Origin of the sequence: Paenibacillus urinalis (genome assembly GCF_028747985.1) — a bacterium.
Taxonomy (GTDB): Bacteria; Bacillota; Bacilli; order Paenibacillales; family Paenibacillaceae; genus Paenibacillus; species Paenibacillus urinalis.
The window spans coordinates 543,357-601,027 of record NZ_CP118108.1 but is presented as its reverse complement, the minus strand read 5'-3'; the positions used below and the strand labels follow the sequence as shown (position 1 = coordinate 601,027).

52 protein-coding genes (1 of these 52 only partly in view) are annotated in these 57,671 nt (G+C 47.6%); 20 read left to right on the top strand and 32 right to left on the bottom strand.

Annotated elements, in window-relative coordinates:
* The 7 genes from PUW25_RS02785 to PUW25_RS02755 all read right to left on the bottom strand — a co-directional run.
* Positions 1-415, bottom strand: partial view of an ABC transporter ATP-binding protein gene (locus PUW25_RS02785; RefSeq protein WP_047911558.1) — the start only. Its footprint begins 554 nt before the window's first position; 415 of the gene's 969 nt are visible here — the first part of the coding sequence; it begins with the start codon at positions 413-415; the stop codon falls past the left edge of the window.
* Between the two features lie 19 nt (positions 416-434).
* Positions 435-1,265: an ABC transporter permease gene (locus PUW25_RS02780; RefSeq protein ID WP_274338011.1), complete on the bottom strand. Its 831-nt coding sequence runs from the start codon at positions 1,263-1,265 to the stop codon at positions 435-437.
* 4 nt (positions 1,266-1,269) lie between these two features.
* Positions 1,270-2,220, bottom strand: a complete 951-nt coding sequence (locus PUW25_RS02775; RefSeq protein WP_047911556.1) for an ABC transporter permease — start codon at positions 2,218-2,220, stop codon at positions 1,270-1,272.
* Positions 2,221-2,418: 198 nt separating this feature from the next.
* Positions 2,419-3,975: an ABC transporter substrate-binding protein gene (locus tag PUW25_RS02770; protein ID WP_274338010.1), complete on the bottom strand. Its 1,557-nt coding sequence runs from the start codon at positions 3,973-3,975 to the stop codon at positions 2,419-2,421.
* A 111-nt stretch (positions 3,976-4,086) separates the two neighbouring features.
* Positions 4,087-4,566 carry an Lrp/AsnC family transcriptional regulator gene (locus PUW25_RS02765; protein ID WP_238546343.1) on the bottom strand — a complete coding sequence of 160 codons (480 nt, stop codon included), beginning with the start codon at positions 4,564-4,566 and terminating at the stop codon, positions 4,087-4,089.
* Positions 4,567-4,996: 430 nt separating this feature from the next.
* Complete coding sequence (locus tag PUW25_RS02760) at positions 4,997-6,130, bottom strand: metallophosphoesterase (protein WP_274338517.1); 1,134 nt, start codon at positions 6,128-6,130, stop codon at positions 4,997-4,999.
* Positions 6,131-6,207: 77 nt separating this feature from the next.
* On the bottom strand, positions 6,208-7,413 hold the full coding sequence (locus PUW25_RS02755; protein ID WP_274338516.1) for a chromate transporter: 1,206 nt from the start codon (positions 7,411-7,413) through the stop codon (positions 6,208-6,210).
* Positions 7,414-7,644: 231 nt separating this feature from the next.
* Between PUW25_RS02755 and PUW25_RS02750 the strand changes: the two genes are divergently transcribed.
* Complete coding sequence (locus PUW25_RS02750; RefSeq protein WP_047911552.1) at positions 7,645-8,277, top strand: NAD(P)-dependent oxidoreductase; 633 nt, start codon at positions 7,645-7,647, stop codon at positions 8,275-8,277.
* A 179-nt stretch (positions 8,278-8,456) separates the two neighbouring features.
* Positions 8,457-8,885 carry an Rrf2 family transcriptional regulator gene (locus PUW25_RS02745; protein ID WP_274338008.1) on the top strand — a complete coding sequence of 143 codons (429 nt, stop codon included), beginning with the start codon at positions 8,457-8,459 and terminating at the stop codon, positions 8,883-8,885.
* A gap of 53 nt (positions 8,886-8,938) precedes the next feature.
* Here PUW25_RS02745 and PUW25_RS02740 read toward each other — a convergent pair whose 3' ends face one another.
* Complete coding sequence (locus PUW25_RS02740; RefSeq protein WP_274338007.1) at positions 8,939-9,400, bottom strand: Lrp/AsnC family transcriptional regulator; 462 nt, start codon at positions 9,398-9,400, stop codon at positions 8,939-8,941.
* Between the two features lie 126 nt (positions 9,401-9,526).
* Between PUW25_RS02740 and PUW25_RS02735 the strand changes: the two genes are divergently transcribed.
* The gene (locus tag PUW25_RS02735; RefSeq protein ID WP_274338515.1) at positions 9,527-9,676 is read left to right on the top strand and encodes a hypothetical protein; all 150 of its coding nucleotides are present in this window, start codon (positions 9,527-9,529) and stop codon (positions 9,674-9,676) included.
* 41 nt (positions 9,677-9,717) lie between these two features.
* Here PUW25_RS02735 and PUW25_RS02730 read toward each other — a convergent pair whose 3' ends face one another.
* On the bottom strand, positions 9,718-10,617 hold the full coding sequence (locus PUW25_RS02730) for an SDR family oxidoreductase (RefSeq protein WP_090725600.1): 900 nt from the start codon (positions 10,615-10,617) through the stop codon (positions 9,718-9,720).
* A gap of 262 nt (positions 10,618-10,879) precedes the next feature.
* Here PUW25_RS02730 and PUW25_RS02725 point away from each other — a divergent pair, with 262 nt between their 5' ends.
* From PUW25_RS02725 to PUW25_RS02715, 3 genes are all read left to right on the top strand, one after another.
* Positions 10,880-11,230, top strand: a complete 351-nt coding sequence (locus PUW25_RS02725; RefSeq protein WP_274338006.1) for a DUF485 domain-containing protein — start codon at positions 10,880-10,882, stop codon at positions 11,228-11,230.
* A complete protein-coding gene (locus tag PUW25_RS02720) occupies positions 11,227-12,777 on the top strand; it encodes a solute symporter family protein (protein WP_047911547.1) in 1,551 nt (516 codons plus the stop codon). Before PUW25_RS02725 ends, PUW25_RS02720 begins: the two co-directional genes overlap by 4 nt.
* Before the next feature lie 251 nt (positions 12,778-13,028).
* Positions 13,029-14,525, top strand: coding sequence for a copper amine oxidase N-terminal domain-containing protein (locus tag PUW25_RS02715; protein ID WP_274338005.1), 1,497 nt, complete (start codon positions 13,029-13,031; stop codon positions 14,523-14,525).
* Between the two features lie 104 nt (positions 14,526-14,629).
* Here PUW25_RS02715 and PUW25_RS02710 read toward each other — a convergent pair whose 3' ends face one another.
* The 4 genes from PUW25_RS02710 to PUW25_RS02695 all read right to left on the bottom strand — a co-directional run bounded on the left by PUW25_RS02710 (position 14,630) and on the right by PUW25_RS02695 (position 19,612).
* The gene (locus tag PUW25_RS02710; protein WP_274338004.1) at positions 14,630-15,934 is read right to left on the bottom strand and encodes an arsenic transporter; all 1,305 of its coding nucleotides are present in this window, start codon (positions 15,932-15,934) and stop codon (positions 14,630-14,632) included.
* A 195-nt stretch (positions 15,935-16,129) separates the two neighbouring features.
* On the bottom strand, positions 16,130-17,749 hold the full coding sequence (locus tag PUW25_RS02705) for an extracellular solute-binding protein (protein WP_274338003.1): 1,620 nt from the start codon (positions 17,747-17,749) through the stop codon (positions 16,130-16,132).
* 63 nt (positions 17,750-17,812) lie between these two features.
* A complete protein-coding gene (locus tag PUW25_RS02700; protein ID WP_090725898.1) occupies positions 17,813-18,652 on the bottom strand; it encodes a carbohydrate ABC transporter permease in 840 nt (279 codons plus the stop codon).
* Between the two features lie 105 nt (positions 18,653-18,757).
* The gene (locus PUW25_RS02695) at positions 18,758-19,612 is read right to left on the bottom strand and encodes an ABC transporter permease (RefSeq protein ID WP_090725900.1); all 855 of its coding nucleotides are present in this window, start codon (positions 19,610-19,612) and stop codon (positions 18,758-18,760) included.
* Between the two features lie 410 nt (positions 19,613-20,022).
* Between PUW25_RS02695 and PUW25_RS02690 the strand changes: the two genes are divergently transcribed.
* From PUW25_RS02690 to PUW25_RS02670, 5 genes are all read left to right on the top strand, one after another.
* On the top strand, positions 20,023-21,750 hold the full coding sequence (locus PUW25_RS02690) for a cache domain-containing sensor histidine kinase (protein ID WP_274338001.1): 1,728 nt from the start codon (positions 20,023-20,025) through the stop codon (positions 21,748-21,750).
* 23 nt (positions 21,751-21,773) lie between these two features.
* Positions 21,774-23,402 carry a response regulator transcription factor gene (locus PUW25_RS02685; protein ID WP_274338000.1) on the top strand — a complete coding sequence of 543 codons (1,629 nt, stop codon included), beginning with the start codon at positions 21,774-21,776 and terminating at the stop codon, positions 23,400-23,402.
* Positions 23,403-23,671: 269 nt separating this feature from the next.
* Complete coding sequence (locus PUW25_RS02680) at positions 23,672-24,718, top strand: NAD(P)/FAD-dependent oxidoreductase (RefSeq protein WP_274337999.1); 1,047 nt, start codon at positions 23,672-23,674, stop codon at positions 24,716-24,718.
* Positions 24,719-24,970: 252 nt separating this feature from the next.
* A complete protein-coding gene (locus PUW25_RS02675) occupies positions 24,971-25,297 on the top strand; it encodes a hypothetical protein (RefSeq protein ID WP_047911540.1) in 327 nt (108 codons plus the stop codon).
* Between the two features lie 328 nt (positions 25,298-25,625).
* A complete protein-coding gene (locus PUW25_RS02670) occupies positions 25,626-27,641 on the top strand; it encodes a beta-galactosidase (protein ID WP_047911539.1) in 2,016 nt (671 codons plus the stop codon).
* A gap of 136 nt (positions 27,642-27,777) precedes the next feature.
* Here the strand turns inward: PUW25_RS02670 and PUW25_RS02665 are convergent, their stop codons facing one another.
* Together PUW25_RS02665 and PUW25_RS02660 are read right to left on the bottom strand one after the other, a co-directional pair.
* Positions 27,778-28,893 carry an MFS transporter gene (locus PUW25_RS02665; RefSeq protein ID WP_047911538.1) on the bottom strand — a complete coding sequence of 372 codons (1,116 nt, stop codon included), beginning with the start codon at positions 28,891-28,893 and terminating at the stop codon, positions 27,778-27,780.
* A 182-nt stretch (positions 28,894-29,075) separates the two neighbouring features.
* Complete coding sequence (locus PUW25_RS02660) at positions 29,076-31,049, bottom strand: glycoside hydrolase family 127 protein (protein WP_047911537.1); 1,974 nt, start codon at positions 31,047-31,049, stop codon at positions 29,076-29,078.
* Between the two features lie 144 nt (positions 31,050-31,193).
* Here PUW25_RS02660 and PUW25_RS02655 point away from each other — a divergent pair, with 144 nt between their 5' ends.
* The 3 genes from PUW25_RS02655 to PUW25_RS02645 all read left to right on the top strand — a co-directional run bounded on the left by PUW25_RS02655 (position 31,194) and on the right by PUW25_RS02645 (position 33,785).
* Positions 31,194-32,063 carry a helix-turn-helix transcriptional regulator gene (locus PUW25_RS02655; protein ID WP_047911536.1) on the top strand — a complete coding sequence of 290 codons (870 nt, stop codon included), beginning with the start codon at positions 31,194-31,196 and terminating at the stop codon, positions 32,061-32,063.
* 77 nt (positions 32,064-32,140) lie between these two features.
* A complete protein-coding gene (locus tag PUW25_RS02650; RefSeq protein ID WP_047911535.1) occupies positions 32,141-32,674 on the top strand; it encodes a sigma-70 family RNA polymerase sigma factor in 534 nt (177 codons plus the stop codon).
* Complete coding sequence (locus tag PUW25_RS02645; protein WP_047911534.1) at positions 32,661-33,785, top strand: DUF4179 domain-containing protein; 1,125 nt, start codon at positions 32,661-32,663, stop codon at positions 33,783-33,785. Before PUW25_RS02650 ends, PUW25_RS02645 begins: the two co-directional genes overlap by 14 nt.
* A 142-nt stretch (positions 33,786-33,927) precedes the next feature.
* Here PUW25_RS02645 and PUW25_RS02640 read toward each other — a convergent pair whose 3' ends face one another.
* A complete protein-coding gene (locus tag PUW25_RS02640; protein ID WP_047911533.1) occupies positions 33,928-34,164 on the bottom strand; it encodes a DUF6953 family protein in 237 nt (78 codons plus the stop codon).
* Between the two features lie 306 nt (positions 34,165-34,470).
* Here PUW25_RS02640 and PUW25_RS02635 point away from each other — a divergent pair, with 306 nt between their 5' ends.
* On the top strand, positions 34,471-35,331 hold the full coding sequence (locus PUW25_RS02635; protein ID WP_047911532.1) for a YitT family protein: 861 nt from the start codon (positions 34,471-34,473) through the stop codon (positions 35,329-35,331).
* Between the two features lie 57 nt (positions 35,332-35,388).
* On the opposite strand, the gene PUW25_RS02630 is transcribed toward PUW25_RS02635, so the two are convergent.
* The 3 genes from PUW25_RS02630 to PUW25_RS02620 all read right to left on the bottom strand — a co-directional run bounded on the left by PUW25_RS02630 (position 35,389) and on the right by PUW25_RS02620 (position 38,048).
* Positions 35,389-36,735: an amino acid permease gene (locus tag PUW25_RS02630; protein ID WP_274337998.1), complete on the bottom strand. Its 1,347-nt coding sequence runs from the start codon at positions 36,733-36,735 to the stop codon at positions 35,389-35,391.
* Between the two features lie 240 nt (positions 36,736-36,975).
* Positions 36,976-37,458, bottom strand: a complete 483-nt coding sequence (locus tag PUW25_RS02625) for a DUF456 domain-containing protein (RefSeq protein ID WP_047911530.1) — start codon at positions 37,456-37,458, stop codon at positions 36,976-36,978.
* Between the two features lie 122 nt (positions 37,459-37,580).
* Positions 37,581-38,048: a macro domain-containing protein gene (locus PUW25_RS02620; RefSeq protein ID WP_047911529.1), complete on the bottom strand. Its 468-nt coding sequence runs from the start codon at positions 38,046-38,048 to the stop codon at positions 37,581-37,583.
* Positions 38,049-38,234: 186 nt separating this feature from the next.
* On the opposite strand from PUW25_RS02620, the gene PUW25_RS02615 reads away from it, so the two are divergent.
* Together PUW25_RS02615 and PUW25_RS02610 are read left to right on the top strand one after the other, a co-directional pair.
* Positions 38,235-38,999: an ABC transporter ATP-binding protein gene (locus PUW25_RS02615; protein ID WP_047911528.1), complete on the top strand. Its 765-nt coding sequence runs from the start codon at positions 38,235-38,237 to the stop codon at positions 38,997-38,999.
* Positions 38,981-39,730: an ABC transporter permease gene (locus tag PUW25_RS02610; RefSeq protein ID WP_274337997.1), complete on the top strand. Its 750-nt coding sequence runs from the start codon at positions 38,981-38,983 to the stop codon at positions 39,728-39,730. Before PUW25_RS02615 ends, PUW25_RS02610 begins: the two co-directional genes overlap by 19 nt.
* A 148-nt stretch (positions 39,731-39,878) precedes the next feature.
* Here the strand turns inward: PUW25_RS02610 and PUW25_RS02605 are convergent, their stop codons facing one another.
* The 4 genes from PUW25_RS02605 to PUW25_RS02590 form a co-directional block, all read right to left on the bottom strand.
* On the bottom strand, positions 39,879-40,922 hold the full coding sequence (locus PUW25_RS02605) for an LCP family protein (protein ID WP_274338514.1): 1,044 nt from the start codon (positions 40,920-40,922) through the stop codon (positions 39,879-39,881).
* 283 nt (positions 40,923-41,205) lie between these two features.
* Positions 41,206-43,605 (bottom strand): carbohydrate-binding domain-containing protein, encoded by a 2,400-nt coding sequence (locus tag PUW25_RS02600; protein ID WP_420800546.1) that lies wholly within the window; start codon positions 43,603-43,605, stop codon positions 41,206-41,208.
* Between the two features lie 314 nt (positions 43,606-43,919).
* Entirely contained in the window at positions 43,920-44,606 is a 687-nt protein-coding gene (locus tag PUW25_RS02595; RefSeq protein ID WP_047911525.1) for a DUF4956 domain-containing protein, read from the bottom strand.
* On the bottom strand, positions 44,599-45,342 hold the full coding sequence (locus tag PUW25_RS02590) for a polyphosphate polymerase domain-containing protein (RefSeq protein WP_076314722.1): 744 nt from the start codon (positions 45,340-45,342) through the stop codon (positions 44,599-44,601). Before PUW25_RS02590 ends, PUW25_RS02595 begins: the two co-directional genes overlap by 8 nt.
* A gap of 294 nt (positions 45,343-45,636) precedes the next feature.
* Here PUW25_RS02590 and PUW25_RS02585 point away from each other — a divergent pair, with 294 nt between their 5' ends.
* The 3 genes from PUW25_RS02585 to PUW25_RS02575 all read left to right on the top strand — a co-directional run bounded on the left by PUW25_RS02585 (position 45,637) and on the right by PUW25_RS02575 (position 48,014).
* Positions 45,637-46,314, top strand: coding sequence for a response regulator transcription factor (locus tag PUW25_RS02585; RefSeq protein WP_274337995.1), 678 nt, complete (start codon positions 45,637-45,639; stop codon positions 46,312-46,314).
* Positions 46,314-47,585 carry a sensor histidine kinase gene (locus PUW25_RS02580; RefSeq protein WP_274338513.1) on the top strand — a complete coding sequence of 424 codons (1,272 nt, stop codon included), beginning with the start codon at positions 46,314-46,316 and terminating at the stop codon, positions 47,583-47,585. The genes PUW25_RS02585 and PUW25_RS02580 overlap by 1 nt, the downstream gene beginning before the upstream one ends.
* 153 nt (positions 47,586-47,738) lie before the next feature.
* Positions 47,739-48,014, top strand: a complete 276-nt coding sequence (locus PUW25_RS02575; protein ID WP_047911521.1) for a WXG100 family type VII secretion target — start codon at positions 47,739-47,741, stop codon at positions 48,012-48,014.
* Between the two features lie 61 nt (positions 48,015-48,075).
* Here the strand turns inward: PUW25_RS02575 and ascB are convergent, their stop codons facing one another.
* From ascB to PUW25_RS02530, 9 genes are all read right to left on the bottom strand, one after another.
* Positions 48,076-49,539 carry a 6-phospho-beta-glucosidase gene (gene ascB, locus PUW25_RS02570; protein ID WP_047911520.1) on the bottom strand — a complete coding sequence of 488 codons (1,464 nt, stop codon included), beginning with the start codon at positions 49,537-49,539 and terminating at the stop codon, positions 48,076-48,078.
* A gap of 22 nt (positions 49,540-49,561) precedes the next feature.
* The gene (locus PUW25_RS02565; RefSeq protein ID WP_047911519.1) at positions 49,562-51,511 is read right to left on the bottom strand and encodes a beta-glucoside-specific PTS transporter subunit IIABC; all 1,950 of its coding nucleotides are present in this window, start codon (positions 51,509-51,511) and stop codon (positions 49,562-49,564) included.
* Positions 51,512-51,684: 173 nt separating this feature from the next.
* Entirely contained in the window at positions 51,685-52,521 is an 837-nt protein-coding gene (licT, locus tag PUW25_RS02560) for a BglG family transcription antiterminator LicT (protein ID WP_274337993.1), read from the bottom strand.
* A 225-nt stretch (positions 52,522-52,746) separates the two neighbouring features.
* Positions 52,747-53,013, bottom strand: a complete 267-nt coding sequence (locus PUW25_RS02555; protein ID WP_047911517.1) for a DUF4176 domain-containing protein — start codon at positions 53,011-53,013, stop codon at positions 52,747-52,749.
* A 17-nt stretch (positions 53,014-53,030) separates the two neighbouring features.
* Positions 53,031-53,768, bottom strand: coding sequence for a hypothetical protein (locus tag PUW25_RS02550; RefSeq protein ID WP_238546342.1), 738 nt, complete (start codon positions 53,766-53,768; stop codon positions 53,031-53,033).
* Positions 53,769-54,731: a WXG100 family type VII secretion target gene (locus tag PUW25_RS02545; RefSeq protein ID WP_238546341.1), complete on the bottom strand. Its 963-nt coding sequence runs from the start codon at positions 54,729-54,731 to the stop codon at positions 53,769-53,771.
* Positions 54,732-54,800: 69 nt separating this feature from the next.
* Positions 54,801-55,586, bottom strand: a complete 786-nt coding sequence (locus tag PUW25_RS02540) for a hypothetical protein (protein WP_274337992.1) — start codon at positions 55,584-55,586, stop codon at positions 54,801-54,803.
* 280 nt (positions 55,587-55,866) lie between these two features.
* Entirely contained in the window at positions 55,867-56,460 is a 594-nt protein-coding gene (locus PUW25_RS02535; protein ID WP_047911515.1) for an NADPH-dependent FMN reductase, read from the bottom strand.
* A gap of 402 nt (positions 56,461-56,862) precedes the next feature.
* On the bottom strand, positions 56,863-57,399 hold the full coding sequence (locus PUW25_RS02530) for a CarD family transcriptional regulator (protein WP_047911514.1): 537 nt from the start codon (positions 57,397-57,399) through the stop codon (positions 56,863-56,865).
* Between the last annotated feature and the right edge of the window lie 272 nt (positions 57,400-57,671).

The following is a 57,671-nucleotide window of genomic DNA, read 5'->3' as shown; positions in this document are numbered from 1 at the left end:
CGACCGCCTTCAGCATTTCGATGGCCCGCTCCTTCGCTTCCTTCTTCGATACCTTCCGGTGCAGCAGGACGGCTTCCTCGATCTGATGACCGACGGTTTGAAGGGGATTCAGCGATGTCATCGGCTCCTGAAAAATCATCGCGATATCATTGCCCCGGATCTTCTGCATTTGCTTCTCCGAAATATCCAGCAGGTTGTTTCCTTTGAATAAGATTTGCCCCTCCGAGGCTCCATTTCCTGCCAGAAGCCGCATGATGGACAAGCTGGTCACGCTCTTGCCGCAGCCGGATTCGCCCACGACGCCCAGTGTTTCTCCTTCTTTTATGGAGAAGTCCACGCCATCAACGACCGCGACTTGTCCATAATCAGTCTTAAACCGCGTTCTTAGCTGTTGTACATCTAATATAGTTGTCATGGTTGACGGACCCCCCTTTCTATTTCCTTGCGCGCGGATTCAGGAACTGCTGCAATCCATCGCCAAGCAAGTTAAATCCAAGTACAACGACGAAGATCGCCAGACCCGGATACAATGTTGCATAAGGTGCTACACTCATCAGACTTTGTGCCTGATTCAGCATACTTCCCCAAGATGGCGTCGGCGGCTGCACACCCAGTCCCAGATAAGACAGAGAAGCTTCAGCCAGAATTCCACTCGCCATCGTCAAGGTCGCCTGAATAATGATGGGTCCCAGTGCATTGGGCAAAATATGTCCAAAAATAATGCGTCCGTCCTTCGCCCCTACCGATTTGGCTGCATGCACATACTCCATGTTGCGGAGACTGAGCACCTGTCCTCTTGTAATCCGTACAAAGGTAGGTGCAAAGCCGATACCGATCGCAAGCATCGCATTACCGAAGCCGGCTCCAAGAACAGCCGAGAGTGCAAGGGCCAGAATGAGGAACGGAAAAGCTTGAAACGAATCGACAATCCGCATGACGACCCACTCGTCCCAGAACCCCCGGTAATAACCGGTGAGCAGTCCAATCGGTACCCCGATGCAGACGGCAATGGCTACAGACATCAAGGCTGCTTTAATAGAAATCTGTGCTCCGTATACGACACGGGAGAAGATATCCCGGCCCAGATCATCCGTACCGAACAGATGCTCACTGCTTGGCTCCTGAAGAATTTTGTTATAATCCTGCAAATTGGGATCATAAGGAGCAATGGAGCTCGCAAATACAGCTGTTACGATAAGAATAAGGATAATGAGTGTACCTAGGACACCAAGTCCGGATTTAAAGAACTTTTTGAACTTTTTCATCCGTCTATGCCCCCTTACCTGATTTGATACGAGGATCAATGACCGCATAGAGCAGATCCACGATGATGTTGATCACGACCACGAGAAGCGCCGATACGAGAATCGCGCCCTGTACCGTTACATAGTCACGTTTAAACACAGATTCTACAATCAGACGGCCGAAGCCCGGGATCGAGAAGATGGACTCGGTGATGACAAGACCGCCGATGAGTCCAGCTATAAGAATACCGGAGCTTGTCACGACAGGAATCAAGGCATTTCGCAGCACGTGCTTGAATATGGTTGCCCATTCATTGAGACCTTTGGCCTTGGCTGTACGGACAAAATCCATATTAACAACCTCAACGAGCGAGGAACGAAGCATCCGCATCAGTTCAGCCGATTCTCTAAGTCCGGTTGCAATACAAGGAAGAATAAGTGCTAATAGATTGGCCTTCCAATCGACTGAAAAAGGAACGTATCCCGATGAAGGAAGCCAGTTATTTTCAACGGTAAAATAAATAATGAGCATCATGGCGAGCCAGAAACTCGGAATACTCATGCCGCCAAGCGCTCCAAAGGAACTGAGATAGTCGATCCACGTGTTACGTTTAACTGCGGCAAGAATCCCTGCGGGTACTGCGATCAGCAATGCAACGATAAAGCTTCCGATCGTCAGCTGTATCGTGGCAGGCAGCCGCTGTGCGATGAGTTCACTTACCGGTACATGATCTGTAATCGATGTCCCCAAATCTCCTTGAAGCACATTGCCAAGCCAGGTAAAGTACTGCTGTACAATGGGCTTGTCTAGGCCAAGCTCCGCCCTTAAACTGGCTAGCGCCTCCGGTGTAGCCTCTTGACCCAGAATGACCCGGGCAGGATCACCCGGTATGAGATGGATCAAGGAGAAGGTCATGATCGACACCAAGAACAGAATGGGGATCGCGAGTAAAATACGCTTTAATACAAACATCATGAGCTCTCTCTCCCATTTTGGTTTATTTCAGAATTGTGCATGATTGACTGTGCTAAATCTTCATTATGAATGACACAAGAAAGCGAAATTTGAATTCCGCTTTCTTGTTGTGTTAGAGTGTTATTTTGCAGGCTGAGAAAGGGATTATAGGCTTTAGAGGTGAGATGCTAAACATCCTAGATTCCTTTTCTTCAGCTGTTATTGAATATCGAGGTTCGCTGTACGGATGATGCCGTCAGGAATGTAGGTAAAGCCCTGTACTTTGTTCGATACACCGAATTTATCGTAGTTATGATAGATGTAGACATAGCTTCCGTTCTCATGAACGATATCCATCGCCTGCTGGTACAGCTCTGCACGCTTCGCTGTGTCCTGCTCCGCACGTGCGGCAATCAATACTTCATCAAGCTCAGGCTCGGAAATACGCCCTTGGTTGTTCGGCATGCCCGTTACGAGGAAGTCATACACGTTCTGATCCGGATCGATCCGGCCAGACCAGCCTAGTTGCATCGCTTCGAAGTTCCCGCTGTCGCCGTTCTCCAGCATCGTACCGTACTCGACTTTCTCAAGCTCAACGTTGATCTTGTGTGACTTCAGCATGTTCTGGATGACGGCACCAAACTGCTCATTCTCTGTCGTTGTAGAAATTTGCATTTTGAAGCTGAATCCGTCTGGCTTGCCGCCCTTTTCAAGGAGTTCTTGAACTTTGGCTGCATCGACTGCCGGAGACTTGTCCTGCTCTTCGTTGTAAGCAAGGCTGCCTGGTGCAAATGGTGTATGTGCCGGTGCACCGTATCCGTCGAACAATACTTTGACGATCGCTTCACGATCAAGAGCCAGATCAACAGCTTGACGCAGGTATTTGTTCTGCAGATCGCCTACCGTGTTATTCAAATGAATCCCCTGGAAGCCCATGTTTGCTTGGGCAACGACCGTCAAGTTCGGGTCACTTTCCACGGTTGGAATTTCTTTTACCGGAATCTCATCAATAATATCGACAACGCCGGAGCGAAGGTTCTGTACCGCCGCACTCGTGTTCGTGAACACTTTGTAGTTCACTTCGTCGATCTTCACTTCATTCTTCCAATAGTTCTCGTTCTTCTTCAAAGTCACGTGGTCACCGCTGACCTGCTCAACGAAGGCATATGGACCTGTTCCTACCGGATTCTTCACATAATTATCGCCATGCTTCTCAACCGCTGCCGGAGATACCATCATACCGGAACGATCGGATAGAACGGACAGGAATGGAGCAAATGGCTCCTTAAGTGTAATCACGACCGTTAACTCATCCGTTGCTTCCACTGTGTCAATCGGATTCAGCTCACTAACTCGCTTCGAGCCTTCCTGCTTATAGCGCTCAAGGTTGAATTTAACCGCCTCTGCATTAAACTCGCTTCCATCCTGGAAAGTGATACCGTCATGAAGCGTTAAAGTATACGTAAGACCATCTTCTGAAACGGTATATTCCGATACGAGCATCGGTACCACTTCGCCGTCCGCATTTACATCAAACAGCTTGTCATAAATACTGTTCTGTACTTGACGATCATAGAGGGAAGAGGATGACATCGGATCAAGACTTGGTGGGTCCGCCTTCAGACCAATGTTCAGCACCTTTTGTCCTGTCGTAGAGCTTGCGGCACCACCTGCATCTGTTGCTGTCTCTCCGCCGCCACCGCCGCATGCGGTTAACACAAGCAAGCTGCTCAGCACTGCGGATGACAAGAGTTTGTTCATTTTTTTCGTAAACATCTTCATGACCTCACTTTTCTATAGAATAAATTTATAACCAATCCCCTAATTAGGGACAGATCGGAATGAATAATGTGCATAATTATGCATCGAGGATAAAAAGATGAAGCTCTAGCGGACAAACTTCAACTTTGATTTGAGAACCTTGAGCTCCATGATGACATTGGTACGAGTAATGCCTTTGACTTTATTCAGCTTTTTCATTAAAAATTCGGAGAATTCATCGGTGTCCTTCGTAAACACTTGAAGCATCAGCTGATATTCACCGGTTATCAGAAGCATCAGCCTGACTTCAGGCATATCGTGAAGTGCTTCGGTGACTTCCTCCATCATTTGATCCTCTACAGCGATAAAGATCAGCGTTTCGGTTCGAATACCGGCTTTTACCGGATTGACGATCCCTACTAAGCTCAGGACACCTTCATCCTGCATCTGCTGGACCCGATGCCGAACCGTCTTCTCTGTAACGTTTAACTCTTTGGCGATTTGGGTAAAGGGTATACGGGCATTCTCTTGCAAAAATCCAACAATACCGCGATCCAGATCATCAAGACCGGAGTACATTACCCGCTGATGTTCTTCTTCAGTCACATTAGGTTCTCCTTTTTCGACTCATTTTCTCATTTCATTTCCTAATTACATAACAATAATCATTTCTTTGAGTCTATTTACGATACTTTTTCCGTGAAATGGTACGAATTTAGTTTTTCTGATAGTAAAGCAGGATGGATTTAAAATCAAGCTTTTTTCCATCAAAAATCGACATTTTTTTCATAGATGAAATTTATTAAATTGATTAATATAATTTATAACTTTTGTTTACTGCTAAATACACCACTTTTACTCTCTCAATCTCGTTTTATTAGTTTATTAAGTTAAAGTGTTATCGCATTGCACCTTTCACATAACAATGTGATGTAGATGTTAATTCTTTCTTATATTTGGAAAGCTGTACACGAAAAAAACAGGCATCATGATGATCATGACACCTGCGTCTTAATGAAGAGTATAATTGAATCCATTAACCTTCTAACTTCAGCTCAATCTGAATGACTTCGGAACGGCTGGCAATTCGAATGGGCGGTCCCCAAGAACCGAAGCCGGACGACACAATCACATGCATCTTATCCTTCAGCATATAACCCCAGTCCAGCTCGAACAATCGCTTCGTAATCCAGTGGTTGGGCGCAAATTGTCCTCGGTGGGTGTGTCCGCACAGCAGTAGATCAGCTCCCGCTTCAGCAGCCTTCTCGAAGGCATACGGCTGATGATCCAGCAGTATAATCGGCTGTTCATGATCCAGCGGCGCAAGCAGCTCGGCTACAGGAAGACGTCTCTTCGGATCTGTCTTCTCTGCAGTAAGATCCTTCCTCCCGGCAATCTGGAGGGCCCCTCCCGCTGTCGTCACCGTCTCATCCTGCAGCACCTGAATGCCGAGCAGCCCCATTTCCTCTACATACTGATCAATGTGTCCGCCATAATACTCATGATTGCCGAGAACAGCATACACTCCATGCTGCGCCTTCAGCTTCTTCATCCCTTCTGACATCTTGTTCCTGAGAAAAGGCTCAATTGAATCGTCGAGCACATCTCCGGCAAGCAGGATAAGATCCGGCTTCATTTCATTCATAATGGATACGAGTCTGCCGAGATGACGGTTTCCGACGATGTTGCCCAAATGGATATCCGAAGCGACAGCAATGCGGTATGTCTCAGACTGCCCTTCCGGACTCTTTTTGCGGACCGAAATCTCATGCTGCCTGACAATAGGACTCCAAGCGTTATAGGACCCTGCCACAAGGAACAGAACGAGCAGTCCTGCAACTAACCAGCCGATAACGGGGATATATACTGCCGATTCTACGCCTGCCATATGGCTGATCCAGCCGGCAAGGTCCGCGATCGGAAGCACGATGATGAAGAATTCCAGCAGCGCGAAATAAAATGAACCCAGCACTTTGATGAACCGCCCTGCATGTCCAAGCCATTTGATGCGCCCGATCCCGTAGCCAAGTGCAATAATCGTAATGACCAGACCCAGCCATATTAGTGAAACTTCCTCAAAATACTGCGTAAGGAACAGATAAATATTCCAGCCGATATACGTATTGATGCCTGCAAATACAACAATGAACAGCAAACTATTGATAACCATCCGTCCTGTAATCCTCATCCTGATCTCAAGGCCCCTTTATCCCATAATTCGATGTATAGCAATCTATTTTGATTGTATTATACCGATGGAAGCAAAGCCATTCCACTAAATAAACCGAGCAGCACGATGATCCATGGCGGCAGCTTCCACCAGACCAGCATAACAAACAGGACGAGCGCAAGCACGAAATCATAAGGACCACGGACAGCTGAGGTGAATACCGGATCATAAAAGGCGGCAAGCAATAGTCCGACAACGGCGGCATTCACGCCTTTTAGCGCACCTTGTATTCCACTTTTTCCTCTAAGCTGCTGCCAAAAAGGAATCGCTCCCATGATCAGCAGGGCACCCGGAAGAAATATGGCTAAGGTGAACACCACAGCTCCGATCGCTCCTTCAATGACCGTTCCCAGATAGGATGCAAACGTGAACAGCGGACCCGGAACTGCCTGAGTTAGGCCATACCCTGCTAAGAAGGAATCAGCATCAATCAGTCCTTGCGGAACCAGCTCCCTCTCCAGCATCGGAAGGACGACATGCCCTCCGCCGAATACAAGAGCTCCTGCCCGGTAGAAGCTGTCGAAATAAGCGATCCAGGATGAGCCCGTCATTTCACTGAGCAGTGGCAATCCAATGAGGAGTAGAAAGAATAGTACAAGACAGGAGATACCGAAGCCTTTTCCAATCGGAGCGTTCTCCACTGATGAGATGCTCTTCTCCTGTGCCCCCCGATACAAGTAGATGCCTGCCAGTCCTGCAGCAATAATGAGCAGAACCTGTGTGATAGCGGAAGGCCATATTACCACCAGGACACAGGCAAGCACGGCAATAGTCATTCTACTCCGATCGGGTGCAAGGCTTTTCCCCATATTCCATACGGCATGTGCCACAATCGCGACAGCAACAATCTTGAGTCCATGCATCCAGCCGATCTCGACGATGCCAGCCTGCTGCAATAAGGAAGCCGCAATAAACAAGGCGATGACAGAAGGCAGCGTAAAACCGAGCCAGGCGATGATTCCTCCAAGTAAGCCCGCCCTCATCATACCTACACCCATTCCGACCTGACTGCTTGCCGGACCCGGCAGGAAGTGACTTAACGCAACCAGATCTGCATAAGTACGTTCATCAATCCATTTTCGTCTCGTTACATATTCATTGTGGAAGTAACCGAGATGAGCAACCGGCCCTCCAAATGAGGTAAGTCCAAGCTTCAGTGCTGTTGTAAAGACCTCCCACAGCACAGCCCCTTTGTTTCGTATCGTGATCTCCTCCTTGATCATTGAATCTATGTTTAGAAGTGTTTAGCTTCGGCAATCTATGATTGAAACGCTAAGCAAACCGTAGAAATTATAGCAGTGAAGTGTTAGGACAGTGTTAAATTGCCGTTGTTGACAATAGCTAATACTTGTAACTATAATGATTACATGTTATTGTAACTAATGTAGTTACAGGACATAGTGTTACTCATTACTATTCATCAGAACGGAACCATTATAGGAGGAGAATGATATATGAACATTGGAGTTATTGGAGCAAGCGGCAAGGCAGGAAGACTCATTGCAAAGGAAGCAGCAAGCCGTGGTCACAACATCACCGCCATTGTCCGTGATGCAAGTAAAGTCTCTGAATTTCCAGTCATTGAGAAAGATGTGTTTCATATTACTGCAGAAGATGTGCAGGGCCTGGACGTTATCGTTAACGCATTTGGGGCAGCTCTTGGGCAAGAGCATCTATATGTTGAAGCAGGTCAGGCTCTTATTCGCCTGCTAAGCAATACTGACATTCGTCTTATAGTCGTTGGCGGCGCAGGAAGCCTGTATGTAGATGATCAGAGAACGACACAGCTGGTCGATACACCCGAATTCCCAGCAGAGATTAAGCCGACCGCAAGTAACGCAGCGAAGAATCTTGAAGATCTGAAGGCATCTGAAGGACTCAATTGGACCTATATGAGCCCTGCTGCATTCTTTGATCCGGAAGGTAAACGTACCGGTTCCTATCAGTTAGGACAAGACAACCTGATCCTAAACAGCCAGGGTAACAGCTATATCAGTTATGAGGATTATGCAGTAGCACTCGTGGATGAGATTGAAGCGGCACAGCATAAGCACAAGCGTTTTACAGTCGTAGCTGAACAAAGCTAATGGCTCCTATATAATGAAGAATGGAGACGCCTGTCCTAAGGCTTCTCCTTTTTTCGTATATGTAACTGACTCCATTCTAACCTTTGAATAATAAGCTATGAAATGACTTGTATGGCTTGCGGTTATAATATACTCATGTATACTTCCTATATAAGATCGTACAAAGGAGTTATCCGTTTATGATTACCAGCCGATTTTCTGTAGGCATTCATATATTGACACTGCTGCACTACAATAAGGAAGGTGTAAATACATCCGATTTTATTGCCGCAAGCGTAGGAACGAATCCCGTCGTGATCCGCAGAATTATGGGGATGCTGAATAAAGCCGGACTTGTGGAGGTAAGACCCGGGGTAGCAGGTGCCAGGCTTAAAAAAGACATTTCCGATATTACGCTGCTTGATATCTATCATGCCGTTCACGCCGTTAACGAGAATGCGCTGTTCTCTCTTCATGACTCCCCTAATCCAGCGTGCGAGGTAGGGCGCAGCATTCAAGGGAGTATTGAGCCCATCTTTACTGCCGCACAAAAGGCTATGGAGGACCAGCTTGCACAGGTCAAGCTCAGTGATATCGTAAATGATGTAGCACAAAAAACAGTTCAATAAACGAAATTAAAGCGAAAGGACAACCCGAATGATAATCGGATTGTCCTTTTTTGTTATGCCTCCAGCAGCATAGGTGTATGCTGCTCAAGTGCCGTATTCACTTTAACTTCTGAAAAAATAACATGCGTCAGCGTATTGGCATATGTCGATATCGCATCGATGAACTCCTCAATCTCATCCAGCTGGCTGACGGTAAGCAGCACCATATAGCATGACTTGCCTGCAATCCGGTAACAGGATAGCACCGTCGGATAACTCTCAATAAATGGCTTGAAGCGCTTATGGTCTCCATGCTGCAGCGTCACTTCAATGAGGCAGTCCATCGTAAAGCCAAGCTTCTTGCGATTGACCTGTATGGTATAGCCCTCAATGAGTCCCTGCTCCTCCAGTCGTTTGACCCTTTCTGTTACTGAGGGTGCGGACAGATTAACCAGCCTTCCCAGCTCTCTCATAGAGAGACGCGCATCCTTCTGAAGCTCGGTCAGGATGGACATGTCCACGCGATCTATTTTCATTTGTAAATCCAACCTCTCTTAATTCGTTCCATTTATAAAGCATTACTCTACATATACCTTAATATTGATATGCCAATAATGCAATCCACCCGATAAAATAGATATCAAGAAAGGTTGTGATTCATAATGATAGACAACGTGAAAAACCACTGCAGTCAGGCTGACAGCACGCTTGGAACGGAAACCAACACAACAGCCCAAGCTCCGTCAAAGTCCGAAAAAAACTGGATGTACTACTTCCATGAAATCCTGAAGGGTATAGCTGTATTCAAGTAACAACGATTAAACAATATCGATTCGTCATTTACACTCGAAGGCTAGGAGCCCACCATCGTCCCTCCGTTTACATGCAGAACCTGGCCTGTAACATAGCTGGAGTCGTCTGAGGCCAAATAGACGTAAGTGGGTGCCAGCTCAAAGGGCTGACCGGCACGCTTCATCGGCGTATCTGCACCCAGCGTCTTGATATACTCTGCCGGATAGCTTGCTGGCTGGAGCGGGGTCCATATCGGACCCGGGGCAACCGCATTGACGCGAATGCCACAGCCGACCAGCTGCTCGGACAAGGACCGTGTGAAGGATACCATCGCTCCCTTGGTAGAGGAATAATCAAGCAGGAGCGGATTGCCTGCATAGGCCGTAACCGAGGTTGTCGAGATGATGGAGCTCCCCGGCTTCAAATACTTCAGTGCTTCCTGTGTCAGAAAAAAGCTGGGGTAAATGTTGGTCCGGAACGTATCATCCAGCTGCTGTGCCGTAATCGATGTGATACATTCCTGCGGAAATTGTACGGCCTGATTAATGACGAGAATATCCAGCCTGCCGAAGCAGTTCGCGGTTTCGTTCACGACTGCCCGGCAGTGTCCCTCATTTCTAAGATCGCCGGGAAGCAGAAGACAGCTCCCACCATAGGCCTCCACCATTCGTTTCGTATCTTCTGCATCTTGGTGTTCATCCAAATAAGGGATCGAGACGCTGGCGCCTTCCTTGGCAAAAGCAATCGCCACCGCTCTGCCGATTCCACTATCTCCTCCTGTAATGATCGCAATCTTCCCTTTGAGCTTGCCGCTTCCTACATACCCTGGATTGTCCGCAATCGGCAGCGGGTTCATCACATACTCAAATCCGGGCTGGCGGTCCTGCTGCTGAGGCGGGAATGTAATGGGAACTTCTTCGCATTTCACTTCCTTGCCGTAGTATGGATACATGGGAATCATATATTAGCCTCCTGTTCAGCCGTTTCTACTCGGAGCATTATATGTGCCCATTCGCCCATTGGAAACTTGCTTTTTTTATGTAAAAAAGTTGTATTACCCTGCACAAGCCTGTAGTATAATAACATTGTTTTACAGAAAACCCTTTATTATCTTTGTTAAAAAGGGGGTGAATAATTGATTTGAAATATCCTTTTCAAGAATTTGAGCTTTAAGCTTCACCAATTTAAAAGCGCTTACACTAATAGAATGCGAGGGATTGCATATGGAAAGTAACTTGCAGCAACGCGAGCCTGCCAAGGCAAAACGTACTCCCGAGGAATATTCTAACATTGCTAAGTCTGCTCATTTTCAACAACTGCTTCGAGACAAGAAACGCTTTATTCTTCCCTTCACGATCTTTTTCTTCTGCTTCTATTTTGCTCTGCCAATCCTCACCTCCTACACGACGATTCTGAATACACCGCTCATCGGCAGCATTACCTGGGCTTGGGTGCTGGCCTTTCTTCAATTTGTGATGACATGGGCTTTTTGCATGATCTACTACAAAAAAGCGTCCAAATTCGATCAGCTGTCCAATCGGATCATTGATGAGGAAAAGAGAGGTGACCTATGAATACAGCTGCTTTTATCATGTTTCTCGTTATCGTCGCCGCCACACTGCTCATCACGTACTGGGCTTCCAAGAAAACGACCTCCGCAAGCGACTTCTACACCGCTGGCGGAGGCCTGACCGGCTGGCAGAATGGACTCGCTATCGCCGGAGATTATATGTCGGCTGCCTCTTTTCTTGGCATAGCGGGCATGATTGCCCTGTCCGGATTTGATGGATTCTTCTACAGCATCGGCTTCCTCGTCGCTTATCTCGTCGTCCTGTTCCTGGTCGCTGAGCCGCTGCGAAACCTGGGCAAATATACGTTTGCCGACATGATCGCCGTTCGCTTCCATATGAAGAAGATCCGGGGCTTCGCCGCCTTCAATACGATTGCCATATCCATCTTCTATATGATTGCACAGCTGGTCGGAGCGGGTGCGCTGATCAAACTGCTGCTCGGAATCGAATTTACAACCTCGGTCATTATTGTCGGTATTCTGATGACGGTATACGTTATTTTTGGCGGGATGCATGCTACCAGCTGGGTACAGATTGTTAAAGCCTTTCTGCTCATGGGCGGAACCTTCGTTATCTCGATCCTGGTACTCTACAAATTCGATTTCAGCATTACCGGCATGTTCTCACATATGACTACTGCCACGCCGCATAACGAGAACTTTCTGAATCCCGGAATTAAATACAAGGATGGGCTCGACACGCTGTCGCTGACAATGGGTCTTGTACTCGGAACGGCAGGACTCCCGCATATTTTGGTACGCTTCTTCACCGTAAAGGACGCCAAAACCGCGCGCAGCTCTGTCGTATATGCAACCTGGGTCATCGGCATTTTCTATGTCATGACGATCTTCCTTGGCTTCGGTGCTGCCGCATTCGTAGGCAATAGCGCCATCATCGCGCAGGATCAGGCAGGTAACATGGCTGCACCGCTGCTGGCACAGGCGCTTGGCGGGGACATGATGTTTGCTTTCATTTCAGCTGTAGCGTTTGCCACGATTCTGGCGGTCGTTGCGGGTCTCGTGCTCACTGCGGCTACGGCGTTCTCGCATGATTTTTACAATCAAATCTTACGTAAGGGGCAGGCGACGGAGAAGGAGCAGATGAACATGGCACGTTATGCTTCCATCGGAATCTCCATTCTGTCCATCCTGCTTGCGCTTGTCGCGCGGAATCTGAATGTCGCCTTTCTCGTCTCTCTTGCGTTTGCCGTCGCAGCCAGTGCTAATCTGCCGGTCATTCTATACACGATCTATTGGAAAAGATTCAACACCAACGGCGCCATCTGGGCCATGGTCGTTGGCCTTGTCACGTCGGTGGGCCTTGTGCTAGTTAGTCCGAACGTCATTCACCCGGAGGCCGGTAAAGCAATCTTCATGGGCGAGCCCCTCTATCCTTTCTCGACCCCGGGGCTGATCTCGATTCCGCTCGGATTTCTGGCCGGCTATGTGGGAACACTGCTGTCCCGCAAGAAAACAATAGAGGAAGACGAGCAAGCAAGCTACGACGAGATTCTGGTGCGGTCCAATACTGGACTGGATAATACGGTTTAATTGATTCGTTTTACTTATCATCCGTTTTTGTTGCGATAACCTCCGGCTGTAATGTACAGCTGAAGGTTATCTTTAATTCAGGCAGATCGTTCTACCCTCATGCCCGTCCACTTCAACTAACTGTGACCTACGCTGTTTTTCTATGTAAAGCGAAACTTCCTACTAATTTCTGCGTTTTAAATGTGGCTAAGTGCGAGTTCACTTGTCCGCAAGCCTATCAATTCAGACATCCAAGAAGGAGACGTAAACAGATGAAACACAAATGGAAGCAAGCCGCTCTGATCGGTTGTGCCGTTCTTGGCATAACAGCAACTCTTAACTTATCGGGACAAGCTGCTGCAGCGGTGAATACGAGCCCGGATCTCAACACCCTCTTGAAGGACAGCGTAGCGTTGTCGATCGGGAGCCCGAACAGCCTGTCTTTTGGAGAGGCAAAATTCATTGATAAAGAAAATTCCGAAATAACCCCTTATATTAAAAATCAGCGCACATTGACGCCGCTTCGCTTCATCAGCGAGAATCTCGGAGCTACAGTAACCTGGAATCAGGCAGCTTCGACTGTAACGATCAAGGATGGCCCAAATACGATGAAAATTACGCTGGGCAGCAGCACCGTATGGGTTAACGGCAAGAAATCCTTACTTGATGCACCAGCCGAAATTAAGCAGGGCCGTGTCTTCGTGCCGCTCCGTTATATTAGCGAAACCTTGGGACTAACCGTATTTTATGAGCGTGGTCTTATTGTCATTGGTGATAAATCGGTTCTTACACCGAAGCAGGATGCTCAAACAGTTGATTATATTCAGTATGTACTTGCCCCGGATCAGAAAATGATGCTTACCGAGCATGTTACTGAGGCTGTAAGCCACCCCGACAAGCCGGTCATCTATACGATTGACGACAGCAAATCTCGAATCCGTGCATATGATCTTGTGAATCAAAAACAGGCGGCTGTCTCCCCTGCCTTTAAGGAAACACCAAGAAAGATGACCTACGCAAACGGTGAATTATACGTCATCTTCACTTACACAGAATACAATAATACGGAGACCGAAGCTGGGGTGATACGGGTGCTTGACCCCGACACGCTGAGTGTTAAGGATTCGTGGGAAATTGATATTACTCCTTACAACATCGTTGCTGACGACAGCGGAAAAGTCTATGTAAATTCTGGTTCCGACAGACAGTACGTGTTCAAGAGCTATGATCGTTATACTCACCAGGAGCTTTCCTCTATACGAAATTATTACAATAAAACCAACATCGTCATGCACCCGGATCAAACTAGAATCTACGGTGTTAATCAAGGGGTAAGTCCAAGAGACATGGAAGTATTTCATGTAAATGAAGGGATATTCACCTCAAGATATGACTCACCTTACCACGGTGATCATGACATGGGTACTGTCATTGCAGTGACTGGCGATGGACGCTATATTATTAACAGCTCAGGCGCTGTATTTACTTCGACCAAAAGCAAGAGCAGTGATATGTATTATGTTGGGACTATTCCTGCTTTTGATGCCATTGCAACCAGTCCTGACCATGAAGATCAGTTCTTTGTCGTCAAAGGTAATCTGGTCTATCAAATCGACGCGGATACGATGCTGCCCCTGAATACCTTCCGTACAGAAGGCACCGCTGTCCAATTAATGATGTCCAAGGACAAGCTTATTGCCATTACCAAGATCAAAACATCAGGCAGCAACATTACCAAATCAGCGGTAGAAATGTTGAAGCCTCTGTAACCAAGCTATAGTTGCTATATCACTTAAATGAACTTCTCAATTGTTTAAAACATCAAGAAGAGCCTTCCCTTGCGGGTTAAGGCTCTTCTTCGGTATGTCCACCACTACAAAATAAGAAGCCACAGGTACAAGCCCAGCAGCGTAATAAACAAGGTTGGAATCGTAATGATGATGCCTGTTTTAAAATAAGTCCCCCAAGAGATCTTGATTCCCTTGGCAGACAGTACATGCAGCCAGAGCAGGGTCGCAAGCGAGCCGATCGGCGTTATTTTCGGTCCAAGATCAGAACCGATCACGTTCGCATAGATCAGCGCTTCCTTCACCGCTTGAGTCGTCTCTGCGGCATCAATCGCGAGAGCGCCAATCATTACGGTCGGCAGATTATTCATAATGGATGAGAGGATGGCCGCGATGAAGCCCATCCCCATCGTTGCAGCGAACAAACCTTGATCAGCTACAGCACCGATGGCATCCGCCAAAATGTCCGTAAGCCCTGCATTCCGCAGTCCATACACCACGACATACATCCCCACCGAGAAGAACACGATGCTCCACGGTGCACCTCGGACGACCTCCTTGGTCTGAATCGCCGGACTTCTTCTCGCGAGCACGAGGAACAGAATTGCAATGATTCCTGCTACCACCGATACCGGAACACCGACAAACTCACACACAAAATATCCGATGAGCAGCAGTCCCAGTACATACCATGAAATACGGAACAGCTTCGGATCCTTGATCGCTTCAGATGGTGCCTTCAGCTCTGAGTCGTCAAACCGCTTAGGGAAGCTCTTGCGGAAGAACAGATACAATACGAGGATGCTGGCACCGAGAGAGAACAGACTCGGGACGATCATTCGACTCGCATATTCGCCAAAGCTGATGCCGAAGAAGTCGGCAGAGACGATGTTAACCAGGTTGCTCACAATGAGCGGCAGTGAAGTCGTATCCGCGATAAACCCGCTTGCAATAATATAAGGGAACACCTTCTTCTCATCAAATCGGAGCGCACGGACCATCGCCAATACAATCGGAGTCAGAATCAAGGCTGCTCCATCGTTAGCGAAGAAAGCCGATACCAGTGCGCCGAGAACACTGATATACACGAACATCCGGATTCCATTTCCTCTGGCCGCCTTGGCCATATGGAGGGCTGCCCATTCAAAGAACCCGATTTGATCCAGAATCAGGGAGATCAGAATGATGCCAATGAAGGCCAGCGTCGCATTCCAGACAATCTGGGTGACATCATAGACATCTCCGAAGCTCACGACCCCGGCCAGCAGTGCAATAACCGCCCCGCCGCATGCGGACCAGCCGATCGACAGGTTACGGGGCTGCCATATGACAAGTACTAAAGTAATTACAAAGATAATGCAGGCTAATATTGCTGTAGCCACAAATGACATCCCCCATGCTCACAAACTTTATTTTTATAATTTGCTAATCCATTTCAATATAACGAACCTCATTATATAAGTATTGGCTGATGTTCACAATCATTTTTGGAATGCCATAATCAGACGAAGAAAAGCACCCCTTATCGGAGTGCTCTTTGGATTGCTCTTTGGAGTGCTCTTCCCTAGTCTCAGGAAAAAAATCAATTACTGCACGCTCGTATATCTTGCATACGCTTCGGTCCGGATCTGAACCAATCGCTCCAGTCCCATATCATTCAGCTGCTTGAGGTATCCATCCCATTCCTCATCAATGGTGCCTTCCGTAATCCATTTGGCACGATTGGTACGGACGTATCCATCAATATCCGTGGTCAGTGTCGGCAGCTCCTGGAACTCCTCACTGCTGTACATGACATTCGGGAAGGGTGTCGTCACATAGTCAGCGCCCAGCTTATCAATGACCAGCTTCAGACCGTCTCCGACCGTTTCATCCAGAATAATGTTCTGTTCAAAGCTCGGACTGACATATTTTGGTCCAAAATCTCGCAGTGACTGCTCCCAATACCATGCATCTGCGCTCGTACCCTCTGGTGGACTCATCAGTGCATACGTATCATCGTCCTTCTTCTCAATGACAGTACCGATCGCTCCCCAGAAATTTTGAATGCTCGCTTCATTTGTATAGAACTGATCTGCCCAGCGGGCGACGACCTCAGGGTATTTGCTGGAAGTCGTGATCAGCAGCTCATTGCGTCTGAAGCTGAGTCCTACAGGGTCCCCTGCCTGATAACGCTGTCCGTCAGGTCCGGCAAGGGTTGGAATTGCCTCATATTCATCCTTCCATTTTCCGAACACCGCATCCGGTATCCACTGGTTCGTGAATCCGATGAGCGCGGCATCCGGGTTCTGATGCTTCGCTGTAGACATCGTATTATCCTGTGTGAACAATTCAGGATCAATCAAGCCTTCTGCATACAGCTGATGCGCCCATTTAATCGCTTCTTTATATTGCTCGGTTACTGGATAGAAGACCGGCTTGCCATCTTGAATCATCATGCTGCTGGCATTAATATCCGTAATACCAAACGGACTCAGCAGATCACTGCTGATATCACCCGAGCCGCTGATCGGGATTTCATCCTGCTTGCCGTTACCGTTCGGGTCCTGCTCCTTGAAGGCTTTGAGCACCTGATACAGCTCATCTGTCGTTTCTGGAACTTCGAGCCCCAGACGATCCAGCCATACCTTGTTAATAATCGGCTGATTCATGGACTTCGGTCTCGAAGGCAGTCTTGCCGGCAGGGAGTAGATTTGCCCATCCGGAAAGGTACTGATCTTCTTCAGCTCCGGGGTCTCCTCCATAGCAGCCTTCAAATTCGGCATATACTGATCAATATACTCATCCAGCGGACGGAAATAAGCCAGGTTGTTCACAATATCCGAATCCGAGAATACCGCATCACCCAGGATCACATCCGGGAGCGTGCCGCTCGCCAGCATGATCGATTTTTGCTCACCCCAGTCATTGGAGGACATGACCTGCCAGTTGATCTTGACATTGGTCTGCTGCTCCAAGTCCTTAAGCCACTGGTTTTGCGTAAATGTATCCCCCATATTGCCCCACCGTACCGTCAGCACATCCAGCGTGATCGGTTCATTAACGATAGGCAGCCCCTCTTGATTAAAGACAGCTTCATCTACTGCCTGCGGCTCCTCTGCTGTTTCATTGCTGCAGCCGATCAGCCCCAGGAGCAGTGTTGACGCCAGGACAACCGAAGTCAGCAGCTTCAATCGATAGGCTCTATTCCTATACTTCATCCCCATATTCATCGATCCCCTCTTATAAGATCCAGACCCTATATCAGCGCATTACAGACTACATGACGGCTATTGCTTCACGGCGCCAATCATCACCCCCTGATTGAAATACTTCTGTACGAATGGGTAAATACACATGATCGGCACCGTTGCGACAATAATGACCGCATAGCGCATCAGATTGGCAAGACGCAGTGCAACGGCCGCCGCCTCTCCGGTTCCCATACTGGACTGCATCTGATTGGTAATCAGGATATTGCGCAAAATGAGCTGCAGCGGATACAGATTCGGGTCCTTCAAATAGATAAGTGCATTAAAATACGAGTTCCAATGGCCCACCGCCGTCCATAAGGCAATCACAGAGATCACAGCTTTGGACAGGGGAATAACGATCTGCAGGTAGTATCTCAAATTGCCGCAGCCATCGAGCTGTGCCGCTTCCCACAAATCTTCAGGGATGCTGTGCTGAAAAAAAGTCCGGGCGACAATAATGTTATACACGGCAACCGAGAACGGAAGCACCATCACGAGAAAAGTATCATACATATGGAAGTCCCTGATCGTAAGGAAAGTAGGAATGAGCCCTCCATTAAAAAACATCGTGAAGATAAAAAAGAGCGAGATGGCTCTGCGGCCAAATAAATCCTTGCGGGATAACGCATAGGCTGCGGATATATTCACCACAAGGCTGATGACCGTACCAATGACCGTATACAGAATCGTGTTCCGATATCCAATCCATATATTCTCATGCTTTAGCAGCTCTTGATAGCCTGCCAGTGTGAACCCTTTGGGGAACAGCCACACCTGACCGTTCGCCACAGCTGCCGGATCACTGAACGAGGCGATGATAATAAAATATATCGGATACATGAGCACAATGAGCAGCATGACAGCAAACACATACATAGCAATCTCCAGCACTCTATCCGAGGAACGATTGTTAACAGGCCGGGCCGCTTGCCGGGGCGCATCCACATGGTCCACTCTTTATTCCTCCTCTCCTGTAAGCTCCTACCACAGGCTGTTTTTGCTGTATTTCTTGGATATCTCATTCACCATGATGAGCAGGATGAAATTAATGATTGTATTCGCGAGGTTAATGGCGGACGAGAAGCTGTACTGGCTGCTGAGCATCCCTATCTTATAGACATAAGTGGAGATAACCTCACTTGAGGAGATGTTCAGGTTGTTCTGCATTAGGTAGACCTTCTCGAAACCGACACCAAGCAGACTCCCCACTCTCAGAATCAGTAGTGTGACAGCTGTCGGCATGAGCATCGGCAGGTCGATGTACCATATTTTTTGCCACCGGCTTGCTCCGTCCATCGTGGCCGCTTCGTACAGACTCGGGCTCACAGCAGACAACGCCGCAATGAAGATAATGCTGTCCCAGCCGGTATGCTGCCACACATCGGACCATACATATACACTGCTGAACAACCCCGGTGATCCCATCAGATTAGGGGCCTCCGCACCAAACAAACGGTAAATGTGGCCGATCAGCCCTGTGCTTGGCGATAAGAGGATCAGTAGTAATCCCACCATAACGACGGTCGAGATGAAATGCGGCATATAGGTTACGGTCTGAAAAAAACGCTTGAACCGGTTCTCCCTCATCTGGTTGATCATCAGTGCGAGCATGATGGGAATCGGAAACGTGGCCAGACTGTACAAGCTGAGGATCAGCGTGTTCTTGATCGTCGTATCAAATTGATAGGAATTGAAAAACTTCTCGAAGTACTTGAGACCTGCCCAGGGACTGCCGCCGATGCCAAGGGCCGGACTGTAGTCTTTGAAGGCAATGACGATGCCATACATCGGAATGTAAGCAAATAGCAGCAGCAGTATTACAGCAGGCAGCAGCAGCAAATAGAGACCCCAATTCCGCTTGATCTGCTGCAGTGCAGGTGCTCTTTTCCGATGACTCTGTTTTACACTTAAATCCGCTGTTCTCACATCCGCTCCCCTTTCCTATCAGGTGCTAATCGAAGCGCTTTCAATCTTAACTTCTCTGTCCTGACTTGAGTATACTTCGCGTGAAGGGTACGTACTGGACTTGTAACCGAGAGGATTCGGACTTTTCATCCGTTCCGCTTCCCTACTATGTCCTGACAAGGCTCGTGCAGTATAGGAGATTACGGACTTCTTCATGCACAATCCAGACTTTGTGCAAAAATGACCTGACAGCCATGTTCTTTTGACAGGAGAGGAATTATAATATCAATACCATATAATAAAACGCTTACATTATAAGCGTCAGGAAAGGAAGCTTGACGATGGATAGGGTAATCAAGCATACGCAGCGCAGGTCACATCCCATCCGGCATTATGTCAAAATTACGCTTCTAATCACCATCTCCACTCTTCTGCTTGATCTCGCCATCAGCATGGCCTCGATCTCGATCGTTAAACAGCAGTCCACACGTTACCTCCAGGATACGGCCGATCTCTACCTGACAAGAATCAATCATGACTTTGATTATATCAATCATTATATGGGCTGGACGCTGGCCAACGACGACAACATTGCTGCATTAGTACCCAAGCGACAGAGCAGTGACTACGACGACTTCCTCGAAGCCAATGATAATCTGCGTAAACGCTACACAGAGCTGCAGAAGAACTACGGACCCGAGTACAATTTCTTCTATTATTCCAGCGATGAGAAGCTCCTCCGCAATTATGCGCCCATGAGCATCACTTATCCCGAGTACCAGGAGCTTGGACAGCAATTGGTCAGCTATACGAGCGATCCCAATGTCTATGACAAGTTCTATTCCAACTGGACGCCCATTCTCATCCAGGATAAGTACTATATCATCAATATCGTGCCTTATCATGAGCAATATCTGATGTGCCTTATTTCTGCAGATGATCTCATCGCGCCTCTAAGACAGATTAATTTAGGAAAGAACGGCTTCTCTACTCTGGTTGATCAGGACGGCAGAATCTTGTCCAGTCCTGCAGCAGATATGGAACAGAGTCAAGAATCCGGGTTCAGCTTTCCATTCATCTCGGGTTCACGGACGACCGTAAGCAAGGCATTCACCGATTCTACCATTAACGTGAAAATGTTCATTGAGTTCGGCGCATTCGAGAAAATGATGGTCGCCCAGCTCCTGATCCTGCTCCTGTTCGTTATTGTGGCGTCCTCTCTGATCGTTGTCGTTCTGTATTTCAAGGGCAGAGTGCTGAAGCCAATCCAGCAATTCTCCAAGAATCTCTCGAAGATGGCAGAGTCCAGCGAGCCGCTGGAATTCACCAGCAGCCCCATCATTGAGCTGTCAGAAGCAGGATTACAGTACAGAAATCTCATCGAGCAAATGAAACAGATCAAGATCGATATGTATGAACAGGAGCTGTCCAAGCAGCAGGTGCAGCTTGAATATATGAAAATGCAGATCAGACCGCACTTTTTTCTCAACTGCCTCACCAACATCTACAGTATGGCCCAAATGCAAATGCACAAGGAGATCGAATATATGGCCCTCTCCACCTCCTCGTACTTCCGGTATATTTTCCAGAATAACGATCACTTTGTACGGCTTGGAGACGAGATTGAGCATGTCACAACTTATCTTGAAATCCAAAAGCACCGGTATCGGAATGCCTTCACCTACGAAATTAAGGGGAGCGACGGCGTCCAGGAGATGTTGCTGCCTCCACTCGTGCTTCAGACCTTCATAGAGAATGCGGTGAAATATGCCGTATCGAGAGATAACAAGCTGCAGATTCAGCTGCAATTGAAACAGGAGATGGATAGCAGCGGCCGTATCCTGAAGATTGTAATTGAAGATTCAGGACCCGGATTTCCCGCAGAAATTCTGGAGCAGCTTCAGGCTGGTCAGCCGCTTGAGATGATTCAAGGACACAGAATTGGAATTATGAACACGCTGAAGCGGCTGGAGTCGCTGTACGAGGGAGAAGCCCGGGTGGATTTTTCAAATCAGATCTATGGTGGTGCCTGTATTCAGCTGTTTCTGCCACAGCCTCTGCAAGCCTAACCTGAAGGAAGGAAGGTGCACACATGAATGTATTGCTAGTGGATGATGATTATTTTGTCGTTGCTGCACTAGAGCAGAAGATCGACTGGAGCGCTCTATCCATTGATCAGGTCTACACCGCCTACAATATAGCCCAAGCCAGAGAGATCTTGTTGCAGCAGGATATTGAGATTATGGTATGCGATATCGAGATGCCGCAAGGCAGCGGGCTTGAGCTTCTAGCCTGGATTCGGGAGGAGAACTATGCAGTCCAAACGATCTTCCTAACAAACTATGCCGACTTCAATTACGCGCAGAAGGCGATCGAGCTGCAAAGCTTTGACTATTTTCTGAAGCCGATTGCCTTTGACAAGCTCACGCTGATCCTGTCCAAAGCGATCTACAAGGTGCGGGAACAACGAAGGAATGAATCGGCTATTAGGGAGGGGCAGCTCTGGCAGAAAAACCAGCGCAAGATGGTGGAGCATTTCTGGAGACAGCTCAGCACCGAGAAGAAAAATGCCCCAAGCTCAGCAGCACTGGCTGAGGCGATCAAAGAGCAGAGTCTGCCATATCAGTTGTCCGACCCGTTCCTGCCTCTGCTGATATCCATCTATGCTTACGACCAGAGCCTTGTCATAGAAGACAAGGACTTGTTCAACTATGCGCTTCATAACGTAATCACGGAGCTGTTTCATCACCCCTCCTTCACCGTAGAAGCTATGATTGAGGTCAAAGATAATCACTATTTTGTCATCCTGAGATGGTCTTCAGATGAAGAAGCCGCTCTTATCGAAACGGCGTGTGCCTCCTTTATTCAAAAAGCAAACCGTTTCCTGAAATCCGATGCCTCGTGCTGCATCGGCGTAACCGCCCCCTTGCCAGAGCTGTACCAAGGAATACAGAATCTACTTCGCATGAATGAGGACATCATCAAGCACCGCAATCAAATGCTATATCTGGAGCAGTACCCTCAGGCAGAGGGAGTAAAGGCAGCCGTTTATACAGCGCCGGATTTGACACGGCTTGAAGAATGGCTGCATAAGGATGATCCGGTGTCGTTCTTGAATGAGGCGAAGCGCTGCCTGTATGACCTGATTGCGAACGGGCAAGGTCAAATCTTGAATTCTTCCGTACTTCGCCTGTTCCGATTAGACATGATTCAGCTCGTCTATTCCTATCTAAAGAGCAGAGAAATCCAGGCCCATAAGCTGTACACCGGAAAAACCCATGATCAGTTATACGCTGCGTCTCTCTATTCGGTAGAGGATATGGAGAAGTATATCGAGTACCTGGTTACAACGGCAGCAGAATACCGCCGTTATGCAGCACAGCAGGACTCCGTCGTCGAGGAGATCAAGCAGCATATTCATAAGCACTGCGGTGATGAGCTGACAAGGAACAGTTTGGGGGAAATGGTGTATCTGAACCCTGATTATTTGGCACGCATCTTCAAGAAGGAGACCGGCATATCGCTCGGCGCTTACATTATTCAGACCCGGATCAGAAGTGCACGTCAGCTGCTGGAGAGCACATCATTATCCGTCTATTCCATCGCCGGGAAGGTCGGCTACGCTAATTATCCCTATTTCTCCAAGCTGTTCAAGCAGGATGTCGGCTGCACTCCAAGCGAATATCGCAAGCTGAGGCAGGAAGCAGCCACCAGCATGTAGCCAGCAGGATTCTCAGACTCAGTTTTCGTAGACCGCAATTTTCGTAGACCGCAAAAGCCCGCAGTTCCCTATCGGATCGCGGGCTTGAGCTCTAGATATCAATGTCATATTCCATTCTCTTCATCCACATGGTCTCATAGATTACTATAAAATAGTTCTTCTATACCAGATATCAATTGACGATGATAATCGTTATCAAATATAATAAGCGAAGATAAACCCGATAGGCAATTGTACAACTGACTATGCGGAAAGAAGGAACGTAAATAATGAGCGAACAGCTTGAATTATATGATGTGACGATCATCGGCGGGGGCCCTGCCGGTATGTATACTGCTTTTTACAGCGGAATGAGAGATTTGAAGACGAAGCTGATTGAGGCTCGGGAAGAGCTGGGCGGCCGAATTCTGATCTACCCTGAGAAGATGATCTGGGATGTGGGCGGTTTAACCCCTACTCTCGGTAAAGACCTGATTAAGCAACTGTCTCAGCAGGCGATGACCTTTGATCCGACGATTGTACTCGGACAGCATATTACCGGGCTTGAGCGTCAATCGGACGGCACGATTATTCTGACATCAGCAACAGGCGAGCAGCACTGGACCAAGACCGTTGTCATGGCCATAGGCTATGGTATTCTCGAAATGGCGAAGCTCGAAATTGAAGGTGCAGACCGTTATGAAGTAAGCAATCTGCATTATACGGTACAGGAGCTGGAAGTATTCCGCGGCAAGCGTGTGCTTATCTCCGGCGGCGGTGATTCTGCCGTGGATTGGGCGAATGCGCTGGAGCCGATCGCAGAGAGTCTGATCGTCGTTCATCGGCGGGATCAGTTCGGCGGTCATGAGCGCAATGTGGTGAAGATGAAGGAATCCTCCTGTGTGGTGCGCACGCCTTATGCTATTGATTCACTGCACAGTGCGAACGGAACGGATATTAACGAAGTGAGCATCCGCCATGTGGAATCAGGTGAACAGGAACGGATCGAAGTCGATGCCGTCATCGTTAATCATGGGATGCGCTACAATTTTGGCCCGATTCGAGAATGGGGCATTGAAATGGGAGATTGGACATGTAAGGTTGGAAGCAGCATGAACACAAGCATTCCAGGTGTATTTGCTGCAGGTGATTTTGTTGATTTTGAAGGCAAGGTGCGTCTCATCGCAGGTACATTCACTGATGCCGTAAGTGCACTAAATGGAGCGAAGCTGTACATAGAGCCTGAAGCTGATAAATACGCCTACGTCTCCTCCCATAACGCGAAGTTCAAAGAGAAAAACAAGCAGCTTGGTGTTGTGGAGCAAAACGAACACTAAGATAAGACCGGTCCTTCTTGTGAAGTATAGTGTAACCTTCGTAAGGGACATTTAATAAAAATGGGCAACTCGTTGAAGCTGCTGTCTGTACTTTACAGGCGGCAGCTTTTTCGAATTTCAAGCCTATCTGTGAAGTCATGTTAAGTGTAAGGTTTGACTTGCAAGTACTATTTACATACCATATCCTTTTATGGAAACTAATGATGATGTTTTCCTATTAAACAAAATAAACTCGTTGTGAGGGGATATGGAATGAAGAGGTGTTTTTTAGCAATATCGTCCCTTTTTATACTGGTAGTCTTTATGATGGCCTGCGGAAATAATAGTAATTCTAGTGCATCGATTCTAATATATAGCGGGCAAGAATATATAGGACAAAATGTGATTTCATCAGATCAATATCCGGATAAAGATTTATTAGGAACAATCAGTACAAAGACTGATTCTAATCAAATACCTCAAGAGGATTTTTCATCAAATGAACTTACAGTTGGTACAAAAATCTATTCTCTTGAAGATGGTATTTTGGGGGCAGAAGTTGAAGAGAACAAATTAAAGCTGTTTAACTTAAAGAAGTGATTATCCGCAATAGTGGACTTGTACCCTCTAATTATCGCCCATACCGGGTGGACATAATAGAAAAGAAACATCGATATTAAAAGTATCCTTATGTAAAGGACATTTTGAAAAAACTACGTAACTCACTGAAGCTGCTGTCTGTACTTTACAGGCGGCAGCTTTTTCAAATTCCATTGCCCTCGATCCTAGAGAAGGTACCGGTTTTTTTATCAGCAGGATATAAGGACAAGATATTGATATTTCGTGCTAAAATGCTGCAAGAGTCTCAAGCGCTTGAACCTATAGTATATAAGCATACGAGATTTCAATCGAAACGAGGAATGGTTATATGACACAATCAACAACAGCTTTCTCAAACGTTCAAGTCGGTGTAGATTATTACCCTGAGCATTGGGATGAGACCATGTGGGAGCAGGATGCCGCGCTCATGCAGACGACAGGTGTGAAGCTCATTCGGGTTGCCGAGTTTGCTTGGAGTCGCCTTGAGCCTGAAGACGGTCGATTTGATTTTGCCTGGCTGGACCGTGCAGTCGATACCTTTCACCGCTACGGCATTCAAGTCGTTATTGGTACACCCACCAATACGCCGCCCCGCTGGCTTACTAGCAAGCATCCAGATATTCTGCCTATCCAGCACAACGGAGATATAGTTCAGCCTGGTGTCCGAGGGCATCGCTGCTTCAACAGCCCCTCCCTGCTCCAGTACAGTATCCGGATCGTCAGCGAGCTTGCCAAGCACTATTCTAACCACCCGGCGGTATGCGGCTGGCAGATTGATAATGAGTACTGGCTGCTGGAATGCCACTGCCCCTCCTGTAACACGAGGTTTCGAGAATGGGCAGAGGCAAGATATGCATCGCTCAAGGAACTGAATGATGCATGGGGAACGGTTGTGTGGAGCGGGGAGTACAGTGACTGGAGCGAGATCACTACTCCGCTCGGAGGGACAGCGAATCAGAACCCCTCCTTCCTGCTGGAGTATCACCGCTTTCAGTCCGATTCAGCACTTAGGTTCCAGCGTAAACAGATGGAGGTCATCCGTCAGTATGCTCCAGGACATTTCATTACTCACAACTTCCACAGCTATCCGCAGAAGATGGATATCCATCTCATCGGAGCAGAGCTGGACTTCGCTTCCTTCGACTATTATCCGAATACATCACCGGACAAGACAGCGACCGGACCTTACAGCGGAGCGTTATCCCTCGATCTGACCCGGGGCATTAAACGCCGCAACTTCTGGATTATGGAACAGCTCAGCGGACCTCCAGGTTGCTGGTTCCCGAATTGGCGTACGCCTTATCCCGGCTTTATTCGGGCCTTCTCCTGGCAGACGATTGCACGCGGAGCCGATACTGTCGTCCATTTTCGCTGGCGCAGCGCAATTCAGGGAGCTGAGCAATTCTGGCATGGACTCATTGATCACAGCAATGTACCCGGCAGAAGATTCAAGGAGTTTGCAGATCTATGCCGGGAAGTGAACTCCGTTGCTGCACAACTGGAAGGAACAACCCTGCGAAATGATGCAGCTATTCTATACTCAAGTGACCAGCTCGTTGCCCTTGGCAACCAGAAGCCCGTTGACGGATTCGACTATTATGAGAATATCAAAGCATGGCACAGAGCGTTAACGAAGCTTGGCATTGGCGTTGATGTTATCCATACGAAGGAAGCGCTGGAGGGATACAAAATTCTCCTTGTTCCTCATCTCTATCTTCTCGATGAACATCTAGCCGGACGAATTGAGCAATTTGCAGCAAGCGGCGGTACCGTCATATTGACACATCGCTCAGGGGTTAAAGACCATTTAAGCGTTTGTCACATGCAGCCCCTTCCGGCGCTGCTGTCTAATTGTGCGGGTGTTGTTGTCAGTGAGTACGATCCTATCGGAAATGATGTCCATCACATCCGGACAAGTGATCAGAAGCAGTTCACTTCTACACAGTGGAATGATCTGCTCGAACCGGTCACCGCAGAAGCCATCGCATGGTATGCGGATGATTTTTACGAAGGGGTACCTGCTGTGACAAGGAACCGCTACGGTAATGGGACAGTCTATTATGTAGGAACCCAGCCTGACGATGCTTACATGGAACGACTGATTCAAGAAGCTGCCGAGGGAGCCGATCTACCGTACTACGAGAATCTGCCAGAAGGCGTGCAATTGTCTGTACGCCAGAACGAGACGAAGGCCTATCTCTTCGTGCTTAATCTAAGCCGGCAGGAAGCTGTCATTGATCTCGGGTATTCCTATGTCAGCTTATTAACCGCTGGCAAGCAGCCTTCCACCTTAGTCCTGCCACCGTATGGGGTTGAGATACTAAATATCTCCACACCATCCTGAAGTAAGAAAGTACAGGGATGATCACAGAGATAAGAAAGAGCATTGTTGTGCATTAAGCGCCAAGCAAAGAAGCCTGATCAATGATCAGGCTTCTTTTTATATTTTTAAACTTGGGGTAATCCTTCCCTAGATGTTCTTACTTTTGCTGTACGGGAATGAATAGAGCAATAATACCGAGGCCGGCAAATAGTGTGAAGCTAAACGGGTAGCTTGTCATTTCTATCGTGCTCCCGGCAATAAGAGAACCCAGGGACTGACCGATTCCTAATGCTAAGAAAGATAAGCTGACACCTAATGCTGGTAAGATGCTGAAGATTCTCGTCGCCCAAACAATAAATAAACCTGTAAGAAAGATATATGTGCTCCCGAACAAGCCGGCTGAAATGTAAACCGTAACCTGATTAGGAATCGTAAGCAGCAGGATTGAAGTCAGCATGACAACAAGAAGTAGTCGGTACGACCTTGCCAAGCCCAGCCTTTGTATGAAGCCCCCTGCAAATCCGCCCAATATGCCTGCTATACCTAATATAATCCAGAAAACAACACTCTCATTGGTCGTAAATCCATATTCACTGGTAATAAAGCTTCTGGAAAATGTCCAATATATAGACGAGCTAATACCGATCACAAGAGACGCTGCAATCAAATATTTCGCCTTGTTTATAGCCGACAGCCATTTTGTTTGTGAACGAGTGGATGACTTCTTATCTTGATCAGACGGAATAACTAAATAGTTCCATATCCATACGATGACAGCGATGAATGAAAAGAAGTAGTACGATAGCCGCCAGTGCTCTGTAAATAGCAATACAACAGGTCCTGTTAGAATAACACCAACACTGGTTCCACTATTGATCCACGTATTTCCTTGATCAAGCTCTTTATTGGACAGCGTATGCTGCGCCATCTGACTTAAGGCAGGTGAAGCCAATCCACTTCCCAAGCCTGCTACTAACATACTAATCACTAAATGTAAAAAAGATTGTGATGCAGCAATGCCTAATAGTCCCAAGACCGCTGTCATGCCAGCAATCAGATTCACCTTATACTGTCCTGCTCTCTCAATTAAGAATGAAGAAATTAGCAGAGCCAACGAATAGGATACATAAGCTGTTGATCCCACAATCCCACCTTCGCTCTCACTTAAGCCTAACGAATCGGATATATTGGGAAGAAATAGCCCAAAGCTTAAACGAGCCAGTGCATAGGTCACTGCAATCATTCCCAGTGCAGGAAAAACAATTCTCCACATAATGAATGTTCACCTCATCTACAAAAGAATTGTATGAATCGTTTTTCTGTGGAATAAGAGTTCATTACCCTTTTATTTCAGAAATTAACTTTTTGATAGAACACACTGTTTCCAGAATAAGCATGAAAAAAGAGAAGCCAGATCATATCGATCTGACTTCTCATCCCTTCTAACACTTCTGACTATAGCTGTTCCTTTACCCAGACGGACATTTCGCCCATATCCCGATTCGCCCAGGCATAATACGGAATGAACTTGATTTGCGCCTGCTTCAGCGGTATCGGCTCATCATATTGATACAGTGCTTGACCCCATTGATCCATATTCATCCGCAGCGCTTCTCCTGAGATGGCTACAATTCCTCCGGCAATGGCAGGATCATCGCTCACATGAAGCTCGCTGTCCTGCGGCAGGATCAGCTGCTGAAGCTGCGCCCCATTATCCGCTTCCTCAATACAGTACACGAATGGACCGCGCTGGAGTGCAACCTTACCCGCGTTTCCTTTGATCAGCGGATGACTTCTGACGCGCTTAATCGGCATCTCCATCACCAGCTCCACCCGGTCACCTGATTCCCATACACGTTCAATGACCGCATAACCATTCACTATCTTGTTTGTCACATCGTAAGCCTCGCCATTAACCGTTACCTGTACATTCGCTGCCCACTGCGGCATACGGAGTGCGATACCGAATTCTGCAGATTGATCTACTTCCACCTCGAAGCTGACTTTGCCTTCCCAAGGAATACTGGAATCCTGCTTCAGCACCATCTTGGTTCCCGCCACTTCAATCGCAGCTTCACCGCCGATGTATAGATGGGTATATACGGTCTTGTCCTGCACCGAATAAATATATTCACCGAGCGAAGCCAGCAGTCTTGCGATATTCGGCGGGCAGCAGGCACAGCCGAACCACTCCTGACGAACCGGCTTGATATGGTTGTAATTGTGGTTTGCGCCGCTACACACCTTAGGGTTTACCTCCAGCGGGTTGACATAGAAGAAGCGCTTGCCATCTCTCGACATCCCGGCAATGACGGTGTTGTAGAGTGCACGCTCCATCACTTCCGCGTAAGCACTGTCAGGCTCCAGCTGCAGCATGCGCTGCGCGCTGAACACAAGACCAATGGATGCACAGGTCTCGGAATACACCGTATCATTCGGCAGATCATAATCGACCGAGAAAGCCTCACCCTGAGCCATAGAGCCAATGCCCCCCGTGACGTACATCTGCTTGGAAACAATATTCCCCCATAGCTTGCGGCAAGCTTCAAATAGTGAAGCATCTCCCGTTTCACGCGCAACGTCTGCCATACCGGCAAGCATGTATACAACACGTACCGCATGACCTCTTGCTACATCCTGCTCTCTTACCGGCTTGTGTGCCTGATAATAGCCCTCATCGAGCTGCAATTTGTTATTACTCCAGATGGTGGTCCAGCCCCTGCGCTCTGCTTCTGCCTCGAAGAAGCTTGGCTTCTGTCCTCTCTCATCAATGAAGTACTTGCTTAGCTCAAGATACTTCTTCTCTCCTGTCACTTCATACAGCTTAACCAGTGCCAGCTCAATCTCCTGATGACCGTCGTAACCTCGAATCTGATCCGGACCATACCCGAATACACGCTCTATGTCATCCGCCATATGGCAGCATATATCGAGCAGCTTGCGCTTGCCTGTCGCCTGATAATACGCCACACCTGCTTCGATCATATGACCCGCTGTGTACAGCTCATGGCATTCCGTCAGATTCGTCCACTTCTTATCCGGTTCTTTAATGGTAAAGTAGGTGTTCAGGTAGCCGCTGGATTGCTGAGCATCTCCGATAATATCAATCATGCCGTCTGCAATCTGCTCCAGATCCGCATTCCGCTCATTGATCAAGAGATAGGCGACGGCCTCCAGCCATTTGGCCACATCGGTATCCTGAAACACATAGCCGTAAAATTCCCCTTCCTGAAGACCAGCAGCAATCTTAAAATTGCTCACCGCCCCGCTTCGCTCTGCACCTTCGACCTGGTCGTTAATTGCTTCCCATTGATAGGGCACCACCACATCCCTGACTAAATCTATGTAATAGCTCCAGAAGTCATCCTTAATGCTTACTTGCTTCATGGATACCGGTTTGATTCTATTCATCCCTGCAGTTTGTCCCATAACGTAGTTGCTCCTTTTCATCAGAAGTTGATTTCATTTACTGTTCGACTTCATTTTATGCGTTACAATAGAACAGGAATATAGCTGATACCAACCTGATTTTTATAAAATATCACACAAGCATTGGATAAGGAGCTTATGTATATGCAAGGGAATGGACATATCTATTTCGCCGCGCCTCCCCTGCCCTACTATTTGGAAAGTGGTGTGACAGAATATGCAGCCGGCGACCAGCATCCGAACCGTAACAATCTCGGGATCTTTGATCTGATTCTTGTAGAATCAGGCTGTCTCTACATCGGGGAAGAAGGAGCAAGCTGGGCACTGACATCAGGGCAAACGCTGCTTCTGCTGCCGGACAAGCATCATTATCCTGTACAGCAGTCAACCGGGCATACCCGATTCTACTGGGTACACTTTCAAGCTGTAGGAGAGTGGATGCAGATGGAACAGGAAGGGTTCCATATGAATCAAAATGCACATTATGAGCGTTTCCTGACCTCACCCTACATGCTTCATCTGCACAAGTCCTGGACCCTGCCCTACCCTGAACAAGCCTATCGACTAATGAACAAGCTGAATGCAGCAGCAACAGAGCGCCAGTCCCGTGCATTTTGGACTCAGCAGCAGACCTTCGAGGAGCTTCTCCGATTGATGGATATACGTCAGAACGACGCCTTTGCAGGTCCGGTGATCGCGCTTGCGGAGCAAGTCGAGTCCTATATCAAGAACCATTACCGTTCCGAAATCACGAGCACTACGCTGACAGCCGCCTTCAATTTTCACTACAATTACATCACTCGCTGCATGAAGCAGGTATATGGAGTAACCCCTGGAGAGTACTTGATGAAATACCGCCTGGAGCAGGCGAAGCTGCTTCTACTGCAAACCGAATGGCCGGTTGCAGAGATTGCGGTTCAGGTCGGATTCGAGAATATCCCCTACTTCTCTGCCTGCTTCAGCCGGCATATCGGTGTGTCCCCTACGAGATTCCGTAAGCAATATACGATATGAAGTATTAAAGTACATAAGGCGTGCCGTGCTGCACGTCTTTTCTGGTTCCAGAAAACAGAAGGAAAGGAGCACACAAAGTGGATATAGCAGCATTAGCCGGGAAGGCTGCAGAAGGAGATTCCGATGCTTTTGTAAAGCTCGTGAAGCAGCTGGAAGGTTCACTTTATTATATGGCGAGATCCCTGCTGGGCAAGGAAGAAGATATTGCGGATGCCATGCAGGAAACGATACTAAAAGCTTTTAAATCCATTCATACGCTGCGGGAGCCGAAGTTCTTCAAGACTTGGATCTTTCGAATTCTGATTAATGAATGTAACAATATTGGATCCAAACGTTCCCGTACGATTGCCTACGCCGAAATTCCCACCACAGCTGCCTCCATGGGAGGCTATGAAATGGTAGATTTAAGAGAATCCGTAGAGCGACTTGAGGAGCCCCAGCGTATGGTGATCATTCTTCATTATTTTGAAGATCTTCCAATTCGTCAGGTAGCTAAGGTTCTCGATGTTTCCGAAAGCGCCGTAAAGATGCGGTTGTCCAGAGCACGTGACGCTCTGCAGCATAGTTTACCCAGTATACACGAAGGGAAGATGAGATATGGCAGCATTTAAGGTGGAGAATGAATTAAAGAAGGTTGACATAAGCAGTACTGAGGTGTCTCCTCTGGTTCGAACAAGATTGGATGAGACCTATGCCTCCCTCTCCGGGCAGAAACAGCATACAGTTCGGAGAAGAACCTCCAGATTACGCAAGGCAGGCTTAACAGCAGCCGCAGCGGGCATTTTAGGAATCGGCGTATTTGCTTCCGGCTTCGTATCTCCGGTCATGGCCGCTTCGATTAAGAGCATTCCTATCATTGGGAGCCTCTTCAGTATCCTTGAGACAGACAGCGGCCTTCGTGCCGGCGGTGATCTAGGACTTGCAACCAACGTTAACAATGCCGTGTCTTATAAGGATGTGAAGCTCGAAGTCACAGAGACGCTGTATGACGGCACACGGGCGGCTTTTATTGTGAATGTGACTGCACCGAATTTGGATAACGGAACCTATGATAATGGCAATAACACTATGAAGCTCAGCAATGCTATCGAGAATGTTGCTCTATCCATTACAGGCAAGACAGAGGATGAAGCCAATTCTGTATTACAAGGAGGCATCTTCTACGGAGGTGCTGGTGAAGCTCATCCAAACACGCTGGTGTTCGAGCAAGTGCTGAATGGGGCGGAATCAAACACCCTATCTGACAGCTTTACCTCAGAGGTAATTATTAAACTTGATGGAATAGATCATGAGTTTAGGATCGATGTCCCTTTTGAGAAGAACCATACCCAAACCATCTCGCTAAACCCGAATACTGCCGTGACGAAAGAGGATCTTACCTTTGGCGTTGCAAGTGTTTCCGTATCCCCTATTACCACAAGGGTGACCACTTCCATAGCACTTAATAGTGCCAGCTCACTGACACAGAAGGATGAAGAGCGGTTACGTAAGATTGGAATTGTGGTCTATGATGATCAAGGCAGACAGCTGACCGCATTGTCCGGGGATGGAGTATATGAGGGTAACCGTCTTATTTATGACCGGCGATATGCAACTACCACAGGTGAGAGCAAGTACCTCATCATTAAACCTTTTATGATTAAGGATGACTTTGCAGAGGATGTGCAGGAAGATCAGTTCATTGCAGGACTGGAAACCAAGATTGACCTGTCGGGGAACTGATGACACGGCTCATAATGTGACGGATTTCTTCACAGCAGAGGATATAGCCAAACAGACTGCGATATGCAGTCTGTTTTCTTGTGTTTTGTGTTTTGTGTTTTGTGTTTTGTGTTTTGTGTTTTGTGTTTTGTGTTCTGAATTCTTAAGTCCAGGCCCATAGAAATCCATCGCGATCCCAAGCAATTCTTCCTTTATGCAGCTTACGGAACGCCTTCTTCACTTCCTTTTCCAAGGACGCATTCCCATTCTCATTCACAAATACAAACTCTTCTCCAAAATGCTCACGTACATATTCAATCGCCTCTGTCTGATAGAGATTCCCTTTGAACCGGATCGTCTCTACCATCCATTCGGCAACCTGCTGTGGTGTATACTCCATATAATTTGTTTTTCTCCTTGAGCTATCGCTTATTTTATCCCATACTACTTCACGACATTAATCCTACATATCATGTACATTTCTTATGATGAACTTTCCTTTGCTTACACATTCGTGATAATATTAAATGATGTGCCATTTGATACATATACAATTGAGAATGATACAGGATGCTCCTATTTTAATCCATCATCTCCTGTAAATAAAGATTTTGCGTCAATCTACCGAGCAGCTTAGATCTTCTACAGATGAAATGGCAGGATGCAAAATCCTTAAATATATTAAAAACAAAAAAAGGAGAGTTAAATGAAGAAACACGGATTGCTGGAACACATTCGCAAGATCATTATGATTATTATCGGTGCGGTCATCACTGCTTACGGGCTGGAAGCCGTACTCATTCCTAACGATGTTATCGACGGTGGTGTGACAGGTCTCAGTATCATGGGATCCTCTCTGTTTGGACTTCCGCTTGGCGTATTCCTCTTCGTCTTGAATATTCCTTTTGTCTATCTCGGTTATAAGCAGGTCGGCAAGACCTTTGCCTTAATGAGTGTTGTCGGGATTGTCGCTCTGTCTATATCTACGGTGGTTCTGCATCATGTGGATACGATTCTGGGACCGGAGGACCCGCTCCTCGTTGTCCTGTCTGGCGGAATGCTGCTCGGGATCGGGATCGGGATTGTACTGCGTAACGGGGGTGCGCTGGATGGCTCTGAGGTACTGGCTGTTCTCGTCTCACGCAAGATCCCTTTCTCTGTCGGAGATATTATTCTATTCCTTAATGCCTTCGTCTTCATTGCGGCAAGCTTCGTGTACAGTCTGGAAAGTGCATTGTACTCTGCTCTGACCTACTACATTGCGAAGAATGTGATCGATATCATCCAGGTCGGTCTGGAAAAATCCAAATCGGTACGTATTGTCAGTCAAAAATCGGTGGAGATCGGGGATACGATTCAATCCCGCCTGGGGCGGAACGTAACCTATACCCCTGGCCGGGGCGGCTTCTCTAATGAACAATCAGAAATCCTTAACTGTGTTATCAACCGTATGGAAGAGAACAAGCTGCTGACCATCGTCAAAGACATTGACGAAAGTGCCTTTGTTGTCATCTCGGATGTATCCGAGGTTCGCGGCGGCAACTTCAAGAAACGAGATATTCACTAGTATGCAAAATACAAAAGCCTGTCCATCAGCTCTTCAGCTGTTAGACAGGCTTTGTTGTTATTTCGTAGCCGGTTTACGGAACTTCACGATCGATGTGACGATCAGCACCACCAGTACAGCTAAACAGATACTGATGCTGAACCGGTTCTGATCATCAATCAGGAAGCCGCACGCAATCACCGACAGACAGATAATCGTAAAGGTCGTAATGTACGGGTAGCCCCATACCTTAAAGGACGGCTGTATAGGATATTGCTTCCGCAGCTTAAGCTGGGATGAAGCAATGCAGATCCACACGAGCAGCACAGTGAAGCCTGGCACAGCCATGAGGATCCGGAACAGCTGATCCTGTGCAATCAGCCCCAGCATCGAGCCCCCGATCAAAATAACGGCACACAACAGCAGCGTATTATACGGGCTGCCCTTGCGGCTTGTTTTGGTCAATGCTCTGGGCGCTTCTCCTGCGGCTGCCATGGAGTAGAGCATCCGGGATGCTCCGTATATTCCTGAATTCGCTGCCGAGAGCACTGCTGTGATCAGCACAAAGTTCATAATGTGAGCCGCACCCGTCAGTCCTGTCGAGCTAAGCACCTGTACGAAGGGACTGCTCTCCGGACCAAGCTCATTCCAGGGAATGAGACCGCAGATAATAAGAATTGGCAGTGTAAAGAACAGGATGATCCGTAAAATAAAGTTGCGGACCACCTTCGGCAGCACCCGTTCTGCATTCTCTGTCTCCGTGAGCGTCAGACCGATCATTTCCGATCCGCCATAGGAGAACATGACAACTAATAGTGCTGAGAATATTGCGGTCCAGCCGTTCGGCAGAAATCCGCCATGGTCCGTGTAATTGCTGAGTAAGGGTGCTTCGCCGCTAGGAATGATGCCAAAGATCAGGGCCACACCCAGGACGATAAAGATAATGATCATCGTGACCTTAATGCCAGCAAACCAAAATTCAAACTCACCAAAGGTGCCGACACTAAGTAAATTGATAAAGATCACGATCGCAGCGCATCCCAAGCTGAGCATCCATAGCGGCACATCTGTAAACCAATATTGCAGGAAGCTTCCTGCCGCGATAATCTCGATTACACATACAGCCAGCCACATGAAGCAATACATCCAGCCCATAATAAACGAGACTCTCTCGCCAAAAGCTTCTCTTACAAAATCCCTCATGTTGCGATTCGGATATACCGTAGCCATTTCAGCCATGGCCGTCATCACGACGAGAAGCAGCAAGCCCGCAATGATGTATGTGAAGATAACACCCGGTCCTGCTAGACCAATCGTTTCCGAGCTTCCCTTGAAGATGCCGGTTCCAATGACACCGCCCATCGCCATCAGGCTGATATGTCTAGGCTTCAGCTTCTTCTGTAATGATCCTTCTGTGTTTCCCATTCGTATCCTCCCTGATGCATTTCATGCTAGTCTTTTATTTACGTTACACACACGTACACATATGTATTCTGACAAATGTATTTCTCAGTATATCCTATTCTTCAGCCGGAAGCACTCAAAAATCCGCTGCTTACCATAATCTACACTCCTCGTGTCTGTCCGTTTGTAGCCAGCCACAAAAAACAAGGGACGCCTTGAGCGTCCCTTGCTTGAAGTCCCTATATCATGCTGATATCCACCCTAAATGATCGCATCGAGAATGAACCATACGATCATGAGCAGCTGAATAAGGATTTTGGCAATGCTTCCTCCGAGGAATCCAATGATGGTTGCAAAGCCGACTTTGACCGATTTCGAGGCATCCTTGTGAATGATAAATTCGGTTACCAGCACGGCTAGGAACGGCACGAGCAGGATTCCGAATGGCGGAAGGATGAACGAGCCTACAATGGTCGCAATGGCTGCGATCGTCTCTGAGGTCTTCGACCCTCCGTACTTCTTAACAAAATAGCTGTTCGCTATGATATCCGCGGCAATAATAACGACTGTTAGTATCGCCATGCTGACCCAGAACCACCAGGACAGCTCCTCTGAATTGATGAGGAATTGATAGATGGCGAAGCCACCCCAAATGGCGAGAACAGACGGAATGATGGGATACACAATGCCAACGAAGCTGAGTAAGAATAATACAATAATTAACGTCCACCACAAAAAATCCATCTATGTACCTCCCTTAGAACCTACGTTCATCTTAGTTTATGCCATTTAAGTCTATTTTAAAAATAGTCTAAAGACGGTTTCTGGGCTAGACCTCCGTCCAGGATGAAGACCGAGTTCTCACGTTAGCTCTTCTCCTCCATATCCACGATCGAGTACAAGGTTACGGGATAGCTCGTAAATACCCTCTCAAGCATTCGGTATACCTCATTCCAATCCGTCCCATTACGGTCCGCCCCTATTCTGTAAGGCAGTGCAATAGAGAGATTCCTGGCTTCTGCATAGGTACGAAGCTCAATTAATGCTCGCTCCAGAGCCTTGATGCTTGTCAGGTGTTTACGAAAGAAGCTCTTCTTGTAATGCTTCTGTCCAAACAGGTTCGCGATGTACTTATCCTTCGTCTTCACCATCTGCATCTGCCCAAGGGGAGAAATTTCACTGTTCGTCAGCGAAATATAGGCGGCGTAAACTTCAGGGTATTCATCTCTGATCTGTTTGGATATCCCGCTGCGCATGACCCCCATACAATTCACCTGGTGACCAATAATGTCCTCTGCCGCCTCAAGGAGCTCGCCCTTCTCGAAAGTAATCATCCTTCTTCTCTCCTATTTATGATAATAAACATGGTTTAATCTATATGAAACCAAGCGAATCCATTTCTAAAGCCATTTCTATGATATTGATTCAAGTGCTATATATATCGGAAAAAGCATCCTATCGTCTTAATGTATCTGCTAAAATTAATAGGTCAACGAACATCGGAGAGGAGTCTATGGGACATGTCTCATTTATTAAATTTACAGCGGTTAACCAAATATATGGGCACAACAACCAGAACGATGCTGTTCTCGGGCGTCGAAGCCCAGGTGGATCAAGGCGAACGCATCGCGGTCATCGGCGCTTCAGGACAAGGGAAGAGCACGCTGCTCCGAATACTGTCTTTACTGGATCGTCCAGACGAAGGGGAAATGGAATGGAAGGGTGTTTCTTATCGAAGCTGCGATCCACGATGGTGGAGAATGAAGATCACTTATGTCGCACAGCATCCCGTGATGCTGCCCGGCAGTGTTGAGGATAACCTGAGGATGGTTCATTCCCTTCATAAAGTCCCCTACGACCAAGCTCTTGCACAGCGCTTACTGGAGCGAAGCGGCCTGTCTGCACTGGATGTACAAAAGCGGGCATCTGATCTGTCTGGCGGCGAGAAGCAGCGGATCGCACTCATCCGCTCGATGATGCTGCGTCCGGAGGCGTTGCTGCTGGATGAAGTCACGGCATCCCTGGACCCTTCAAATGCAGCTCTTGTGGAACAACTGCTGACGGAATGGAGTGATCAAGAAGGAACGACTTTGATCTGGGTGACACATGATTTGGAGCAGGCCCGCTCATTCAGCACGACAACCTGGTATATGGGCAGTCATACCCTGCTTGAACGTCAGCCGACAGAACTGTTCTTCTCTCGGCCAGACACAGAAGCCGCCCGCCGTTTCATCACCAAATCTGTGGATTCAGATAAGGAGGAGCCATGTCCTTCCTTGCTCTAAGCTTCACGATTGTATTTGTCATGGTGACGATGCTGATCTCCGTCTGGCAAAAGCTCGATTTGGAGAAGGATATAGCCATCGGAACCATACGATCAGCCATACAGCTGCTTGCTGTCGGCTACATCCTGCAGTTTATTTTCCATACCGAGCATCCCGCGCTGATTGTGCTCATCGTTACTTTTATGATCACGGTCGCTTCGTTGAATGCAGGCAAGCGGGGACAAGGCATTCGGGGCGTCCGTTGGAAGATCGCCCTGTCCATTCTAACAACAGAGCTGCTCATGATGGGACTGCTGCTCGGACTGAACATCATTGAGCCGACGCCAAGATACATTATTCCCATCAGCGGAATGACGATTGGCAATGCCATGGTCGTATCCGGCTTGTTCCTTAACCATATGAAACGTGAAATGGAGACCTCCAAAGGCGAGATTGAAACCCTGCTTGCGCTTGGCGCTGCGCCCAAACGGGCGATTCAGGACGCACTTAAGCGTTCCGTTAAATCCAGCATGATTCCAACCATCGATGGCATGAAGACGGTGGGGATCGTCCAGCTCCCGGGAATGATGACAGGAATGATTATCGCAGGTGCAGATCCGATCGAGGCTGTCCGGTATCAGATCCTGATCGTATTTGCCTTCACAAGCTCAGCTGCAATCACCAGCATCTTGCTCAGCCAGCTCACTTATCGTGAATGGTTCACTTCAGACATGCGTCTTCGCGAGCTGTAAGATCTGTGGTCTGCCCTGTGATTCGTTTATCATTCAATACCAAGCACCTCATTGTATTCATACAAAATAGCCCGCGGTGAGCCGCCGGCTTAGGACGGTCCAAGACTTTCTTGGACCGTTTTTCCATTTACACTAAATCCGTATCATTCTAATAAGTGACCTTCTCGCTCGATTCCTCTAGACTCATGTCATTATCGTCTATCCTACTCTCAGGCACTTCCTCCATCTGAGCATCCGCTGGCTTCAGTACATCCTGTACGTAGCTCTGGAGCTCCTCCTCGTCTCTTACCGTAAGAACCGCTGCTCCGCCAATTCTCTCTTCCTTCAGCAGGCTCATCGGCGGAATCTGCTCGCTGCCATGGAGCGTGCTCTGGTATCCGAGCGAGGCCAGCTTCCAAATATCATTAAGAGACAAATTGGTATCTATATAAGGGTTGATCTCATTCAATATGGACGGAAGCTTGGCGATGGAGGAGGAAGTCTGCATTTTGTCTGCTATCGCCTTCAACAGCTCCCGTTGACGCTCCGTTCTGGCAAAATCGGACATGGCATCATGCCGGAATCTTACATACATGAGCGCCTTCTCTCCATCTAGATGCTGCATTCCTTGCTTCAGGTCGATATCATATTGATGATTATCCGCCTTACTGACGTAATACAGATCCTTCTCTACTTCAAAATCCACTCCACCTAGAGCGTCCACGAGCTTGATGAAGCCCTGAAAATCAGTGTACACATAATATTGCACCGGAATGCCGAGCAGATCGCTCGCTGCCTGCATCGCAACATTCGGACCATGGGTGATAGCCGTATTAATTCGATTGTTGTTATAGCCCGGAATTTCAACATAAGTATCCCGCATGAGCGAGAACAGGGAGATCTTCTTCGCTTCGGGGTCAAGAGAGGCTACCAGCATGGCATCTGAGCGAGGAATCTCTCCCTCCTTCATGCCTCTAGCATCCACGCCCATAATAAGAATATTGACGATCTCATCACCTTCCCATACGGGCGGCTCGATCGTCTGCTCCTGATCTATATGTTCTATATTATGAAATGGGGAGCTTTCTCCTTCCTTTTGCAAGCCTTGAAGCTCCTTCACGATAGAAGAGACATAGACTCCTCCGAGAGCAATGGCACCAACAACGATACAGAGGATAATTGTCAGCGTATAACGCTTTGTTCTTCTGGTCATAGATTTGCTGTTCCTTTCACAACGGGGATACGCTATTTTTGTTCAACTTACAAGATGAACAATTTCATCTTACCAAAGGATCAAGTTGATTCTTACTTACTATATTGTAAGATCACGATCAAACCTTTCATTTAGCACTGCCTCTTCTCGAAGAAAAACAGCTTAACACCGCTGCATGACATAAGCCCAGGCAGCTCCATCATATCTGGAGCTGCCTGGGCTGTATATACTACCCGTATGCTATTAATAATCGTTCTTTTGGCTATCGCCTGTTTAGGATAATCTATCTTCTGCCGCCGCCAAAGCCGCCGTTCGCATTCCCTGTTGTTACGCCTGACTCATTCAGCCATGTGGTAGCTGTTTCCCCAAGCTCGAACGACACGACCTCGCTTCCGCCTTCGTAATTACCTGTCTTATACCATCCGCCTGTAACGTCTTCACTGGAGCTTCCTCCGGAATAGAGGGTGTAGGTCTTTCCTTTCTCCAGATCCGGTGAGCTAATGACGACGAACTGATAATCCTTGGACGGTTCAAAAGTCACGATGGTGTTGCCTTCACTGTCTTCTAAATGAACCAACGTTCCTGCAGCCTGTGTTTCAGGATAAGTCATCGCAATCGAGAGCTGAGTGGATTCATCAGATAATGCCTGTGCCATACCTGATGTGCCGGCTCCGATTAAGTAACCCCCGCTCATGTCAAATGTGCTGCCATAATCCAGTGTGCCATTTCCGTTATTGGTTGGACCATTTACGATCACGGTACCATCCGTCATTGTAATGGAACCATTGGCGTCAATCCCATCACCGCCGGCATCGACGGTGAGAAGTCCGCCAGAGATGGTCAGCTTCGCATTCTGATTGCCTTCCATTCCACCGCCGAATCCACCGCCGCCAAAGCCGCCTTGCGGCGGAGTTCCGCTTGGCATCTCGCCATCAGCTGGAGGCTCCGGCATCTCACCATCCGCTGGCCGCTGCGGCATTTCGCCATTCGCAGGAGCATCCGGTCGTTCGCCCGCTGCAGGCGCTTGTTCACTTGTTGTACCCTGTGCTTCATCCGCTGCAGAGGAAGCTTCTGAAGTTCCGGATGCAGAAGCATCCGCTTCACCTGCGGTTGTTCCTGCTGCTTCGGATGTTTCTGTTGTTTCCGCAGCGGCGTCTGTTGTATCGGTCGTCGTATCTGTACCGGACGCATTCACTCCATCATCGGAGGAAACTACATGTGTCTTGCCACCGGAGATCGTAATGTCTGCTCCTTCCAGTCCTTCATAGCTTGCAGTAATGTCCATTGTTCCGCCAGAGATGGATAGCAGAAGGTCCGCATGCACCGCATCATCGCCCGCGGCAATACTGAACTCTCCACCTGTGATCGAAATATTTTGATTACTGTGAACCGCATCATCGGCTGAATCCATCGTAAATGTTCCGCCATTGATGACCATATCCCCGCCTGCTTTGACCCCTTTTGCACTCGTTGATTCTTCCTCAGCGGCTGTTGTATCCTCTGCATTGTCAGCATCTGCAGTGGAGGCGGCTGTGTCCGTTGTTGTACTTGCCGGCGTGCTTGTTGCTGCTGCCGTGACAACCGTACTGGCCGTATTCGTGCTGGTTGTATTCGCTGTGCCTGCTTCATCTGTATTGTTGCTTGCTTCATCTGATGGATTCGCTGCATCCGAAGGCGCTGCAGGTGCAGACTCTCGGTTCCATTCACCTCGCATCATGCCGCCGTTGCCATTCATTCTTCCTTGTCCCATTGGATTGCTCTCGGTCTTCACCTCAGCGTTCGCACTGCCGCCGCCAGTTACAAGGTTATACGTACCGCCATTAATCAGCAGTGATTTCTCCGATTGAATTCCGTCATTCTCAGCTTCTATCTTAAAAGTACCGCCAGCGATCGCGATAATCCCTTTGTCCTCATCTTCATCATTGGTCGATTTCATGCCGTCTCCACCGGCCTTGATTGTCACGGTACCGTTCTCGGCAGCCAGCCGGTCACGACCTACAATCCCGTCATCCTCGGCATGGATGTCGATGGTGCCTTCTACTATTTTCAAGTCGTCCTTGCTCGTGATTCCGTCTTTATAGTTAGCGGTGATGGATAAGCTGCCTGTACCGTTGATGCTCAGATCATTTTTGGCAAATACAGCCGCACTCGGCTCATCGCTTGCTTCGTCCTCATAAACATATGTTTTGCCATCCGTCACTTTATTTTCGGTTCCATCCTCCAGTGTAATGACGGTCTTTCCCGCACCTTTGCTGTAAATCGCCGCACTGTCGCTGTCTGTAATATCGACACCGTTCAGAACCAAGTGCACCAGCTCTTCCTCTGCCGTATCCACGATGATCTGTCCATCACTAAGCGTTCCGCTGAGTACATAGGTACCCGGGCTCGTAATGGTCACAGATCCGTCGACAGCTTCTGCACCCGTACCGTTAATTTGAGCACTTGCTCCATCCAGCTCAATCGTTACGGCATTATCTGCACTCCATTCGGTGTTACGGTCCTCTTCATCGAAGGTAATCATATCCTCCAGCTTCAAGCTCGTCAGCTCAGCTGTGGCCTCATTCGCGGTGCCTGCTTCGGCTGTTCCTGTATCATCGGTCGCTGACGCATCACTGCATGCTGTCATCAGCGCCGCGCATAAGAATACGACGCTAAGTCTGTTCGCTATGCTTGTCTTTTTCATTTTATTTATCCTTTCAGGGCGCTCGGAAATTGAGCTGTTCTTTATAGCCTTGCGTATTGGCTCGGATAAGAGATGGCTATCTCCTTTATCAGGACGCTCGCAATTTGACTGTCTCTCTCCGGTTGGCTCCGCCAAAAGTCGTTCGTCATTCAAATTCCTCGCTAGGATGAGAGTCACCAACTTTACTGAAATCCTCGCTGCTAAGCACGGAGATAAAGAACTAGCTTAATTCCTCGCTAAGTATTTTGGGCTCAAATTTCATTTCATTTGAAATTTGAGCTGATTATAAGGTCAATCACAGTGGAGTGGATACATTAATACTCTGACGTCGTCGGGCTCATCGTCAGGGAAAGATCCAGATTACCATTACGGCATCGGATTTCATCCAGGAATTCTTTTTGGTTGGTAAGCTGATTCATCGTCACGCCGTACACAAGCTCATACAAGCTTCCCAGCTCGGTTGTTCTGATCTTTTTCAGCTCATATTGCACGTTGTATTTCTGGAACACCTCGTCAAAGGCATCATCGTAGCTCAAATTCTCAGGAATCGTGATTTTAAGTGTTCTTTGCAATGTTTTTCTTGCACCGAAGTTAAATTTACTCAGGACGAACATCAGAATACACAGGATCAGGGTGAACAACACCGCATACCCGAAGGCTCCCACACCACAGGCAAGACCCGCTGCCATCGTAAACAGGACAAAAGCAATATCCTTCGGATCCCCAGGCGCACTTCGAAACCGGATGATGGAGAACGCTCCCGCCAAGCTAAACGCTCGTGCAATATTGCTGCCAATCAGCAGAATAATAATGGCCACAATGGCCGGTAAGATGACCATAGTCAAGGAAAAGCTCTGGGTATACCCGTTTGTGTTCGTCTTCATATAGGTAAGACTGATGATACCGCCTAACAAAATGGCGATGAGAATACTGAGCACCGTGCTCATAAATGTAAGTTCTGTCGTTGTGTCTGTAGCTGCGTTTAATAGGGAATCAAGCATAAAGCATACTCTCCTGTTTCTGTTTTTCGTTTTTGATCATTTTTTTGTATTCATTGCCGTATTTGGAGAAACTCGTCCGATACAGCTGATGCTCTGAGAGCAGGACCGACAGCCACATAGGCACCGTCTTTTCGGCCTTCACTTCCATGAGCCATTGGCCTTCATCCAGCAGCTGCTCGCCGTAATCTCCGTTCTCCAATTTCAAGTCATAGCGTCTTGTGCGAATATTGGTGTCAAACGTAATTCGGAGATCGCGGCTGTCTTTGCAAAAGAGTGCTTTTCTGTCATATGACAGGTACAGCTTGGGTGCCAAATCGTACCTCCGCAGGAAATAGCTGATTTCGTTCACGACTTGGGCGTTCATGTAATCCTTCAGCTCCGGTGCCTGTCCGGTACGGACAAATTCGTACGCCTCATCCAGCTTGAGCGCGGTTCTACGCTTGTTGACCAGGCCGAACACCTTCTTCTTGATCTCGAGATACACCTTCGCGTCCTTGCCCGGAACACCGTAGGCTCTGAGTCTGAGCTTTTCCTTATACTTGGGCTTCGCCAGGCTCGCTCTGATCAATGAATCATGTGCTGTGTCGAAGTACAGATTACTTATGGAATAAAATTCATGCTGCTTGTTATATTCATCGGGTTCCATATATTCCATGAGATCGAGATACAGCCTCCGGTACGAGTTGCTGTCGAGCAGATATTTGCTCTCATAGCGGTTAAATACCTCTATAGCCATGTGCTTCAGATCCTTTCTCTGTTGTGGTAAGTCTCTTGTGGTGATGTATGTATCGTAAGCTCTCAACCTTTAATGAATCTTAAATGCATTTAACATTTGGAGAATCTTTTTTACACTGCGTTTACAATCCTGATCTCTAATTAAGAAGCTTCATATAATAGGCACTAATTATTGATCTGAAAGTTATCCATTCGTATGATGGTAGAATAAGCAGCTTAAGGTTGGTTAAAGGTACTCCTGCTATACTAGGCCTATTCAAACCTACAGATAATCCATACAGAGGATGAAAAAGCGATGAGAATATTAATTGTGGAAGACGAGCTTCATCTGGCGGAGGCACTCTCCCAAATCTTAAAAAAACAAAACTATTCCGTAGATATGGTCCATGACGGCAGAAGCGGACTCGATTATGCTCTCAGCGGGATCTATGATCTGCTGCTGCTTGATATTATGATGCCGGAAATGGATGGGATCACTGTCCTGAAGGAAATTCGCAAGGAAGGCCTCTCCACTCCCGTCATTCTGCTGACGGCCAAAGGCGAGATCGATGACAAAATTACCGGGCTGGATTATGGTGCCGACGACTACGTCGCCAAGCCCTTCTCCTCTGGAGAACTGCTGGCCCGAATCAGAGCCGTGCTGCGGCGCAAAAGCGAGGTCATGCCAGAGGAAGGTCTGAAATTCGGGGATATGGAGCTCAATACTTCTACCCTGAAGCTCTCGGTTAACGGGAAGGAAATGAAGCTGAATCTGAAAGAAAATGAGCTATTGGAGCTGCTAATGGTAAGGAAGCAGTCGATTACCTCCAAGGAGCAGATTATTGAGAAGCTGTGGGGCTTTGATTCTGATGTCGAGCACAACAATGTAGAGGTATATATCTCTTTTTTGCGTAAGAAGCTGAACTTCCTGAATTCTGCCGTCCGCATCAGCACCGTTCGAGGCGTTGGGTATGTGTTAGAGGTGAATACCTGATGTTTACCAAGCTTAGAAACCGGTTCCTGATCTTGAATCTCGTCATCATCTCGATCATTATGCTGGTTGCTTTTACCTCGATATATACGATTACGTATCGGGATGTTCAGCGAAATATTCATATGGAGCTGAATAAAGTAACGGATTCCTACACCCGGGACTTCAATCTTCCGCGCGGAGATCGTCCTGGTGGAGATCTAAGTATGGGAGGACCGGACGATGGTGAGTTCGGATTCGAAGGAGCACCACCCAAGCGCTCGATCTCTTTCATGCTGGAGACAGATCCTAACCTTACGATTACAGGTCGTGAGACTACACTTGAACTGGAGGAGACGTTCTATCCGCTTGCTCTGGATGCAGCCGTTGCGGAGAACAAAGCGAGTGGACAATTTGAACTGGATGGGAGTCACTGGACTTTTGAGATTCTTCAGACCAGCACAGGCTACATGCTCGTATTTCTCGATACCAGCTCACAGCAGGTTATCCTGACGAATCTGATCTATACCTTCGCGATTGTTGCACTCGTGATGCTGATCGTCATCTTCTTTACGAGCCGCTTCTTTGCCAACCGGTCCATTACACCGATTCAGGAGGCCTTTGACAAGCAGAAGCAGTTCATCGCCGACGCCTCTCATGAGTTAAAGACACCACTGACCATTATCAATACCAATACGGATGTTCTGCTGGCTAACAGTGAGGATCAGATCCGAGATCAGGAGAAATGGCTGTATTATATCAAGTCCGAAACGGAACGTATGACCAGACTGACCAATGATCTCCTATACCTGACGGAGATGGATGATTCTCGTGCGGGTATCCTGTATACGAAATTTGATATGAGCGAGGCGGTCGAAAATATTCTGTTAACGATGGAAGCCGTTATGTTCGAGAAGCAGGTTCACCTCAGCTATGAGATCGAACCCGGTCTTCAGGTAACCGGCGCGAGTGAGCAGATCAAGCAAGTAGTCATGATTCTGCTCGATAATGCCGTCAAATACACGAATGAGGGCGGCTCCGTTACTCTCACTCTAAAAAAACTGCAGCAAGAGGTCGTCTTATCCGTCACGAATACCGGTGAAGGTATTGCTCCAGAGCATTTGTCGCGAATATTCGACCGCTTCTATCGGACAGATTCCGGGAGAGCGCGCAAGCAAGGGGGGTACGGACTGGGTCTCGCCATTGCGAAGTCGATTGTGGAGCAGCACAAGGGCAGGATTTATGCCAAGAGCACCGTAGGTGAATCGACTACATTTTATGTGCACCTATCCTAGCATTGCTGCTTAATATAGTGAATTAACATTTAACTTGCTTAACGTTTCATTGCGTAAGTGACCAATATCTTTCCTTGAGAAAATATTCCATATATAATGGGGTAAGATCAGTACAGTCGAACTTCATATGTGGAGACGAAGGAGGGAATACGTATGGATCAGCGGATCAACCTCTACCCAGAGGAGCTGCAGCAGATTTCGCGCCAGTTCACTCAGGCATCCCAGAATGGACAAACGGTGGTGCAGCAGCTGAACAAGATGATTCTTGAATCGGAGGGTCAGTGGGAAGGCGAGCGGCAGCGGGAATTTCTCCAGCGGATTCAGGAGAGTCTCACCTCCGTCCAATCCTACTTGAGTGGGTTGCAGGAGACAGGTACGCAGCTGCAGCAGACGGCAGTTCATTTTCAAAATGCGGACCAAAGCAGATAATACAGCAACACAACAAAGAAGCCGTGGACAAATACCAAGTCCACGGCTTCTTTTACTTACTTTAATCGAGATCCTCACCATTGGAAGCGATGACCTTCTGATACCAGCCGAAGCTTTTCTTCTTATATCGATCGAGTGTTCCCTTGCCATGATCATCCTGATCCACATAGATGAATCCATAACGTTTGGACATCTCGGAAGTGGAAGCACTGATGATATCAATGACACCCCAGCTTGTATAACCCATCAGATCTACGCCATCCATTACCGCTTCCTTCATCTGCTGAATGTGCTGGCGGAAATAATCAATCCGGTAGTCATCTTGGATGGAACCATCCGGTTCTACTGTATCTCTTGCTCCCAACCCATTCTCCACAACAAACAGAGGCAGCTGATAGCGATCATACATTTCCTTCAAGGCAACTCGTAGTCCAATCGGATCCAACTGCCACCCCCACTCTGTTCGTGGGAGATTCGGATTACGGATCGTACTGTACAGATTACCGCCGGTAACTCCGTACTCCTCCGGATTCACCGCAGAGACGAGCGAGGTGTAATAGCTGAACGATATGAAATCAACGGTGTGCTGCTTCAGCAGATCCAGATCACCCGGCTCCATATGAACAGATACCCCATGCTCTGCCCAATATCTCGCCATGTAAGGAGGATAGCTTCCTCTAACCTGTACATCGGTATGCAGTAGATTGAGCTGATTATCGATCTGTGTCTGAAGCACATCCTCAGGCTTGGACGTTGCCGGGTAATGAATCATGCGGGCAAGCATGCAGCCAATCTTGAACTCTGAATTGATCTCGCGGGCGAGCTTCGTTACTCTACTACTGGCTACAAATTGATGATGCAAAGCTTGGTACGAAGCCTGCATTGGATTCTCTACCCGGTCCTCTACAATGCCTCCGCCGGTGAACGGCTCGATAATCGTGGTGTTGATCTCGTTAAAGGTCAGCCAGTATTTGACCTTATCCTTGTATCGATTCATTACCGTATCCGCATACCTAACGAAATGGTCGATGACTTCACGTCCGGCCCAGCCCCCGTAATTAAGCACTAGGTTCATTGGCATTTCATAGTGAGACAGTGTGACCAACGGCTCGATGTTGTTTTTTCTCAGCTCATCAAACACCTCATCGTAGAATCGCAGACCTTCCTCGTTTGGCGTCAGGTCGTCTCCATTTGGAAAAATACGCGGCCAATTGATAGACAAACGGAATACTTTAAGTCCCAGCTCGGCAAATAAAGCAATATCTTCTTTGAAACGATGGTAAAAATCGATTCCGTAGCGCTTAGGGTAACCTTCCGCACTGCGATGTGCCATTGCCTTCTGTATGGAATCACTCGTTACATGCATCAATTCCTTGAGATTAACATAGTCCTTCTTATCGAAGTATGGGACCATGTCCGCTGTAGACAAGCCTTTGCCGCCTGCATCATAGGCACCTTCAGCTTGATTGGCCGCAATGGCACCTCCCCATAGAAAGTCTTTAGAAAAACCCTGTACATTCTGCATTTTGTATATCTCTCCTCTCAAATTACAGCCTAGCTGCTAACACAGCTTCCCCTGTTCTGATATCGCCAAGCTTCAAGGGTCTGATCTCTGTATAATCCGCCGTATTGGTGACAACCATCGCTGTTGTGATATCGTAGTTCTCTGCGATTTTATCCAGTTCAAAGGTAAGCAGCTCATCCCCCGCCTGCACCCGGTCGCCCGTTGCCACATGAGATTCAAAATATTGCCCCCGCAGCTTGACGGTATTAATACCGACATGAATTAAGAGCTCCATTCCGTTGTCACTGCGAACGACGATAGCATGCTTCGTCTTGAATACATTCATAACCGTGCCTGTAACCGGAGACGCTAGCTTGCCAATGGAAGGTACAAAGGCCACACCTTTACCCATCAGCTCTTCACCAAAGGTAGGATCATTAACTTCCGAGAGCGGAACCGCCTTCCCTGTCATTGGCGCAACGGCTGTTGCATCCTCAGTCGGTACCGGGGTCTCCGGCAGCTCGGATACGACTGCCGCTTCCTTCGCTACGGGTACAGATGTTGTTTCTGTTGTTTCAGTTGCTGCAACAGATGATGCTGAAGCTGTAACATCTGACTTTCCTGTTGTTTCTTGCTCTGCTTCTTCCTCACGTATTCCGAAGATGACTGTCATAATGACAGCAACGCCAAAAGCAAGAATCATCGCAATCAAGGAATACCAGAAGGTTTGACCTACCAGAGCTGGCAAGCCAGGCAAGCCCCCATTTCCGGCCAATACGTAAGCTTTTGCACCGAAGGCAAGTCCGAATCCGCCGCCCACGGCACTACCGATCATGGCCGCCGCAAAAGGCCGTTTATATTTCATGTTAATACCGTACATTGCCGGTTCTGTTACACCCATGAGTGCAGTGAAGCTGGTGGACAGAGCAACAGATTTCAGGTTCTTGTCCTTCGCTCGGATAAATACCCCAAGCGTCGCGCCCGCTTGCCCCATGTTGGAGATGTAAGTAAGCGGCAGGAACTTGTCAAAACCAAGCGTAGCGATGTTGCTCAGAATAACAGGCACAAGTGCATAGTGCATCCCTGTCATCGTAATAACCGCCATCGCTCCCCCAAGAACAATACCTGCAATCAGTCCGCCCTCATCAAGCAGCCAGTTGATTCCACCGGACAGCCCGCTTCCGATTACCGTCCCCAGTGGACCAATCGCGATGAGTGTGACTGGAACCATAATTAGCAGTGAAATGAGAGGTACTAAGAGCAGCTTTAATGCAGAAGGGATGATCTTGTCTACCCACTTTTCTACATAAGACAGAATCCAGACTGCTAGCAGCACGGGAATGACAGACGACGCATACGACACTGCCGTAACCGGAATGCCTAAGAAGGATACCGCTGCTTCGCCTGACAAGAGGGTGCCCATATCCGGATACATGAGCGCGGTACTAAGGGCTAGGGCAACAAACGGATTGCTGCCAAATTTCCGAGCCGCACTAGCTGCAATCAGCATAGGCAGGAAGTAGAATACCCCGTCACCGATCGCGGATAAGATCCGGTATGTATCGGTTCCGACGGAGATCCAGCCTAATGATGACAGCAGGGCCAGCAGCCCTTTGAGTAAACCCGCTGCCGTAATGGCAGGAAGCATAGGTGCGAAGACGCCTGCTATCGTTTCGAATATTTTCAGGATCACATTTTGCTTCTTATCCGGTTTTTTCGTTTGCTCGCTCTCTTTTGCTTGTGCAAGCTCTGGATACTCTTTCACCATGGCATCGAATACCTTCGGTACTTCGTTACCGATAATGACCTGGAATTGGTCTCCTGACACATTTGTGCCCATGACCTTCTCGATCTTTTTAAATGAATGGCTGTCGACCTTGTCATGATCTTTAAGCTCAAACCGTAAACGCGTAATGCAGTGATATACAGAATTGACGTTATCCACGCCGCCGACAGACTTGATAATCTCCTGCGCCGCTTTTTGATGACTCATCTTAGATTCCCCCTGATCTTTTTGCGCATAAAAAAATACCCGAACGAAACCAGCACACCATGTATCGCATGCAAGAACTCATCCGGGTATTGCCTGATTGAACAGTAACAAGCCCTGTATAAATCTATTTCATAATAACTTTAGCTGACTCATGAAATGGATTCGTTGTATATTTATTTTTTGTGTTTCATCAATCGTTCCAGATGCAGCGTCAAGTATAACTGCTCCGAGTGCGTCATCTCATACTGATAATGCTTGAGGATGAACGTCTCGATTTTCTCTATACACTTAAACGTTGATGGATAATTCTTTCGTACCACTTCATATAAATACTCCTCTGTATCATCATACGATGAATGGGTAATCACACGCTGGCAGAAGTATTTGAGATGCGTAATGAATCGGAAATAGTTGACGGAATCCTCATCAAACTCTACGTTAAAATGATATTTGATAATATTCATGATCTCCTGCAGCAGCTGCATGAGATGCGTCACATCATTCATGGAGTCGTTGACTTCTGCATTGATGAAGTGCAGAGCGATATTGCAAATCTCCTCTTTGGGAAAATCAATCCCGAGTCTCTCCTTGATCAAGGTCAGTGCATCCGCGGCTACATCATATTCCGCCTTGTAAAAATGCTGCACTTCCCATGTCAGTGGGTTACGAGTAATTTGCCCTTTCGTTAACCGCTGCACTGCAAAATGGATATGGTCAGATAAAGAAACGTAAATCCCATCGCTGATCGACTTGTTCAGCTGCGTGCGCGTGAGACTGACGATATCGTCTGTAACCTGCAAAATTTCTGCGGGCACTTCGGCCACAATCGCCTTGAATCTCTCGTATATGGACGAATCCTGCAAACGGAATATTTTCTCGATGCGTCCTTCGTCGATGGTGTCGCCAACCTTGAACTGAAAACCAATTCCTCGGCCGAGAATCAGCAGCTCCTGGTCCTTGTCATCCATCGTGCTTACAATATTGTTGTTGAATATCTGTTTAATGATCACATGAACCACCACTTTTTTGAGGAATAAAAAAAGGGCAAAACGACAACGGGTATATACAAAGATATCCCCATTGTGGTTTTGCCCGCATTACCGGTAACAAGCCTCGCAAATACCTTAACACAAGCTGAAAACGGTGTCAACATGGTGGGTCTTCCCAGTAACCTAAGCAGATCCATGATCATACTATCGTCTCACTGTCCCACTCTTAGTGAATAGGATGTCCACCTAAGCCTCTTTTAAACGTGCAGAGAACTGCTCCTCTTCCTGATCCACAAATCCCATGAATACGATCTCCTCAATATCCTCATGATTGAAACCGTACGTATAATCCGGGTTGATATACCCTTCCGGATACAAACATCCGATATAGTCAAAAGTTCGCGGTGGCTCGGTCATCATAATCTGCTTGCGCCCGTAAATAACCAGCTTCTTGGATCCTTCCTTCAATCGGACGATGGAGCCGTTAGGGAGCGGTGTTTCTGAATTGTTCATTGTTAGCTATACCTCCTTTAACCATGCTGAGCAGTCTGCTGATCTCCATTCGGAGCGCTGCTTCCTTGATGAATTCGTCTAATCCAATAGTACCGATGGAGCTCCATGATGAAATGAAACAGTACAAAAGCGAGCATCGAGTACACACACATCAGGACAATGACAACGGTGTTCTCACTCACAAACATCAATGACAGGTTCGCGAGCAAATATCCGAGTCCGGCGATCATCGTTAACGGCAGCAGATGCAGCCCCTTACGCTCTTCCTGCTGCTTCTTCTCTGGTGGGGTCCGGAGCTTCCGCAGATGAGAACGCACATAGTGATACAGTGCAAATCCATAAACGGCAAAAGAACCGATCGCATACCATGGGGTCGTTAACTCCAGACTGCTATATGCAAACTTCTGCGTTGCCAGCATCAGACCAAGTGATGCTACAATACCGAACACGCCCCTGAACAGAATATAGTTCAGCTGCAGCCTCCGGGGAATTGCCATCATTGCAAGGGCCCAACCATTCATGACAGCAAGCGGCGGGAACAACAGATAGGCATAGAGCGGCTCGTATGGTGCGCTTAAGATCGGAATAATCAAGAACACGTTTAAGAAAAAAAGCACGAGAATACCGGCATTTAGCCGGATGGTGCTTACCGGATACAGCGAGAGATACGTCTCAAACTTTGTCCGGTCATAGTCTGTTCCTTCCCAGTTACGGTTCTGAGTCTGAGACTTATGCAGCTTACTATGCTTCGCCATCTATTTAAACCAGCCCGATACGGTAGACCAGGCCTCTTTCGCTCCATGCTTAACAACATCCTTCAAGGAGTCGTCCTCTCCATCCTTGTCGAGATCCATGTCCATCTTAATGCCCTCGGCAAGATACGTCAGTCCCACGGATACACCAAGTCCGACAGCCCCGACAGCTAGGACAGGTGCTGCCGCAGGCATCACTGCTGCTGTCAGCAGTGTAGCTCCAACCGTTGTTGCTCCCCCGACGACGACATTTCCGATAATATCTCCGGCAACCTTGTCAGTCGAAGCGTTGTTTGCGAGATTTTCTTTGGTATCGGTAAACACATCAATACCGACGCTTGCCCAGCCCAGCTTATCCTTCAGCGCTGCCTTGGCTCCGTACATCGGATCAGCCATGGAATAGATCTCTTTAATTTTGGGAGAGGCAGTTCCATTCGCAATCTTAGCTTCCATATCGCGTAAATAATAAATCTTGTAGTTTCTAGGTCTTCCATTAATCATGGGATTATTCCGAACCGAATCATAGCTGTCACGAACGAGAATTCTCGGGCTTCTCCGATCCAGCTGCTGTCTGACCATGTATCCGTTATGTACCTTATACCCGAGCCGCGCTACGGCAGCTGCCCCCATAACCGTCCCTGTAATGTTGCCAAGACCATCAATTGGTGCCATTGGATTAAAGCCTGTTATGCCAATACCGCCGCCGGACTGGTCCTCCTGTTCAAACTGCTGACGAGTAGTGTTCACAAAATTGGACAGCTCCTGCATATTCTGAGCTGCTGTCTGGAAATTGCGCTGATGCGCCTGATACATCCCTATGATGGCCTCACGGTTGCCTGTCTGCCAGGCCGCGCCATTCAGCGCATTCATCAGTGCGGTATCCACCTGTGTCAGCTGCTGCGCTACCTGCTCCAGCTGCTGAACCAGCGTGTTCAGATACGCCGATGTCATTACAATCCGAGTCATGCTTCTCCTCCTCTAGATCTGCTCCAATCCTTCAACTTGGCGTAAGAACAGACAGTGTTCGTGTCGTTATCAGATATAGGGTCTGTATAAATTTGGCTCCGTTACCGGATATCCTTGTGCGAGATTCCGCTCTGCATCCTGAATGAATAACCAGTTTCCCTGAGGACTTCCTATATAATAAATAGTTGCCGAACGAAGCTCTGTTCCGCGAATGACTGCCTCGAACGTTCCCTGCTGCCGGGACGAAGCACAGGCTTCCATCAATGCGGGGAATAACGGAGTAGAGCTCTGCACCATTTGATCATTTTGCAGAATAGATTGCAGCATCGTGTCATCTGGATGGCCCAGCTGATTTATCATTCGATTCAGAGTCTCTGTATGCATCGTTATTCGTCCACTCTGCTCTTGCACGTCAGGCAGCAGCAGACTATCCCCCATACGGGATACGAACGCCTCAAGTCCTTCCTCAAGCGCCGTAAACAGCACTTCTCCTGTCTCTGAGGTCCACTTCATTTCAGTAACCTCGGTTCCGGATAGGAAGCCATATATAATAGTAGATTCGCCATTCGCTGTGCAGGATCTAAGAATCGTCACTGCGCTGCTGTATTTGCAGCTCTTTAACAACTCCAGCAGGACAGCGTCAAGGATGATCTCTCTACCCTCCATAGCGAGCAGCCCTGCATCCTCCAAGCCCTTTGCGATCTGAGCATAGCGTTGTTCCGGCGAAATTTCTACTCCTCGTTCCACATCCGCTTCATAGATCTTCGACCATGCTTCTCCTTCTGGTATATCCATGAGCTGGAACAAAAACGCCGCCTCCGCAGCGGTTAATTGGACTGTATAAGATGATGACAACCATTCGTCCTCCTTCTATAGCAAAAGCAGCTTCAATTTATTGTAGGGTGATTTAGAGCAGGACTCAATCACTCCTTACGCCCATGTCCTGCGTCCTATATTTTTAAATAGATACACATTTAGGAAATCCTTGAATCGATGAGCATATAAAAAACGCAGAATATCTTCTGCCAGTGCCTTATAGCGGCGTCCTGTCATTAGAAGATATCTGCGTTTATCGTTGTATTGCTGTATTCATGTGCCTGGCCATTTGCCTTATCAATCAGGCTCAGGCTTCTGCTTATCTCAGTGTTTTTAGTGCTCCGCTCCAAGCTACCGTTTGATCCAGCATCGCATTCACATTTGTCAAATGCAGCTCTTGTGGCTTGAACACCGATCCGTTCTCAAAATCAGTGAACAGGGACAATGTTGGATGCACGCGAACGTCAGCAACGGATAGCTCGCCAAGGATCCCGCGAAGATGCTCTGCTGCACGAGCCCCGCCTGTTGAGCCATAGCTTACAATACCGGCAGCCTTGTTATTCCACGCTTCACGCGCAAAGTCAATCGCGTTCTTCAGTGCTCCTGTAATACTGTGATTGTACTCCTGCACGATGAATACAAATCCGTCCAGGCTATTCAGCTTATCATTCCAAGCAGCAATGCCTGGTTCCGAGCCGTCTGTAGTACCGAGGAACGGCAATTTGTAGTCCGCAATATCGACGATCTCATAATTCGCATCTCCGCGCTTGTCAGCAATTGCCTTTACCCATTCTCCTACTTGCGGACTTACGCGTCCTTCCCGTGTACTTCCCAGAATAATACCGATGTTTAACTTCGTCATTGTCTCTTCCTCCTTGGTTTCTTTTCCAAATAATCGATCTATAAAACCCATTCTCTACACCACCTGTATTTCGATTTGCTAAAAGCAAAAGATGCATTAAGTTACTTTATGTAAGTAATTGTAGTAATTATATTATGTATTGTCAAGTAAGTAATTAAATAAAATATAGATTGTTTTTTCTCACCCTATATAATGAGCAGTTCAATAAGCCCCCGACCAGCGAAGTGATCCCTTGACTATGCCTACATTCTATCCATTTATATGTTGTCACTGTATAGAAACATACCTATGCCTTTTATTCTGCTCAAAAAAGCCTGAAAGATTCATTGCTGATCCTCCAGGCTGCTAACTACAACATATGTTTTATTATAAAGTGAAGCTCGTTATGCGAGATACCGAGCAAGAAATTGGGTGATTTACATTTTATAGTATAATCTACTTCCACTCTCCTGGCTAGCTGCCCAATTCATGTTCTTCAAGATAAGCGGTCATTTTCTCCTCAAGCCTGCTGTCTACTTTATGCTTTACCCCATCTTTCGAAGAACCCGTGACGATGGCAATTTCGCCATAAAGCAGCTTCTCCGCTTCTTTAAGAAATTGCTGGTCTCTTAAGCTGATCGTCTTTTTACCGCTCTGGATGGCAAGAAATCTTTTGGCGTGGATGACTTTAATCAGATATACAAGGTCCTTGCTGCCGGACGACTTGATATAATCTTCATAATGATCGTCAATAGATATGCTCGTACACTGCTCTGCGATGTCCTCTATGAACACATATACCTCATTTAACAGCTGATGTGCTTCTTCTTGTGCCATAACAGGGCGCATAAAAATCGTTGTATCCGTCGGCGTATAAATCGTTTCTGTGCTGAACAGCGGCGTCAAAGTGTAATATTGCTTATCCTGATCCAGAATCGGTAGCGCACCAATGGATTGGATCTGACATACGCCATTATTGCCGTAAATTACATAATCATCTACATGATACATTCGATCTCTTCCTCCATAATACATATTATACTATTCGCATTAACATACTTGGTTTAAATTTGTAATAGAAGCAATTGGTTTAGAACTGATTGATCATTAAAAGATGATAATCAGCGCTGAATCCCTTCATTTCCGATAGCTGATAGATTAAGAATACACTTTTAGACGCCGCATAAGTCAAGCTTTTTTTGTACATATGAATGCAAAAAAAGAGCATCGGATTAGTTGTCCGAATGCTCTATTAGGCAGTAAGAATCTACATTTTCGCTCGT

Excerpts from the sequence above, each read along its gene's own strand:
- PUW25_RS02780 (WP_274338011.1), bottom strand. The coding sequence starts at position 1,265 with ATGAAAAAGTTCAAAAAGTTCTTTAAATCCGGACTTGGTGTCCTAGGT.
- PUW25_RS02775 (WP_047911556.1), bottom strand. The coding sequence starts at position 2,220 with ATGATGTTTGTATTAAAGCGTATTTTACTCGCGATCCCCATTCTGTTC.
- PUW25_RS02770 (WP_274338010.1), bottom strand. The coding sequence starts at position 3,975 with ATGTTTACGAAAAAAATGAACAAACTCTTGTCATCCGCAGTGCTGAGC.
- PUW25_RS02760 (WP_274338517.1), bottom strand. The coding sequence starts at position 6,130 with ATGGTTATCAATAGTTTGCTGTTCATTGTTGTATTTGCAGGCATCAAT.
- PUW25_RS02755 (WP_274338516.1), bottom strand. The coding sequence starts at position 7,413 with ATGATCAAGGAGGAGATCACGATACGAAACAAAGGGGCTGTGCTGTGG.
- PUW25_RS02750 (WP_047911552.1), top strand. The coding sequence starts at position 7,645 with ATGAACATTGGAGTTATTGGAGCAAGCGGCAAGGCAGGAAGACTCATT.
- PUW25_RS02745 (WP_274338008.1), top strand. The coding sequence starts at position 8,457 with ATGATTACCAGCCGATTTTCTGTAGGCATTCATATATTGACACTGCTG.
- PUW25_RS02740 (WP_274338007.1), bottom strand. The coding sequence starts at position 9,400 with ATGAAAATAGATCGCGTGGACATGTCCATCCTGACCGAGCTTCAGAAG.
- PUW25_RS02735 (WP_274338515.1), top strand. The coding sequence starts at position 9,527 with ATGATAGACAACGTGAAAAACCACTGCAGTCAGGCTGACAGCACGCTT.
- PUW25_RS02730 (WP_090725600.1), bottom strand. The coding sequence starts at position 10,617 with ATGATTCCCATGTATCCATACTACGGCAAGGAAGTGAAATGCGAAGAA.
- PUW25_RS02725 (WP_274338006.1), top strand. The coding sequence starts at position 10,880 with ATGGAAAGTAACTTGCAGCAACGCGAGCCTGCCAAGGCAAAACGTACT.
- PUW25_RS02720 (WP_047911547.1), top strand. The coding sequence starts at position 11,227 with ATGAATACAGCTGCTTTTATCATGTTTCTCGTTATCGTCGCCGCCACA.
- PUW25_RS02715 (WP_274338005.1), top strand. The coding sequence starts at position 13,029 with ATGAAACACAAATGGAAGCAAGCCGCTCTGATCGGTTGTGCCGTTCTT.
- PUW25_RS02710 (WP_274338004.1), bottom strand. The coding sequence starts at position 15,934 with ATGTCATTTGTGGCTACAGCAATATTAGCCTGCATTATCTTTGTAATT.
- PUW25_RS02705 (WP_274338003.1), bottom strand. The coding sequence starts at position 17,749 with ATGGGGATGAAGTATAGGAATAGAGCCTATCGATTGAAGCTGCTGACT.
- PUW25_RS02700 (WP_090725898.1), bottom strand. The coding sequence starts at position 18,652 with ATGTATGTGTTTGCTGTCATGCTGCTCATTGTGCTCATGTATCCGATA.
- PUW25_RS02690 (WP_274338001.1), top strand. The coding sequence starts at position 20,023 with ATGGATAGGGTAATCAAGCATACGCAGCGCAGGTCACATCCCATCCGG.
- PUW25_RS02685 (WP_274338000.1), top strand. The coding sequence starts at position 21,774 with ATGAATGTATTGCTAGTGGATGATGATTATTTTGTCGTTGCTGCACTA.
- PUW25_RS02680 (WP_274337999.1), top strand. The coding sequence starts at position 23,672 with ATGAGCGAACAGCTTGAATTATATGATGTGACGATCATCGGCGGGGGC.
- PUW25_RS02675 (WP_047911540.1), top strand. The coding sequence starts at position 24,971 with ATGAAGAGGTGTTTTTTAGCAATATCGTCCCTTTTTATACTGGTAGTC.
- PUW25_RS02670 (WP_047911539.1), top strand. The coding sequence starts at position 25,626 with ATGACACAATCAACAACAGCTTTCTCAAACGTTCAAGTCGGTGTAGAT.
- PUW25_RS02665 (WP_047911538.1), bottom strand. The coding sequence starts at position 28,893 with ATGTGGAGAATTGTTTTTCCTGCACTGGGAATGATTGCAGTGACCTAT.
- PUW25_RS02660 (WP_047911537.1), bottom strand. The coding sequence starts at position 31,049 with ATGGGACAAACTGCAGGGATGAATAGAATCAAACCGGTATCCATGAAG.
- PUW25_RS02655 (WP_047911536.1), top strand. The coding sequence starts at position 31,194 with ATGCAAGGGAATGGACATATCTATTTCGCCGCGCCTCCCCTGCCCTAC.
- PUW25_RS02645 (WP_047911534.1), top strand. The coding sequence starts at position 32,661 with ATGGCAGCATTTAAGGTGGAGAATGAATTAAAGAAGGTTGACATAAGC.
- PUW25_RS02640 (WP_047911533.1), bottom strand. The coding sequence starts at position 34,164 with ATGGAGTATACACCACAGCAGGTTGCCGAATGGATGGTAGAGACGATC.
- PUW25_RS02635 (WP_047911532.1), top strand. The coding sequence starts at position 34,471 with ATGAAGAAACACGGATTGCTGGAACACATTCGCAAGATCATTATGATT.
- PUW25_RS02630 (WP_274337998.1), bottom strand. The coding sequence starts at position 36,735 with ATGGGAAACACAGAAGGATCATTACAGAAGAAGCTGAAGCCTAGACAT.
- PUW25_RS02625 (WP_047911530.1), bottom strand. The coding sequence starts at position 37,458 with ATGGATTTTTTGTGGTGGACGTTAATTATTGTATTATTCTTACTCAGC.
- PUW25_RS02620 (WP_047911529.1), bottom strand. The coding sequence starts at position 38,048 with ATGATTACTTTCGAGAAGGGCGAGCTCCTTGAGGCGGCAGAGGACATT.
- PUW25_RS02615 (WP_047911528.1), top strand. The coding sequence starts at position 38,235 with ATGTCTCATTTATTAAATTTACAGCGGTTAACCAAATATATGGGCACA.
- PUW25_RS02610 (WP_274337997.1), top strand. The coding sequence starts at position 38,981 with ATGTCCTTCCTTGCTCTAAGCTTCACGATTGTATTTGTCATGGTGACG.
- PUW25_RS02605 (WP_274338514.1), bottom strand. The coding sequence starts at position 40,922 with ATGACCAGAAGAACAAAGCGTTATACGCTGACAATTATCCTCTGTATC.
- PUW25_RS02600 (WP_420800546.1), bottom strand. The coding sequence starts at position 43,605 with ATGAAAAAGACAAGCATAGCGAACAGACTTAGCGTCGTATTCTTATGC.
- PUW25_RS02595 (WP_047911525.1), bottom strand. The coding sequence starts at position 44,606 with ATGCTTGATTCCCTATTAAACGCAGCTACAGACACAACGACAGAACTT.
- PUW25_RS02590 (WP_076314722.1), bottom strand. The coding sequence starts at position 45,342 with ATGGCTATAGAGGTATTTAACCGCTATGAGAGCAAATATCTGCTCGAC.
- PUW25_RS02585 (WP_274337995.1), top strand. The coding sequence starts at position 45,637 with ATGAGAATATTAATTGTGGAAGACGAGCTTCATCTGGCGGAGGCACTC.
- PUW25_RS02580 (WP_274338513.1), top strand. The coding sequence starts at position 46,314 with ATGTTTACCAAGCTTAGAAACCGGTTCCTGATCTTGAATCTCGTCATC.
- PUW25_RS02575 (WP_047911521.1), top strand. The coding sequence starts at position 47,739 with ATGGATCAGCGGATCAACCTCTACCCAGAGGAGCTGCAGCAGATTTCG.
- ascB (WP_047911520.1), bottom strand. The coding sequence starts at position 49,539 with ATGCAGAATGTACAGGGTTTTTCTAAAGACTTTCTATGGGGAGGTGCC.
- PUW25_RS02565 (WP_047911519.1), bottom strand. The coding sequence starts at position 51,511 with ATGAGTCATCAAAAAGCGGCGCAGGAGATTATCAAGTCTGTCGGCGGC.
- PUW25_RS02555 (WP_047911517.1), bottom strand. The coding sequence starts at position 53,013 with ATGAACAATTCAGAAACACCGCTCCCTAACGGCTCCATCGTCCGATTG.
- PUW25_RS02550 (WP_238546342.1), bottom strand. The coding sequence starts at position 53,768 with ATGGCGAAGCATAGTAAGCTGCATAAGTCTCAGACTCAGAACCGTAAC.
- PUW25_RS02545 (WP_238546341.1), bottom strand. The coding sequence starts at position 54,731 with ATGACTCGGATTGTAATGACATCGGCGTATCTGAACACGCTGGTTCAG.
- PUW25_RS02535 (WP_047911515.1), bottom strand. The coding sequence starts at position 56,460 with ATGGGTTTTATAGATCGATTATTTGGAAAAGAAACCAAGGAGGAAGAG.
- PUW25_RS02530 (WP_047911514.1), bottom strand. The coding sequence starts at position 57,399 with ATGTATCATGTAGATGATTATGTAATTTACGGCAATAATGGCGTATGT.